Source organism: Trinickia symbiotica (genome assembly GCF_002934455.1).
Lineage (GTDB): Bacteria > Pseudomonadota > Gammaproteobacteria > Burkholderiales > Burkholderiaceae > Trinickia > Trinickia symbiotica.
In genome coordinates, this window is record NZ_PTIR01000034.1 from 1 (window position 1) to 40,880 (window position 40,880).

At 61.9% G+C, this 40,880-nt stretch carries 35 protein-coding genes and 1 riboswitch; of the genes, 20 read left to right on the forward strand and 15 right to left on the reverse strand.

All coding sequences use genetic code 11. From position 1 onward, the window contains the following. Window positions 1-232 precede the first annotated feature (232 nt). The 6 genes from B0G57_RS29200 to B0G57_RS29225 all read left to right on the forward strand — a co-directional run bounded on the left by B0G57_RS29200 (window position 233) and on the right by B0G57_RS29225 (window position 5,789). Complete coding sequence (locus tag B0G57_RS29200) at window positions 233-1,522, forward strand: MFS transporter (protein ID WP_018443284.1); 1,290 nt, start codon at window positions 233-235, stop codon at window positions 1,520-1,522. Window positions 1,523-1,573: 51 nt separating this feature from the next. Further along, window positions 1,574-2,551 (forward strand): glutamate cyclase domain-containing protein, encoded by a 978-nt coding sequence (locus B0G57_RS29205; RefSeq protein WP_018443283.1) that lies wholly within the window; start codon window positions 1,574-1,576, stop codon window positions 2,549-2,551. A gap of 25 nt (window positions 2,552-2,576) precedes the next feature. Next, complete coding sequence (locus tag B0G57_RS29210) at window positions 2,577-3,704, forward strand: alanine racemase (RefSeq protein ID WP_158256636.1); 1,128 nt, start codon at window positions 2,577-2,579, stop codon at window positions 3,702-3,704. Window positions 3,705-3,762: 58 nt separating this feature from the next. Beyond that, window positions 3,763-4,161 (forward strand): RidA family protein, encoded by a 399-nt coding sequence (locus B0G57_RS29215; protein ID WP_020566498.1) that lies wholly within the window; start codon window positions 3,763-3,765, stop codon window positions 4,159-4,161. A gap of 98 nt (window positions 4,162-4,259) precedes the next feature. Continuing rightward, window positions 4,260-5,045: an SDR family oxidoreductase gene (locus B0G57_RS29220; RefSeq protein WP_018443280.1), complete on the forward strand. Its 786-nt coding sequence runs from the start codon at window positions 4,260-4,262 to the stop codon at window positions 5,043-5,045. A gap of 42 nt (window positions 5,046-5,087) precedes the next feature. After that, window positions 5,088-5,789, forward strand: coding sequence for a ribonuclease activity regulator RraA (locus B0G57_RS29225; RefSeq protein ID WP_018443279.1), 702 nt, complete (start codon window positions 5,088-5,090; stop codon window positions 5,787-5,789). A 313-nt stretch (window positions 5,790-6,102) separates the two neighbouring features. Here B0G57_RS29225 and B0G57_RS31030 read toward each other — a convergent pair whose 3' ends face one another. Next, a complete protein-coding gene (locus tag B0G57_RS31030; protein ID WP_146013398.1) occupies window positions 6,103-6,375 on the reverse strand; it encodes a hypothetical protein in 273 nt (90 codons plus the stop codon). Window positions 6,376-6,741: 366 nt separating this feature from the next. Next, window positions 6,742-7,092 (reverse strand): DUF4148 domain-containing protein, encoded by a 351-nt coding sequence (locus B0G57_RS29235; protein ID WP_020566497.1) that lies wholly within the window; start codon window positions 7,090-7,092, stop codon window positions 6,742-6,744. A 736-nt stretch (window positions 7,093-7,828) separates the two neighbouring features. Between B0G57_RS29235 and B0G57_RS29240 the strand changes: the two genes are divergently transcribed. Both B0G57_RS29240 and B0G57_RS29245 read left to right on the forward strand, forming a co-directional pair. Then, the gene (locus tag B0G57_RS29240; protein ID WP_158256637.1) at window positions 7,829-9,658 is read left to right on the forward strand and encodes an ATP-binding response regulator; all 1,830 of its coding nucleotides are present in this window, start codon (window positions 7,829-7,831) and stop codon (window positions 9,656-9,658) included. Between the two features lie 62 nt (window positions 9,659-9,720). After that, window positions 9,721-11,547 carry an ATP-binding response regulator gene (locus B0G57_RS29245; RefSeq protein ID WP_158256638.1) on the forward strand — a complete coding sequence of 609 codons (1,827 nt, stop codon included), beginning with the start codon at window positions 9,721-9,723 and terminating at the stop codon, window positions 11,545-11,547. A 43-nt stretch (window positions 11,548-11,590) separates the two neighbouring features. On the opposite strand, the gene B0G57_RS29250 is transcribed toward B0G57_RS29245, so the two are convergent. The 5 genes from B0G57_RS29250 to B0G57_RS29270 form a co-directional block, all read right to left on the reverse strand. Beyond that, window positions 11,591-12,295, reverse strand: coding sequence for a LuxR C-terminal-related transcriptional regulator (locus tag B0G57_RS29250; protein ID WP_083925755.1), 705 nt, complete (start codon window positions 12,293-12,295; stop codon window positions 11,591-11,593). Window positions 12,296-12,569: 274 nt separating this feature from the next. Then, on the reverse strand, window positions 12,570-12,911 hold the full coding sequence (locus B0G57_RS29255) for a c-type cytochrome (protein WP_018442727.1): 342 nt from the start codon (window positions 12,909-12,911) through the stop codon (window positions 12,570-12,572). 10 nt (window positions 12,912-12,921) lie between these two features. Next, complete coding sequence (locus B0G57_RS29260; RefSeq protein WP_018442728.1) at window positions 12,922-14,154, reverse strand: molybdopterin-dependent oxidoreductase; 1,233 nt, start codon at window positions 14,152-14,154, stop codon at window positions 12,922-12,924. Window positions 14,155-14,400: 246 nt separating this feature from the next. Then, complete coding sequence (locus B0G57_RS29265) at window positions 14,401-14,847, reverse strand: GreA/GreB family elongation factor (RefSeq protein WP_051090102.1); 447 nt, start codon at window positions 14,845-14,847, stop codon at window positions 14,401-14,403. Continuing rightward, a complete protein-coding gene (locus tag B0G57_RS29270) occupies window positions 14,811-15,197 on the reverse strand; it encodes a hypothetical protein (protein ID WP_083925757.1) in 387 nt (128 codons plus the stop codon). Before B0G57_RS29270 ends, B0G57_RS29265 begins: the two co-directional genes overlap by 37 nt. Window positions 15,198-16,210: 1,013 nt before the next feature. Between B0G57_RS29270 and B0G57_RS29275 the strand changes: the two genes are divergently transcribed. Together B0G57_RS29275 and B0G57_RS32010 are read left to right on the forward strand one after the other, a co-directional pair. Beyond that, window positions 16,211-16,999 carry a hypothetical protein gene (locus B0G57_RS29275; protein WP_026230047.1) on the forward strand — a complete coding sequence of 263 codons (789 nt, stop codon included), beginning with the start codon at window positions 16,211-16,213 and terminating at the stop codon, window positions 16,997-16,999. Further along, entirely contained in the window at window positions 16,996-17,166 is a 171-nt protein-coding gene (locus B0G57_RS32010) for a hypothetical protein (protein WP_223258744.1), read from the forward strand. Before B0G57_RS29275 ends, B0G57_RS32010 begins: the two co-directional genes overlap by 4 nt. Before the next feature lie 166 nt (window positions 17,167-17,332). Here the strand turns inward: B0G57_RS32010 and B0G57_RS29280 are convergent, their stop codons facing one another. The 4 genes from B0G57_RS29280 to cobW all read right to left on the reverse strand — a co-directional run bounded on the left by B0G57_RS29280 (window position 17,333) and on the right by cobW (window position 24,066). After that, a complete protein-coding gene (locus B0G57_RS29280) occupies window positions 17,333-17,926 on the reverse strand; it encodes a vWA domain-containing protein (protein ID WP_018442732.1) in 594 nt (197 codons plus the stop codon). An 89-nt stretch (window positions 17,927-18,015) separates the two neighbouring features. After that, window positions 18,016-19,131, reverse strand: a complete 1,116-nt coding sequence (locus B0G57_RS29285; RefSeq protein ID WP_020566441.1) for an ATP-binding protein — start codon at window positions 19,129-19,131, stop codon at window positions 18,016-18,018. Beyond that, a complete protein-coding gene (cobN, locus tag B0G57_RS29290; protein ID WP_018442734.1) occupies window positions 19,128-22,955 on the reverse strand; it encodes a cobaltochelatase subunit CobN in 3,828 nt (1,275 codons plus the stop codon). The genes B0G57_RS29285 and cobN overlap by 4 nt, the downstream gene beginning before the upstream one ends. A 16-nt stretch (window positions 22,956-22,971) precedes the next feature. After that, window positions 22,972-24,066 carry a cobalamin biosynthesis protein CobW gene (gene cobW, locus B0G57_RS29295; RefSeq protein ID WP_026230048.1) on the reverse strand — a complete coding sequence of 365 codons (1,095 nt, stop codon included), beginning with the start codon at window positions 24,064-24,066 and terminating at the stop codon, window positions 22,972-22,974. Window positions 24,067-24,252: 186 nt separating this feature from the next. After that, window positions 24,253-24,540, reverse strand: a riboswitch (cobalamin riboswitch). Between the two features lie 91 nt (window positions 24,541-24,631). Between cobW and cobO the strand changes: the two genes are divergently transcribed. Genes cobO through bluB form a run of 3 tightly spaced genes read left to right on the forward strand, consistent with a single transcriptional unit; the run spans window position 24,632 to window position 27,163 of the window. Beyond that, window positions 24,632-25,234, forward strand: coding sequence for a cob(I)yrinic acid a,c-diamide adenosyltransferase (gene cobO, locus B0G57_RS29300; protein WP_018442736.1), 603 nt, complete (start codon window positions 24,632-24,634; stop codon window positions 25,232-25,234). A gap of 2 nt (window positions 25,235-25,236) precedes the next feature. After that, window positions 25,237-26,535: a cobyrinate a,c-diamide synthase gene (locus B0G57_RS29305; RefSeq protein WP_018442737.1), complete on the forward strand. Its 1,299-nt coding sequence runs from the start codon at window positions 25,237-25,239 to the stop codon at window positions 26,533-26,535. Continuing rightward, window positions 26,519-27,163 carry a 5,6-dimethylbenzimidazole synthase gene (gene bluB / locus B0G57_RS29310; RefSeq protein ID WP_018442738.1) on the forward strand — a complete coding sequence of 215 codons (645 nt, stop codon included), beginning with the start codon at window positions 26,519-26,521 and terminating at the stop codon, window positions 27,161-27,163. The genes B0G57_RS29305 and bluB overlap by 17 nt, the downstream gene beginning before the upstream one ends. A 21-nt stretch (window positions 27,164-27,184) precedes the next feature. On the opposite strand, the gene cobD is transcribed toward bluB, so the two are convergent. Both cobD and B0G57_RS29320 read right to left on the reverse strand, forming a co-directional pair. After that, window positions 27,185-28,267 (reverse strand): threonine-phosphate decarboxylase CobD, encoded by a 1,083-nt coding sequence (gene cobD / locus B0G57_RS29315; protein ID WP_018442739.1) that lies wholly within the window; start codon window positions 28,265-28,267, stop codon window positions 27,185-27,187. Window positions 28,268-28,272: 5 nt separating this feature from the next. Next, window positions 28,273-29,241 carry a CobD/CbiB family cobalamin biosynthesis protein gene (locus B0G57_RS29320; protein ID WP_018442740.1) on the reverse strand — a complete coding sequence of 323 codons (969 nt, stop codon included), beginning with the start codon at window positions 29,239-29,241 and terminating at the stop codon, window positions 28,273-28,275. A gap of 178 nt (window positions 29,242-29,419) precedes the next feature. Here B0G57_RS29320 and B0G57_RS29325 point away from each other — a divergent pair, with 178 nt between their 5' ends. From B0G57_RS29325 to B0G57_RS29350, 6 genes are all read left to right on the forward strand, one after another. Next, complete coding sequence (locus B0G57_RS29325) at window positions 29,420-30,898, forward strand: cobyric acid synthase (RefSeq protein WP_026230049.1); 1,479 nt, start codon at window positions 29,420-29,422, stop codon at window positions 30,896-30,898. A 286-nt stretch (window positions 30,899-31,184) separates the two neighbouring features. Next, complete coding sequence (locus B0G57_RS29330; protein ID WP_020566443.1) at window positions 31,185-32,705, forward strand: trypsin-like peptidase domain-containing protein; 1,521 nt, start codon at window positions 31,185-31,187, stop codon at window positions 32,703-32,705. A 98-nt stretch (window positions 32,706-32,803) separates the two neighbouring features. Further along, window positions 32,804-33,364: a TetR/AcrR family transcriptional regulator gene (locus B0G57_RS29335; RefSeq protein ID WP_018442744.1), complete on the forward strand. Its 561-nt coding sequence runs from the start codon at window positions 32,804-32,806 to the stop codon at window positions 33,362-33,364. Window positions 33,365-33,461: 97 nt separating this feature from the next. Beyond that, window positions 33,462-34,415 carry a ketopantoate reductase family protein gene (locus tag B0G57_RS29340; protein ID WP_018442745.1) on the forward strand — a complete coding sequence of 318 codons (954 nt, stop codon included), beginning with the start codon at window positions 33,462-33,464 and terminating at the stop codon, window positions 34,413-34,415. Between the two features lie 63 nt (window positions 34,416-34,478). Beyond that, on the forward strand, window positions 34,479-35,168 hold the full coding sequence (locus B0G57_RS29345; protein WP_018442746.1) for a haloacid dehalogenase type II: 690 nt from the start codon (window positions 34,479-34,481) through the stop codon (window positions 35,166-35,168). A gap of 125 nt (window positions 35,169-35,293) precedes the next feature. After that, complete coding sequence (locus tag B0G57_RS29350) at window positions 35,294-36,202, forward strand: LysR family transcriptional regulator (RefSeq protein WP_026230050.1); 909 nt, start codon at window positions 35,294-35,296, stop codon at window positions 36,200-36,202. A 74-nt stretch (window positions 36,203-36,276) separates the two neighbouring features. Here B0G57_RS29350 and B0G57_RS29355 read toward each other — a convergent pair whose 3' ends face one another. Together B0G57_RS29355 and prpR are read right to left on the reverse strand one after the other, a co-directional pair. Continuing rightward, the gene (locus tag B0G57_RS29355) at window positions 36,277-38,088 is read right to left on the reverse strand and encodes a chloride channel protein (protein ID WP_018442748.1); all 1,812 of its coding nucleotides are present in this window, start codon (window positions 38,086-38,088) and stop codon (window positions 36,277-36,279) included. An 89-nt stretch (window positions 38,089-38,177) separates the two neighbouring features. Further along, window positions 38,178-40,139, reverse strand: coding sequence for a propionate catabolism operon regulatory protein PrpR (gene prpR, locus B0G57_RS29360; RefSeq protein ID WP_018442749.1), 1,962 nt, complete (start codon window positions 40,137-40,139; stop codon window positions 38,178-38,180). A gap of 265 nt (window positions 40,140-40,404) precedes the next feature. Between prpR and B0G57_RS29365 the strand changes: the two genes are divergently transcribed. Further along, window positions 40,405-40,880, forward strand: a 476-nt coding sequence (locus B0G57_RS29365) for a citrate/2-methylcitrate synthase (protein WP_332888236.1), incomplete at its 3' end; no start/stop codon positions are given.

The window sequence follows — 40,880 nt, forward strand, 5'->3', positions numbered from 1 at the left end:
GCTAACCGCGTCAGAGCAAGATACGCCTCCGTGCTCACCCACATATCCAGACGTCGATCACCGTTGCCATCCTTGCCTGCCGTGTCGCGCCTTGCTCGATAAGCCGCTTGCCGTTGTGCCGTCGTTTGTGTCATCTCCCATCTCCCTCGTTACCCGGTAACTATCGATTCGAAAGATGTTACCCGGTAACGCGAAACCTAACGATGTGGGGCAGATTTAGCGCTTACGACCAATGCATGCGGCAGCAGTACCAGCGCTTCGGAAAACTACGGTGCGCTGGAACATCTTCTTGATCATGCTGTTGCTCGTCACAGTCAACTATATCGACCGTGCTTCGCTATCGGTTGCGATGCCACTGCTCGCCAAGGAGTTCTCGCTTTCCCCCGTTATGCAGGGGTTGATCCTGAGTTCTTTCTTCTGGTCCTACACCTTGATGCAGGTCCCGGGCGGCGTATTCGTCGATCGCTTCAAGCCGCGCGCCGTGCTCGCGGTATGTACGCTTGCGTGGGGGGGCTTTCAGGCCTTAGCGGCCGTTGCCACGAGTGCCCTGGCCCTGCTTTTGACGCGAATCGGTTTGGGCGTCGCCGAGGCACCGGTCGCTTCGGCCGGCGGTGCACTCAATGCCGCATGGTTGACGCAGCATGAACGTGTGCGCGGTGCGTCGCTGATGGACGGTGGCTCCCCGCTCGGCGCGGCGCTCGGCTCCATATTGATTGCATGGCTCATTCTCGTCGCGCATTCGTGGCGCGCGGCCTTCGCGATCGCCGGCATCGGTACGATCCTGTGTGGTATCGGCGCGTGGCTGTACATCAAGAATAGCCCTCGCGACCATTCAGGCGTCAACAAAGCGGAGATGGCGCACATCGAAGATGCGCAGGCACTCGAACGTGCCAAGGAAGGCGGCGATCTGTCTGGCAAGGCCATCGATTTCTTGAAATACCGGTCCGTCTGGCTCATGTTTTTTGGGTTCATGTGCTGCACAACGCTTTACTACGGACTCCTTACCTGGATGCCAACGTACTTGCACAAGGCGCATGGCATGGATTTGCGGCAAATGGGCGATGCAAGCTTCGTGATCTTTTTGTGCGGGTTCGCCGGCGAATTGGTTGGCGGCTACATCGGAGACAAATGGCTGGCAAGCGGGGCATCGCCGAACCTGGTCATGCGTGTCCTTTTCGGCGTAGCGGGCATCGTCGCCACGGTGGCTGTGTTCAGCGTGGCTTATGCGCGAAGCGCCAGCGTCGTAGTCATCTTGCTGTCGGTGACGCTCTTCTTCCTGCGCTGGGGTGGCCTCTATTGGTCGATTCCGGCGATGCTTGCTTCGCGCACCAAGGTCGGCACTTTGGGGGGGCTGCTCAATTTCGGCGGCAATCTTGGGGGCATGATCATCCCGATCGTGGTGGGCGCGATCGTCGAGTACACCGGCTCCTATTTCCTCGCGCTGATGTGCTTCGCTGCAATGGGCCTCGGTCTGCTTGTGTGTTCGATGGGCATCGACTACACGCGCAAGATTCCTGTGTAACGACTTGATGCCGTTCACGACCTAACTTTTCAACGAAAGGAAATTGAGGCAATGGCCTTCGAGCACATCGAAAACATCATCGGCCAAACTGTGCGGCGCGACATCAGCCGTATGGTCGGATTTGCGCAAGGGTCGCTGCAACGCGCGGCGCGTTCGATCATCGCTACGCCAAATGCGCATGTCGGCATCGTCACCGGTTTTTTCATTCGCAACGCTGTTCCCCCTTCGCCGGAAACCGACGGCCTTGGAGGCATGGCCCATCTCGCGGCCGGCCTGGCGAATGCGGGGATTCCCGTGACTGTCATTTCGGACGCGCCCTGCGGCAAAGCCGTGTGGGCCGTCACTACTGAGTTGCCCGAGACGGTTTCTCTCGAGATCACCTCGCTCACGGGAGCCTCGGTGCGCTCCCTCCGCGAGCGCCTCGCAACGGGCGGGCGGCCGATTACACACTTGATTGCCATCGAACGACCCGCACCAGGCAGCGACGGCAAACCGCACCGCGAGTATGGCGCTGATATGACCGCTGATACAGCGCCACTTCACATCCTATTTGATGAACCCGGATGGCATCGCCCATGGGTCACGATCGGGATTGGGGACGGTGGAAACGAAATCGGCATGAGTGTGTTGCCCGAAACCATCGTGCGTGAGGACATTCCGAACGGCGAACTGATTGCCTCCAGGACACCAACAGACCACCTCATCGTTGCCGGTGTATCGAACTGGGGCGGATGGGGACTCCTGCTGGCGATGGCGCTGGCCGATCCTGCACGCGCCCCCCAATTCCTTCACGATTTCACGCCAGAAAGAGACCTCGCGTTCCTGAAGGCTGCGGTGGAAGTTGGGCAAGCCGTGGATGATAGCCGGGTAGACAGGCCGGCCCGGCCGATGTTGAGCGTTGACCGGCTTCCGTTCGAGGACCATGCGCGCGTGCTGTCCCAGTTGCGTTCCTTCGTGCTTGGGTGTCTCGGCGCGGGCGCTGCGGCTTGCGATAGCGCGGGCGCACGGGCGCTCGCTGAACCGCAATAACTCTCCATACATCGGCCGATGCACCATGATGAAAGGACAACAGGAAATGCCGACCGCGTGTCAGCGTACAGTCACCAACGCGCCGCAGTGGGCGCGCTCGCTGCCGGCGGATGTCAGGACCCCTTGCTTTGTTGTTGATGAAGAGGGTGTGATAGAGAATCTGCGCGCGACCGCGCGCGTTTGCGGCGGTATCGAGCGGTTGATGCCGCACGTCAAAACGCATAGAGCAGGCTGGATCGTCGAACTTTGCTTGCGTGAAGGGGTTCGTGCATTTAAAACGGCAACCATTGCGGAAACAGCGATGGTTCTGGCCGCCGGCGCGCCATATGTGGTATGGGCCTACCCGAGTCTCAACAAGGCGAACATCCGCGCCCTGCTCCAAGCTGCGCAAGCACATCCGCAAGCAACGATCGGCGCGCTTGTCGACTCGCATGCCGGGTTCGCCGCGTGGCGTGAGGTGCTTTCACAAGCGGTGGACCCCGTGCGCAATCTCACCCTGATCGTCGATCTCGATCCCGGAATGGGCCGCACGGGTATGCCACTCGATGAATCCGCGATTGAACTTGCGCATGCAGTCAACGCCTTGGATTACTTCGGTGGCTGGCACGTCTACGACGGCCATATCCAGGGCAGCGACGCGGACGTGCGGCGAAAGCGGATCGGCGAAGTCATGCGACACATTGCTGGACTGCTCGGTCGTGCGTCGGCTGAGGGCTTGTCCAATGAACTGATTGCCGGCGGCAGCTACAGCTTTGACGTCTGGCCCGCCTCGCTCGCCAAGTACGTCGGACCTGGCAGTTGGACTTACTCGAGCGCTCAACACGACGAAGAGCTCCCGGATCGAGAATGGCGACCGAGCGCTTTCGTGCTTGCCACCGTCATCGCGACAAAAGGCGCGACGGCGACGCTCGATGCCGGTGCCAAGGCGATTTCGCCCGACAAGCCCGTCACTGACCGCTTCCGCTGGCCCGGCAAGATCATGATGATGAGCGAAGAGCATGTCGTCGTGGAGAACGCCGGCTTTGCCGTCGGTGATCGCGTTTTGCTGCTACCTCGCCATGCCTGTACGACCGCCTATCTCTATCAGAACGCGCTTGTTTTGGCACGCAATGGCGAATGGACGTTGCGTGCGCAGCTCGGCAGCCAAAGGTGAAAACGCCTCGACGCCTGCAACGCAGAGCCTGGCCTGAAAACCATGATGGAAGGAACGCATGAACGTCAATCACCGCAGAAATGCGCGCGCAGTCGAAGTCGATGGTGTAGCAACCGGAGGCCATTACTCGCCGGCCATGGTAGCCGGGGGCTTTGTATTCGTGGCCGGGCAAACGCCGCGCGACGCCCAAAGGCGAATCGTCGGGCAAACAATCGAAGAGCAGACCACCGCGGTACTCGACAATTTATCAAAGGTCCTGGCGGCGGCGGGCGCCAACCTCGATGACGTGGTGAAGGTGACGGTCTATCTCGCGGATCTCGGTTCGTTCGAAAAATTCAATTCGGTATTTGCGAAGTACTTTAGCGAGTTCAAGCCCGCCCGGACGACCGTCGAATGCGGACTCCCGGGCATCATGGTGGAGATCGACGCCATCGCGTATGTCGGCAACTCCTCGTGACTAAGCACGACGACTGCTGCGGCGACAGCGTGTCTTTGCAAGCATGCAGGCGCGTTTTGCGAGGCACCCGCGCGAAGACGAATCGATAAGGAAAGAAGATGGATCTAGGCATCAAAGGAAAACGTGCGCTCGTGCTCAGCGCGGGCGGGGGACTGGGAGGCGCCATCGCGTTAGCGTTGGCGCGCGAAGGCGTTACCGTCTGCGTGGCGGACCGGGATAAAGGCGCGTTGGCTGCGACAGCCGAGCGCATCAAGGCGGCAGGTGGTAACAGCCACTCGTTCGTCTTTGACCTCGGCAAGCCCGAGCAGTGGGCGGCTGGCATCGAGGAAGCGCTATCGCGAACCGGGGGTATCGATATCCTCGTCAACAACACCGGCGGACCGCCGCCTGGTCCGGCATTCGGACATTCGTCCGAGACATGGAAATCCGCGTTCGAAGCGATGGTGCTATCCGTCATCGGCATCACCGATCTCATCTTGCCGGGTATGCGCGAGCGCGGCTGGGGGCGCATCATTACGAGCACCTCTTCGGGCGTGATCGCCCCGATCGCGAATCTCGGGCTTTCCAATGCGACGCGGACGTCACTGCTTGGCTGGTCGAAGACACTCGCCAGAGATGTTGCGGCGTACAGCATCACCGTCAACGTGATGATTCCCGGGCGCATCGCTACCGCACGGACGCAGTTCCTCGATGAAGCAAAGGCTGGGCGCGAAGGCCGGGACGTCGCGGCTGTCCAGTGCGAGAGCGCTGCCGGTATCCCAACTGGCCGCTACGGTCGACCTGAAGAATACGCCGACGTCGCCGCGTTCCTCGCCAGCGACCGCGCGTCGTACGTGACCGGATCCACGATCCGCGTCGACGGCGGGCTCATTCCCAGCATCTGATTGCTTATCGCACTCAGGCATTTCCCAATACAGGACCTTCTTATGGCCGCTACCGATGCTTCCCGATTCAATGCGCTTGCTGGCGTGACGACAGCCACGCTGACGACCATCCTGTTGAAAAAGGGTTTGCGCAACGTATGGATCCGCGGTGCATTTCCCCTCGCGCCGGGTTACGCGCGCGTCGCAGGGCGCGCATTCACTGTGCGGTTCGTGCCAGCTCGCGAAGATCTTGCTACCCCCGAATCATGGGCGTCCCCCAAGTCGAGCCGCGGCGCCATCGAACAGATGCCCGAAGGTTGCATCGCAGTGGTCGACGCAATGGGCGTCAAAGACGCCGGTATCTGGGGCGATATCCTGTGTGCGCGCATGACCCAGCGCCGCGTGGCCGCGCTGGTTACTGACGGCGTCGTCCGGGACCTCGCGGGCGTTCTTGGCACGGGGCTGCCGGTATGGGCAAGTGGCGCGGCGGCTCGCCCGTCTGTCGCTGGCCTAACGTTTGTCGACTGGCAACAACCGGTTGCATGTGGTGGCGTCGCCGTCTTTCCGGACGATGTATTGGTGGCCGACCAGGATGGTGCTGTCGTAATCCCCGCTTTGCTCGTTGACGAGATCATCGATGCGGCGCTGGAGCAGGAGCGCTTTGAGGGGTGGATTATGCAGGAAGTTAATGCTGGAGCCGCTCTCCCTGGATTGTATCCGCCCAACGCAGCCAACAAGGCCAAGTATGAAGCCACCAAACGGTGACATAGGCGCGGCAGGCGCAACGACACAGCTCACACTTCTCGGCCGCGTGGAAATGATTTTTTGATTGAATGGCGGAAATACCATCGGAAGCGGTCGTTGTATTGATGCGCGCGCGTATGCCTGCTTGGGGTCGCCGGCCGCGTCAGGCAGGAGTCGGCCAGTTCGGACTCTTCCAGTCAGTGTCTGGTCTATGGTTGGCCCACGTGGCAGGATGGTCATGGAATAGTCGATGGCCGGTTGGGTTTGCTGTTGACAGACCGTGGGTCAAAAACCTGCTCACCTTGCCAAGCGAGCAGGTTTGTGCAGAGGTCAATCAACGGTGCGAAATCCATACGAAGCCATGACACGACGCAAACGTCGGATCGCAGAAGTTGCCCGCAACGGCGCCCGGATCGTTGATCGCAAATGGAGACGTAAATCCCGACCCTGGCGGGTCGATGGTGGCAAACGTCCCCTGTTGTGTGCGCACAAAACCGTGTTGGGCCGAGAAGTCCGAGGGGATGGTCCACCCGGTCGTATCACCGGCTGCATTGATCGCATCGAGTTGGGTCGCGTAGTTATCGCCCGGGGCATCGACGACGGTCATCGTGCCATCGGCCGCACGCAGAAACGCGTGGACCGCGTCGCATTGTGCGTCGCTGCAAAAGCTTCCGGCAGCCGTTCCCTGGGCATTCAGGGCGATCGTCGGGGAGAAATGTGGCCGATCGCCCGAGAATCGGCAGCATCGCGCCTGCAACGCTGTTGTTAGTGAGCAGCAATACGTCGGCGACGTAAGGTGTCAACGAGGTCGACACCCTGTCGCAGGCAATGCCTATCGGCCGCGGGTTCATCATGTCACTGGCTGTTCGTTGCGGAGACTACGAAGATCCGAATGCCCCCGTTGAGGACGCCTTAAGAGGATCCAGGCACGATAGCCGCATGGTCGAGCCGGTGTCGGGCGAGCCGGCGGCTTTCAATGACCGAAGAAAAGGTCGCAGTAACTTGCGGGGCCGACGCACGATGGTGAAGGATTCGACACATGCGGGATAGTGCCGGAAGCTGAGAGGCCGTTGGTCGTCGTGCCGCCAACGCCACTGTTGGCCGCCTGCTGGCTGTCCTGTGCCGCAATCTTCGCTTCGGCAGCCTGAATTTGCTCGGGATACTTCGTTTGGTCGCCGTCGCCCACGCGATAGCCCGCCTGTTCAAGACGGATCAATTCCGCACGCACTTGCGCACGGGTGACGGGCGCGGTGCTCTGAGCGAAACTGACGACTGGGCTGGCAAGCGCACAGCTGGCGAGAACTAGGCATGCAAGGCTTTTCATAATTGAGCTCCTTGATATATGGCTAACTTTGCGATCAGTACACTAAAGCAAACTGCAGCCATTTCTGCAGACAAACTGTAACTTGTGGTTAATATGGGAACGCGAGCCGCTGTTCGGTTATTGATACCCTCCTTGTGTCGAATTATGGTGCACTATTACGCCGTGTAACCGTGTCAGTTGTAGTTGCGCCGATAATTTGATGTTCGGCATTAATTGTTTCTTTGCGGCCGAACAAACGTTCGGTCTCGCTTTACGACTATTCGTTACGGTGACTTCTTGGGAGTACGGCGCACGCCTGGTTAAAAGAAGGGATGCAGTTCGACGCGGCACACACGGAGCGAGCACTCAACATGCAATTGGCGAGCCCAGCTTGATCAGGATAACTTCGAGTCACGGGACTGCGCGGCGCACGAAAATATGCTTCATACTTGCGCGTTCAGGAGCTTTGACATTTCTCACCCAATGCTCGGCGCAGCGCGAGCAAATCTCAGGTAGGGACCCACCGCCTGGATCACGAACTTTTGTTCGGCAAAAAAACAGAACACTTGTCCATCGACTTCCTGGCGGACCGCTAGCACAATGGCGTGTAGCTGTACCTGATTCCCGGAGGCCTGTTATGGCGTCCTCTACCCGAACACCATGTGATTCTGACGCGGGTGAAATGCCCGGGGCCAGAACATCACTGTGCACGGGTGAACCAGCTCACACGATCGGGCGCCGCAAATTCGCTGAATTTATGAATCTGTTGGTGGGACCGGTTGCAGCGCTCAGTACTGAGCAGAAGCTCCTCGTCAAACGCGAGCTATTGCAATCGCTGTCCCGCCGATCGGTATATTGGATCGCGCTACTGTTGCTCGGAAGCCCGTTCTGGTTCGTATTGGGATCGTGGATTAAAACGTCGGATAGCTATCTTTCTTTTCGCGCCGCCTGGATCCTGGGGCTGTGGGGGATGGCCGCTCCCTCGGCAGCATACTTACTGAAAAAGACTGTGACGCTCCCCAAGCATGCCGGCGTCAGCGCGCTTGAGCAGATGCACTGGGCGTGGACTGCATTGATCATGCTGACATGCTTCTGGTGGGCGGCGGCCAGCTTTGGGCTAACCCCACCGAACTTCACGGTCCTCCATGGCTATTACTTTAGATTTGCCAGGTATGGCTTCCTGGAACTGACGATGATCGGCCAGGCATTTACCTTGCTGTTGCTAGCACCCAGTTTTCGTTCGGCTTTAGGTGCACTCGTGATCGGCACTATCCCATTCGGATTCAACATCGCCCCACTGTTTTTTATTTACCGGCCGGGAATGTTTGACTGGTATTCGGCTCAAATAATTGGTTATTGTGTCATCGCCTGGTTTATTTGCAACGATCAGCAACGCACATGCGTAAAAGAAGTTATCCTCGAGGAGGCGCGGTCTCAGGCTGTAGCGGCAACCGCGGAGAAGAACCAATTTATCGCTGCGATAAGCCATGACTTGCGCCAACCGCTCACAACGCTCGGCCTGAAGTTGAATTTTCTGGAGAGGAGCATTGAATCGACCAATCTGTTGGAAGACGTGTCGATTGCGCAAAGGCAAGTGGATGCGATGGAAGGGATGATTAACGGGGCACTGGATATCTGCCGCCTCGAATCCGGCACCTGGAATGTAGAAGTTCAGGAGGTGGCGCTGCCTTCCCTTTTACGCGGCATAGTCGTGGATATGCAGCCGCTGGCTAAGGCGAAGGGGCTGAAGTTAAGGCTCCATAGTCGCCCCTATCTGGTCCGTACGGATCGACAGGCGCTGGACAGGATCATCCGGAATATGGTTCTCAATGCACTTCGTTACACGCCTGCCGGGCAGGGAGGAAAGCAGGGACATGTTCTGCTGAGCTGCCAGAGGCGAGGCAGCCGCATAAAGATAAGTGTCTGGGACAACGGGATCGGTATCCCTGAAGATAGACAGGCGGATATCTTCAAAAGCTATGTCCAGGTCGATAATCCCGAGAGGAACCGCGAAAAAGGGTTCGGCCTGGGTCTGTCCATTGTCCAGGGGCTCGCGAACCTCCTGGGTCACAAGCTCGACGTGGACTCGACACCAGGACGGGGATCGCGTTTTTCGGTTACGGTTCCCTTTATGGGACACATACCGCCGGAGTTGCTCGAGGTGCAAACAGTTGAATACGGCGACCCCGACCTGACCAATATGGTCGTCGCGATCATCGAGGACAATAGCGACTTAAGAATCGAAATATCAATGCGCCTGATCGAGCATGGCTGCTACGTCGTGGCGGGCGAATCGTCATCCGACGTCATCGAGCAGTTGCGTATTGAGGCTTTGGCAAGCGGTCCGCACTTCATCCTCTCCGACTACCGGCTGCAAAACGAGGACGGTATTGCTGCGATTGCGGCGGTCCGCGCTGCTACCGACGCTTCGATCCCCGCAATCCTGTGGTCGGGGGACACCTCGTCAGCGGTGCTGAAAAACATAGCCGTCAGTGGCATGAAGCTTTTGTCGGGACCTGATCCGGAACAAACGTTATTGACAATACTTGCTGAACATAAGCCAAAAACATTGACCGAAGGCGGGTGAACGAGATGGCAGGTGTCCACATAGCTACTCACATAATCGAGCACCGAAGATTCGCTGAATTTATGAATCTTTTTCTAGGATCGGTTGCATCACTCAGCACCGAGCAGAATCTCTTTATCAAACGCGAGTTATTGCAATCGCTGTCCCGTCGAGCGGTATGCTGGACCGCGCTAGTGTCGGTCGGAGCCTCGCTGTTGTGCATATATGGATCGTGGATCAAAACGTCGGATAGCTACCTTTGGTTCCGCGTCTTCTGGGTCTTGGGGCTGTGGGGAATGGCCGCTCCCCTGGCAGCATACTTACTAAAAAAGACGATGGCGCTCCCCAAACACGCCAGCGTCAACGCGCTCGAGCAGTTGCATTGGGCATGGGCTGCAGCCGTCACACTGACATCGTTCTGGTGGGCGACGGGTAGCCTTGGGCTAACGCCACCGGATTTCTCGGGCCATGCTCCGTACGTCAAATTAGCCAGTTCTGGCTTTCTCGAATACACACTAATCAGCCATACATTTACGTTGCTGCTGCTCGCACCCAGTCTTCGTGCGAATTTAGGTTCATTCTTGCTCGGCGCTATCCCCTTCGGATTTAGCCTGGGACCACCTCTCTTTATTTACCGGCCAGCAATGCTGGGTTTTTATGCGGCTCAATTAATTGGCTATTGCTTCCTCGCGTGGTTTATTTTTTACAGTCAAAAACGAGTCTATATTAAAGAGATTATTCTCGATGAGGCGCGAGAGCGGGCTGAGGCGGCAAAAGCGGAGAAGAACCTGCTTATCGCTGCGATAAGCCATGACTTGCGCCAACCACTCACAACGCTCGGCCTGAAGTTGAATTTTCTGGAGAGGAGCATTGAATCGACTAATCTGTTGGAAGACGTCTCGATTGCACAAAGGCAAGTGGATGCGATGGAAGGGATGATTAACGGGGCACTGGATATCTGCCGCCTCGAATCCGGCACCTGGAATGTAGAAGTTCAGGAGGTGGCGCTGCCTTCCCTTTTACGCGGCATAGTCGTGGATATGCAGCCGCTGGCTAAGGCGAAGGGGCTGAAGTTAAGGCTCCATAGTCGCCCCTATCTGGTCCGTACGGATCGACAGGCGCTGGACAGGATCATCCGGAATATGGTTCTCAATGCACTTCGTTACACGCCTGCCGGGCAGGGAGGAAAGCAGGGACATGTTCTGCTGAGCTGCCAGAGGCGAGGCAGCCGCATAAAGATAAGTGTCTGGGACAACGGGATCGGTATCCCTGAAGATAGACAGGCGGATATCTTCAAAAGCTATGTCCAGGTCGATAATCCCGAGAGGAACCGCGAAAAAGGGTTCGGCCTGGGTCTGTCCATTGTCCAGGGGCTCGCGAACCTCCTGGGTCACAAGCTCGACGTGGACTCGACACCAGGACGGGGATCGCGTTTTTCGGTTACGGTTCCCTTTATGGGACACATACCGCCGGAGTTGCTCGAGGTGCAAACAGTTGAATACGGCGACCCCGACCTGACCAATATGGTCGTCGCGATCATCGAGGACAATAGCGACTTAAGAATCGAAATATCAATGCGCCTGATCGAGCATGGCTGCTACGTCGTGGCGGGCGAATCGTCATCCGACGTCATCGAGCAGTTGCGTATTGAGGCTTTGGCAAGCGGTCCGCACTTCATCCTCTCCGACTACCGGCTGCAAAACGAGGACGGTATTGCTGCGATTGCGGCGGTCCGCGCTGCTACCGACGCTTCGATCCCCGCAATCCTGTGGTCGGGGGACACCTCGTCAGCGGTGCTCAAAAACGTAGCCGTCAGTGGCCTGAGGTTTTTGTCGAAACCGGTTTCGGAAAGAACCTTATTGAGCACACTTGCAAAACATAAGCCAAAAACATCGACCGAAAGCGGTTAAAGGTGCTGGCTGGGAAACAGGAAGAGCGGTGTAGCAGCGATCTTCACGACGGACGCCGATCTGCTTCGCCCCTGCCAAGGGCCAGCTCGGCACTGACTCGAAGTGCAGCTTCAACGCGGTTTCTGACTTGAAGTTTGTCGTAAATAACACAAGAAACCTGTCTTACATGCCCCTCGGAGACGCCAAGCTCTCTTGCGATCTGCTTCCCTGAGAGGCCACGTGCAATACAACGCGCCAAGTCCCACTCTCGCGGAGAAAGCCCAAGATGGTGCTGATTCTGGCTAGCAGAGGGCGCGTGTGTCGAGCAGGCAAAGCGGAGCAAGACTTCTTCTGGAATCCAGAGCTCACCTCCCAAGATCCTGCTCAGTCCGATGAACATTTTTTTGTGCGCGCCTCCTTTCAAGAGGATTCCTCGAGCGGCGTAGTCACGCATGCACATTCGCAAAATTTCGACTTCGTGATCGTTTCCAGGCGCAAGTCCTGTACAGATGACCACGGGAACGTTGGATGGATTCCCGGCCTGGAAATGCTCGAGCGTCGCGGCGCCGCGGTTGTCACCATCCAAATTAAGATCCAGGAATACCAGGTCCGGGGGAGGTGTCTTGTTGACTTCTTCGAGCGCGCTGGCGAGCGTAAAGACGGGCGTGATCTCGATCGGAATTGCGCTCAGCTCGGACGCGTGTGTCTGGACATATTCGGCAAGAGCAACGCAAAGGATTTCGTGGTCATCGACCCATAGGATTTTCATGGTCGCTTCTCCTCCTCACACATCCGAGAAAAGCAATCGCACGCTACATTTGCGCGCAGCACTGCTTGACAGCTTAGCAGGTGGGGCGGGGCCACAGAACCTTGAAAGACGGATAGCTAGCTTTGTTTTTGCGGGGGCTGTCCTTGCACTAGCGCGGGAAGCTGCTTAGGGACGCCTACGGACGTTCGAGGCGGAATCGGGAAGATCGTTCGTCGTCCGACGAGAAGCTTCCGCTTTCGTCGGCCACATCCATTGTTGAATGCTGGAAAACCGACTATTTTCCATTGATCGTCGTCAGATAGCGTGCAATGTCGTCAATCTGTTCGGGCGCGAGCGGCGCGCCGTAAACGGTGCGCATCTTCGCAACTTCCGCTTTCCAGGTGTCGAATGAAAGCGGCGGTTGGCGCATCACCATGTCGACGGAATGGCACATCACGCACTGCTGATTGGCGAGATCGGCACCTCGTCCGGGTGGAAACGTCGATGCGCCGGCCGGCAGCGTAACCTCGACTGCGCGCATGACCGCATTCGCCGTTGGCTGGCCGGGATTCGCTGCGATCGATGTGGTGCCGCCAATCGCAGCAGACAAGGCCAGCACGATCGCTCGGACTCTCATGGCTATCCTCTCACGCCGCGACAACCTTCAGCGATTCGACGACATTTCGCATATACCCCCCGGGATTCCAATTCGGCTCGCCTGGCTGCCCTTCGCCTCTGTCGTTGATCGCCTTTACCTTGAGCACATACTCACCGGCGTACCGTGGCATAAAGCGCGCTTCCCAGCGGCGGAAACTGTACCTGCCGACATCGCGGTCGAGGCGGGCCGGCGTCCATGACGTGCCGCCGTCCGCGGAAAAAAGCACCTTGGTCACCCCCGTATCGCCGCCGAACGCAATGCCGCGCACCCGGCGCGGTGCGCCGGCGTCGACCACCGAACCGTCGCTCAGATTGGTGATGAATGATCTTGGCACCATCCGATTGATCGCGACCGTCTTCACGCCGGTCTGCTGCGGCGACATGTTCGCACCCGGCGTATCGGGAATTTGATAAGCCTTTGCCATCCAGAAATTCTGATCGGGCGAATCGATGACCTCGATATCATTCAGCATCTTTACCCAGTACGTCGAGTACCATCCCGGCACAACGAGCCGCAGCGGGAAACCATTCAACAGCGGCAGAGGCTGGCCGTTCATGCCGAACGCGAGCATGACTTCGCCATTGCGCGCGTGATCGATATCGAGCGCCTTGACGAAGTCCGGCGTAGCCGGCAGCAGCCCTTTGTCGAGACCCCGGTAGCGGACCTGCACGGCGCCGGTCTTGACGCCTGCGCGATCAAGGACGTCCTTGAGGCGAACGCCCGTCCAAAGCGCGTTGCCCATCGCGCCATTGCCCCACTCCCCGCCCGCGACACGCGGCTTGAAGAAGCCGCGCGAATTGCCTGCGCACTGATTGACGGCGGCGACTTCTATGTGCTCGAAGCCGTTGATGATGTCCGCGAGTCCCAGATCGAGTTCGCGCGAGACTGAGCCGTGAATCCTCAACCGGAATGTGCGAGCATCGACGCTGACGGGAATGCTGGGGAGATGCCAGCGCACGAAGAAACGGTCGTTCGGCGTGAATACGCCGTCGTCAAAGACCGAAAACGGTGTCTCGAGCAACGGTGGCCGGCTGCGTACGAGTACCATCTCGCCTTTTTGCGGGAAGGCTGACGTGAGTTCCCGCAGGCCGTTTTCGAATGGAAAGGTGATCGCGTCGGCTGCGAGCGTCAGACTCGCCCAGCCGCCGGCGGCGCTCGCGACGCCGCTTGCCGCGAGCGCATGAAGCACACGCCGTCGCATGAGGCGGCATTCGTCGTTCATCGGGGTCCCCCCGGCGTCGGCCAATCCTTTGATGAATGCTGCGCTGCGTTGATGCCAGGCAGCTTTCAATATAGGTCGCCGACCGCGGGCGCTCTATCCGGAAACGCCCCGGGGAGCAAGGCCGGCACATCTGAACAGTTGATTCGTCGCGCGACCGCGCGATGACGCGCCGCCGTATCAAGAAGCCGCGCGCAATGGCGCAGTCGTCTGGCTACCACCTCGCGACTCGGGTGGTAGCCCACGACGTCACAGCGCCAAGTGGCGGCTCTCCGGTTGCAGCAGTATTGCATTAACGAGGTAAAAGATCTGCACGCCGCTCGGTGGTCGGCATACCACCGTCTGACCACACCGCGCACCCAAAAGCGAAATGCCTGCGGGCGACAGGACGGACAGACGCCCCAACAGATACTCCGCCTTATCGGGGTAAACCAGCGTCCAATGATACGTTTTAGCGCTGCCGACGACCGTGCACTCAATCGTCGTGTTCATCGTGACGACGTCCGGCGGAATCTGCTCCGGCTCGACCAATAAAGCGGTGGCTTCGAGACTTTCCACCATCGCTCGCTGCTGCGGCGTCACCGTCGGCAAAGATAAATAGGCCTTCAGTTGAGTCAAGTCGCTTTCGGACACGATGCGTTCGGCCTCCGTAAGCCGCTTCACATCCACGGAAGATTGAATTTGCGAGCGCAGCATGATTGCCTCCGGCAAGGATAGAGATTGCAGATGTCCGAGCAATGGCTGTCATCCCATACATCCAGCCAGGACTCGTCGAGAAAGATCAGTCGTGTGGCGGTGCCTGATTGATGCGCTTCGCGCACGGCACACCGGTTGACGAACGCCCCGGGACGCTCCTCGGCAAAGACGACCTGCATCAGCGGAGCAAAGCGTTGCGTGGCTTCAGCAAAGCTCGCGTCCATCGATGGTTTGTCAGCCCCTAGCCAGTAAAGCAATGCTGCCGTTGAGTTAGTCGCATCCCGCGCGATGAAGCGCAGACTCCGCTCGACTGACAGCGCCTCAAATGGATGTTTCGCTTGTGTTGCCATGGCTTTCCCGTTTTTCGTACACGTAGTCAGCCCCGCCGCTTTTCAAGCGCGGCAGATGGCCGCGCATCAGCAGCGCAACGGGGATCGTGTTGCAGGCGACACACGAGCGCGCGCATCTCACGCGCGACGTTTGCCTCGCGCGTCTTCAGGAGAGGCGCGACAGCCTCTCGTCGTGTGTCGTCAGGTCTGGTGGGAGGCCCGGCTCTTCGCTGTTATGCGAAGAACCGGGCAAAGGGGAGTGCTGACTTGTCCGCGGGAATAACGCGGCTCCCTGTGCGCTTCTCAGTCCCCGGGATTCGAACCCCACGGCCGTCCTTTTCGGCCAAGCACCGAAAACACAAACACGCGGGGACAGGAGGGTTCGGGACGAAATGCACGGCTATGGCCTCAATCGGGCGGCTCGATGAGCGACTGGGGATGCAGACAGCCTTATTAAAGCTTCATTGTTAGGAATTTGCAAGGTTTGACGAAACTGTCCCCATCACCCGCGGTCGCGAGCCCGCGTGGCGGCGCCTTCTGACTTCCATTTGTTCGTGATGACGTCGTAAAGGCAGGCCGCACGATCGTCCCTTGGCTTGCGGGCGGGGCCGACAAGCGGTGCTTCGATCCCGCGATGATGTAACGGCGTTGGCGCATCATTCGGCATCCTAAGTTTCGAGCTTTCGCGGCGCGCCAATCGGCAGATCCAAGCAACAACAGCGGCATCAAAACGTTACCTACCCGCTTACGCAGAATCCAGGAAATCGCCCAAAACAAATACGGATTGCGACACCACGTACTGGGGCAACAATGGCCGCATCTACATCTCCAGTGATCGCGGCAACACCTGGTCGTGGTACACGCTGCCTTTCCCGGTAGGCGGCAACGATAACGGTCGGGCCGTCGGCGAACGCCTGGCGGTCGACCCCAACAATCCGTCGACGCTGTTCTACGCCTCACGTACGGCCGGCCTATGGAAGAGCTCGGACTCGGGCCATACCTGGAATCAAGTTACGGGGCTGTCGTCCGCCACGATGACCGGCACCCCGATCGGTGTCGAGCAGGTCATATTCGACACCTCGAGCGTGGGTAGCGGCCAGCCAACCTGGATCATATGGGCCTCCATCGCTCCGGACTACGCCAACGCCGCGGGTCTGACGTCGACGCTCTATAAGTCCTTCAACGGTGGCGCGACGTGGGCTCCGGTTCCGGTCCCGGCCGGGGTGTCCGGCTACTACATCCCCCACATTGTGCGCACCGCCGACGGCATGTTTTACGTGGTGTTCAACCAGAACGCCGGCCAAGGCGCCGCTGGTCCCGGCTATCTCTATCGATTCGGTGCCAGCGACAACAACACGTGGACCTTGCTCAGCAGTAGCACCGCCGGGGGCTATGGAGGCTTGTCCGTCTCCGGCGTCGGCTCGAGTGCGCGCATCGCGCTGGGTGTGACCGGCACCTGGGGCGACAACCCTGGCCAGGTCACCCAACTATCCGACGACGGCGGCATTACCTGGCGCGAGATCGAGGCCAATATGACGCACACGGGTACGACGGGCAATAGCTACTCGGGATGGAACGAAGACACCGTCATCGATCCGGCCAACCGCGACCACATCATGCACATCTACGGCGGCGGCATCTGGGAAACCACGAACGCCTCCTCGGCCACGCCGACCTGGAACCTCAAGCTGAACAACCTGCCTGGACGAAGCTCAACGGCTTTGCCTCCGCCAACGGCGCGCCCGGAGCCAGCCTCATCGCCCTGGGCAAGGCGGTGGACGGCAGCTCATACTCGGCCGCGATCTATGTGGTGGGTGCGATGAACGGCGTCTGGGGCGTGTATCGCTCCGACGATGGCGGTGCGACGTGGTCGCGCTTCAACGATGACGCTCATCAGTTCGGCGGCATCCACCATATCGCGGCCGACTGGAACACTTATGGGCGCATCTATGTCAACGGTGAGGGCCGCGGTCTGATCTTCAGCAATTGAGGGGTAACGGCTCTAGCGCACTTTTGCCCCTGCGTCGATTGCCGCGGGCCTCGTCCGAGGTCTGCGGTGCTCAAATTTCAGCGAGCGGGCGCATCCGGTCGATCTCGACGATCCGGAAGTGTCGCTCCGCCAGAAAATCAACGCCGACGTGCAAGCAGCGCAAGCCCTACCGAGCGGCGATTTCTTCGGCCCGCACGTACATCGCGCCCCATTCTCGCGCTAATTGACGGCAGCGGCCGAGCGCAGGCGCGCCGTTCTCGCAATCGACGAGCACAATCCGATCGGCTGCCGACGGTCTCATAGGCCGGTCGCTGCTTCTACCGTCGGTCAGCACCCACAGCACGCGTTCTTGTCCCGGCTTGTTTCGCGCAGCGTGTTCGAGCAAACGAGCAGCGCTGCGCATGCCAAGCTGGAACGGCGTTCCGCCACCTCCACCGATCGGCCGCAGCCACCGTTCGTTCCACCAGCGCGGAACGGCAGGTCCGAAACGCAGATCGGCGCGCGCGCCGCCAAAACATATGAGCGCCACTTCGGCTCGCTCGGATGCGGCGCGATTGAAACATGCGAGAAGCAACCCCTTCGCCGTCGCGAGCCGCGCGCCACCCCGCATCGATGCGGAGCAATCGAGCAGGAAGCAATGCAATATGCCCGTTTTGGACTCTTCGCGCACAAAGCGCAAATGCTCGGCTCGCAATCGGTCTTGCCGCTTTTTCTCGAGCGTGGCCGGCCAGGCGATGCGTTTGCCGGAGCGAGGCCGCACGCCGGCCCGTATGCCGCGAGCCGCGAGCGCGCCGTCAGGCCATCGAAAACCGCTGCGAGAATCGGCAGCAGTGGCGCCCTTCCGATGGCTCAGCGTTTTTTTGAGGCGAGCGGGATGACCCCTTTCACGTCGACCATACCAGCCGGCTCGGGAGGGAGGTAGCCCCAATCATGATTGTCGCGGCCGCGCTGATCGTTGGGCGGTCGGGCGGTCATCGGCAAATGCGGCGTCTGCCCATCGCCGGCTTCGTTCGCGAAGGCCTCCCCGTTCTTGCGATTCGACGCCGAGCGCTGCACTTCATCGCCCGCTTCACTCGAGCGCTCGTCTGATCGTTCGCGCCGCCTGTGCCTCAGCACGGCTTCGGCTACGCGCTCGACGTGCTGTGTCGTAACGTTCGCTGCCCCATCGATAGCCGCGAGCGCCCGTGCGGCCCGCAACATGACAAGGTCCGCGCGCATTCCATCGACCGCCGCCTCGATACACCGCGCGCTAACATCCGCGTGAACGGCATCGTCGAACGAAAGCGCGGGCAACCTCTCGCGCGCTTCCCGAATTCGCCGCGCGAGCGACTGTTGTTCATCCGCATACGACTGGCGGAACGCATTGGGCTCCGCGTCGAAGGCGAGCCTCGCTCTTACGATCCGCTGCCGCACCTCGGAATCGAAACAGTTGTCGAGCGCCACCATCAGGCCGAACCGGTCGAGCAACTGCGGCCTGAGCTCCCCCTCTTCGGGATTCATCGTGCCGATCAACACGAACCGCGCGGGATGACTATGCGATACGCCGTCGCGCTCGACGACGTTGACACCGCTCGCGGCGGCATCGAGCAAAGCGTCAGCAAGCATGTCGGCAAGCAGATTGACCTCATCGACGTAGAGCACGCCATGGTGAGCAAGGGCCAGCAATCCGGGCGAAAACTTGACCGATCCGCCACGCAGCACCTCGTCGATGTCGAGCGTCCCGATGAGCCGCTCCTCGCTCGCGCCGAGCGGCAACGTCACGAGCCGGCCTTCGGGCAGCAGTTCCGCCAGCGCCCGCGCCGCCGTCGATTTCGCGGTGCCGCGCGGTCCGCTGACGAGCACGCCGCCTATCCCCGGGTCAACAGCGGCCAGCAACAACGCTTGTTGTAAGGACTCCTGACCAATCAGCGCGCTGAATGGATAGGGTCTCGACAAAACGCCGGAGGACAATGAATGGTCGTTCACGATGATTTCTCTTCGATCTGCTGCTCGCTGGCGAGCAGATGCGTCTCGATTTGCGCGCGATAGGCGCCCGGCGCTTGCCACAAGCCGCGCTCGATCGCCTCGAGCAATCGCTCGCAGACTGAACGCAATGCATGGGGATTGTGTTGTTGCAAGAACGCGCGCGTCTCGCCGTCGTTCAAGTAGGCGTCGGTGACGAGCGCGTATTGATGATCGGCAACCACGCGTGCCGTCGCGTCATAGCCAAACAAATAGTCGACTGTCGCCGCGATTTCGGCCGCACCCTTGTAGCCGTGACCCTTGACGCCGTCCAGCCATTTCGGATTGACGACACGCGAGCGTATGACGCGCGCGATTTCCTCGGTGAGCGGGCGTACGCGCGGTGCGGCCGGATTGCTATGGTCGGCGTGATAAATCCGCGGTTGAGCGCCGGCGAAATGCCGGACCGCTGCCGCCATCCCACCTTGGAACTGGTAATAGTCGTTCGAATCGAGCAAATCGTGCTCGCGGTTGTCCTGATTCTGCAGCACCACGTCGATCGACGCGAGACGCGTGGCAAACACGCCTCGCGCCGCTTCGCCCGCGCTCGTCTGCGCATAGGCGAAGCCGCCCCACGCACGATACGCTTCAGCGAGGTCCTCATCGGTCTGCCATTGCCGCGAATCGATCATCTGCTGCAAGCCGGCGCCGTATGTACCCGGCCTGGCGCTGAAGACGCGCCAGCCGGCCCGTTTGCGCGCCTCCTGCGCATCGAGGCCACGAGCCACCCAGGCGTCGCGCTCGCGAAGCACTCGCGCCCGGATCGGATTGACGTCCTCGGGCTCGTCGTCGAGTTCGGCAACGGCCTGCACCGCCGCGTCGAATAGGTGCATGACGTTCGGAAACGCATCGCGGAAGAAACCCGAGACGCGCAGCGTCACATCGATGCGCGGCCGCTCGAGCACACCGGCAGGAAGAATCTCGAAGTCGGTAACGCGATGACTGCCGGGCGCCCATTTGGGCCTTACGCCGAGCAACGCGAACGCTTGAGCGATATCGTCGCCGCCCGTTCGCATCGTTGCGGTCCCCCATATCGACAAACCCACCGCGCGCGGATAGTCGCCGTTGTCTTGCAGGTGACGTTCGATCAACTGTCGTGCGGATTTGAGGCCGAGCGCCCACGCCGCCTGCGTCGGGATGGCGCGTGTATCGACCGAATAGAAGTTGCGCCCGGTCGGCAATACATCCGGGCGCCCGCGCGACGGGGAACCACTCGGCCCGGGCGGCACGAACCGGCCTTCGAGGCCTCGCTTCAACTGGCGCAATTCCTCCGGGCCGCAGGCGTCGAGGCGCGGCAGAACGTCGTCGCGCACGCGCTCGAGCACACGCTCCGTATACGGCAAGGTGCCGGCCGGCGGCGTTGCAAACGCCGTCGTCCTCCGGGCATCGCAGCCCTCACGGCCGCGGCAAAATGCGTCGAGCAACAACGCCGCGAAGCCCTCGAGACGTTCGCGCGTATCGCCGTTGTGACGCCACGGCGCATCGCTGATTTGCTCCAGCAGCGCCGGGCGCGGCCCGGTCCACGGAGTCGACCATTCAGCCGTGAGCGGGTCGAACAGATGAGCGATCCGCAGATCTTTCGCGAGTGCATCGATCAAGCCTGCGTTGGCATTTTGTCCATCACCGACCGGAAAGCGAGCCAGCGCAAGCAGCGTATCGCGCCGTTGAATGCCCTCGGGCGAGCGGCCGAAGGTATGCAGGCCATCCCGGATCTGTGCCTCCTTCAATTCGCATAGCCACGCGTCGACACGCGTAAGCAATGCGTCTTCCTCATGCTGGCTCGCGGGTTGCGCCAGACTCAATTCCTCGTGAAGCCGATGCTCGACGATGGTCTCGAGGATCGTCCTGCGCAGCAGCCGCGCGCGCCGCGCGTCGACCATCAATGCTTCGTAGTACTCATCGACTTGCCGTTCCAGATCCTGCAGCGGGCCGTAGGTTTCCGCCCGCGTCAGCGGCGGCATCAAGTGATCGATAATGACGGCCTGTGCGCGCCGTTTCGCCTGACTGCCCTCGCCCGGATCGTTGACGATGAAGGGATAGAGATGCGGCATCGGCCCAAGGGCGACATCGGGCCAGCAGCGCCCGCTGAGCGCGACGCTCTTGCCCGGCAGCCATTCGAGACTCCCATGCTTGCCCACGTGCACGACCGCATCGGCGCCGAAAACTTGCCGCAGCCAGAAATAAAACGCGAGATACGCATGCGGCGGCACGAGGTCCGCATCGTGGTAGCTCGCGTAGTCGTTCGCCTCGCGCGAGCGCGCGGGCTGAATGCCGACGAAGACCCGCCCGCAGCGCCAGCCTGAAATCATGAATCGGCCACGCCGAACGGTCGGATCGCGCTCAGGAGGCCCCCAGCGCTGATCGAGCGCGTCGCGCAACTCGTCAGGGAGCGCGGCAAGGCATTGCACATAGTCGTCGAGCGCGAAGCTCTGCAAAGCGGGACGAAGGTCGCGCACATCGGGGTCGTTCGTCACGCCCCGCGTCAGCCGATCCATGAGCGAGGCGCCGTCTTGGGGCAAATCCTCGACGCGATAGCCTTCGTCGCTCAGCATGTTGAGGATCGCCACGACCGATGCCGGGGTGTCGAGCCCCACACCGTTGCCGATCCGCCCTTCGCTCGTCGGATAGTTCGCGAGGACGAGCGCGAGTCGCTTGTCATCGTTGCCGAGGCTACGCAGGCGACACCAGCGACGGCTCAGTTCGGCGACGAAACCGATCCGCTCATCGTCGGGCCGATAACGGACGACATCGACTTCCGTGTGCGGACAACGATAGGCGAGCCCCTTGAAGCTGACCGCACGCGTAATGATGCGCCCGTCGACTTCGGGCAACGCGACATGCATCGCGATGTCGCGCGAGTTCAGGCCTTGATCGTCCTCGACCCAGTCCTCCCGGTTGCCGCCGCTGAGAATGACTTGCATCACAGGCGCATCGCCCGCGATGGCGACCGGCTCGGAAGAGTCGAGCGTCGACGCCGCGAATGCCGTGGTGTTGAGCACGAGCGCGACGTCGTGCTCCGCGCAAAGCTGTGCGACCACATCCAAACTCACTGCATCCTTCAGCGAAGTGATGGCAATCGGCAGCGGATTCATCCGCCGCGCCTCGAGCGCATCGATCAGCGCATCGAATACTGCTGTGTTCGCCGCCTGCAGATGCGCGCGATAAAAAAGAATTGCAACGACGGGGGCACCGTCGACCCAGCGGCTGCGCCAGTCCGCGATCGTAGGCGTCTCGCGCCGCGGATGATAGAGGGTCGCCGCCGGCAGCGGCACGGGCGGCGGCGGTTCGCGGTCCCAGCCGAACGCATGCCAGGCGATCGTGCGCATGAATGCTTCGGCGTTGGCGGTGCCGCCCTCGCGCAGGTATCGCCACAATCGCGTGCAAAGCGCGGCGTCGGCCGTGCTTTTGGCAATGAGGTTGGCATCCTCCTGCAAGTCGCCCGAGAACATCGCGAGCATCTGCCCGTTGCGCCTCGCGAGCTCGACGACACGCTCGATGCCATACGGCCAATACGATTCGCCGCCGAGATGGTCGACCACGACGACGCGCGCATGCTGCAACACGTCATCGACATAGAAATCGACCGATGCAGGCTGCCGCAGATAGGTGACGTTCGCGAGGCGAACGCTTGGGTAACCGGGGCCGAGCCGATCGACGACGCTCGCTAGCAAAGAAAGCGTCGTGTCGGCGGAACTCAGGACGATGATGTCCGCGGGACGTTGGTCGATGCGGACGACGCCGGCCGTATCGTCGACGAAGCCGCCCGGTACGGTGCGCAGCAAATGCATGGCGGAGCGGCCGCGCTCAGGCCTGTGCGAAGCGCATGCCGGACTGCGCGCTCAGCGCCTCGTCGAAAGCGCGCTGCAGCGTGTCTCGATCGAGATTCTCGCCGATCAACACGAATCGGCTCGTCGGCGATTCGTCCTCGCGCCAGCGCCGGTCGAAGTAGCTGTCGAAGCGGCGGCCGACGCCCTGGATCACGAGCCGCATCGGCGTGCCGGGCAATGCGGCGAATCCTTTCGCGCGGTAGATGGTGTGATGCTCGACGAGCCGTTGCAACGCCGCAATCGCGGCTTCGCGCGAAAGAGGCGAGCCCACGACGACGACGGAATCGAATTCGTCGTGATGATGGTGATCGGGATCGTTGGACGACCCGTGATGATCGGGGCGTTGATCGATCGTCTCTTCGGACGCCGCTTCGAGCCCGAGGAGCGCATGAAGATCGAGCTCGCCCCGCTGGGCCGGCACGATCTTGACGTGCGGCGGGATCTCCGCGCGAATCAGCGATTCGACCGCCACGCGTTGCGCTTCGTCGAGCAGGTCGGTCTTGTTGAGCACGACGAGGTCGGCCGCGCTCAGTTGATCCTCGAAAAGCTCGTGCAGCGGCGACTCATGATCGAGATTCGGATCGGCCTTTCGCTGCTCGTCGACGGCATCCGGGTCGGCCGCGAACTGGCCGCTCGCGGCCGCCGGCCCGTCGACGACGGTCACCACGGCGTCGACTGTGAAGCTGTTCTTGATCGAAGGCCAGTTGAACGCCTGAACGAGCGGCTTCGGCAAGGCGAGACCCGAGGTCTCGATGAGGATGTGATCGATCTGGGAACGACGCTCGACGAGCGCTTCCATGACGGGGAAGAACTCTTCCTGCACCGTGCAGCAAAGGCAGCCGTTCGCCAGTTCATACAATTGACCGTCGGTCTCGCTGCCTGCTTCGTCGCAGCCGATCCCGCAGCCACGCAGAATCTCGCCATCGATGCCGAGTTCGCCGAACTCGTTGACGATGACGGCGATACGCAAGCCTTTCGCCTGCGAGAGCACGTGTCGCAGCAGGGTGGTCTTGCCGCTGCCGAGAAAACCGGTGACGATCGTGACGGGTATCTTGCGCATTGGTGATTGCATGCGGCTCCTCGCTCGCAGTCGATAGTGGGCCGCGTCGCCCGTTCGGTCCGAGCTGACGAGCTCGGAGCACGACGCGAGGCGCACGGCGGACGAACGAAGAGAAAGGTGGGCGATGGCGCGGAAACGCCGACGCGCGTTGCAGTGAGATGCAACGAAGCCTTGGCCGGGACACCGCCTACCCGCAGCGCCCACCCTTCTCTTCTGGCCGGTATCCGGGCTGACGAAAGCGCCGCTTCACCTTCCCGCGCAAGTCATGTCATTTCTTGCGCAGTGGTTGCCTGCATACGCGGCCTTGCGCGCATGCATCGAAGCCGGCTCTGCATCGCTTCTGCGATGCGTTCGCCTACCGTTGCGGGGGCAGCACAGATTGACTCGTGCCGCGGACGGAAATTCGCCGCGGCGAGTGTCTGTTTCCCGTTTAACTGCACGCGCAAAGGAGTTGCGCGCGCGAGCACCAGATTGCGTGCGAGTGTAGGTTCGTTGGCCCGCCGCGTCAAGAAACCGTCTTGTCCAACGTGTATCGCGGGGCTCATACTATTGCACATCCAGACGAAACGATATTCCAATGAAGACGGATCCCGAATCGCATCAGCGCATGACACAACGCCGCCGCGAAGGCCATGAGAAAAAACAGGCGGCGGCCACCGTCGAAAAAGGCTTGCTGATCGTCCACACCGGCAACGGCAAAGGCAAGAGCACGGCGGCTTTCGGCATGGCCGTGCGAATGCTCGGGCACGGCGAGCGCACCGGCGTCGTGCAGTTCATCAAGGGCGCATTGCATACTTCCGAGCGCGATTTTCTCGGCAGCCACCCCGCGTGCGACTTCGTCACGATGGGCGACGGGTATACATGGAATACGCAGAACCGCGAGGCGGACATGGCGACGGCCCGCAAGGGTTGGGACGAAGCGGTCAAGATGATCGAAAGCGGCGAATACCGCATGGTCATCCTCGACGAGCTCAACACGGTGCTCAAGTACGAATATCTGCCTCTCGATGAGGTGCTCGCCGTGTTGCAAGCCCGAGAACCGACGCTGCACGTCGTCGTGACGGGGCGCCATGCGCCGGACGCGCTGATCGATGCGGCCGATCTCGTCACTGAGATGCGGCTCGTCAAGCATCCCTACCGGGAGCAAGGCGTGAAGGCGCAGCGAGGCGTGGAGTTCTGACGATGCCGGCGTGTCCCGCGCTTTTCATCAGTGCGCCCGCATCGGGCGAGGGCAAGACGACGATCACGGCCGGCCTCGCGCGGCTCCATCGACGGCAGGGCCGGCGCGTGCGCGTCTTCAAGACGGGGCCGGATTTTCTCGATCCGATGATCCTTGCTCGCGCGAGCGGCGCCCCCGTGCTGTCGCTCGATCTGTGGATGGTGGGTCTCGAAGACTGCCGCCGTATGCTGGCCGAGGCGGCGCAGGAAGCCGACCTCATCCTCATCGAAGGCGTGATGGGCCTTTTCGACGGCACGCCGAGCAGCGCGGACCTCGCCGCAACGTTCAGCGTGCCCGTCGCGGCCGTGATCTCGGCAAAGGCGATGGCGCAAACGTTCGGCGCGCTGGCTTTCGGGCTCGCGCGATACCGGCCCGACGTGCCGTTTCACGGCGTGCTCGCTAATCATGTCGGCTCGCCGCGTCATGCACAGATGCTCGAAACGTCGCTGCCGTCCGGCCTTCGGTGGCTCGGCGCTATCGCCCCGTCTGAAGACATCGAATTGCCGGACCGACACCTCGGACTGCATCAAGCCGACGAAATCGGGGACCTCGAGGCGCGTATCGAACGCGCGGCCGACACGCTAGCCTCCACCGCGCTGGCCGAGCCGCCTCCCCCGGTCGAGTTTCCGGGCGCTTCGGCACGAACGATGCCGCCGCTGCTTGCGGGCCTGCATGTCGCCATCGCGCGCGACGCCGCCTTCTCTTTCATCTATCCCGCGAACGTGGCGCTGCTGGAATCGCTCGGCGCACGCGTCAGCTTCTTCTCGCCTCTCGCCGACGAGCCTGTGCCCGACGCGGCCGATGCACTGTATCTGCCGGGCGGTTACCCCGAGCTGCACGCCGCCACGCTGGCCGGCTCGACGCGCAGCGCCAAATCGATCCGCACGCATGCGGCTGCGAACAAGATCATCGTCGCCGAATGCGGAGGCATGGTCTATCTGCTCGACGAACTGACCGCTACCGACGGCGGCTCGACGCCGATGCTCGGCCTCTTGCCCGGACGCGCGACGATGCAAACGCGGCTCGCGGCACTCGGCATGCAGCAGCTCGATACAAGACACGGCACCATGACCGGTCACACGTTCCACTACTCCAGCATGACGACCGCGCTCGCGCCCGAGCGTCATGCCACTCATCCGACGAGCAACGCGGCCGGTGAGCCGGTGTTTCGTCGCGGCTCGATTACAGCAACCTACATGCACAGCTACTGGCCTTCGAATCCCGTGCTGACGGCCGCACTCTTTCATGGCGAATCCTTTTAGCGAATCCGAGCGCGCGGCCGTCTATCGCGCCATCTACGAACGACGCGATATGCGTCATTTCGTCCCCACCCCCGTCGAACCCGAGGTGCTGCAACGTCTCATCGACGCCGCGCACCATGCGCCGAGCGTCGGCTATATGCAGCCCTGGCGCATCGTTCGCATCACCGATGGTGCTCTTCGCGCCGCGCTGCACGAAGCGGTCGAACGCGAGCGGGTGAATACGGCCGACGCACTCGGTCAACGCCGCGACGAGTTCATGAAGCTGAAGGTGGAAGGCATGCGCGAATGCGCCGAGCTGCTCGTGATGGCCTTGATGGACGGTCGCGAGCGCCATGTGTTCGGCCGCCGCACGATGCCGGAGATGGATCTGGCTTCGGTTGCGTGCGCGATCCAAAACATCTGGCTCGCAGCGCGCGCCGAAGGGCTCGGCATGGGTTGGGTCTCGATCTTCGACCCGGACGATGTGCGTACATTGCTCGGCATGCCGGCCGGGGCAAAGCCGATCGCCATCCTTTGCCTCGGTCATGTCGAGCGCTTCTACGATGCGCCAATGCTCGAGACCGAACGTTGGGCAACGCGCAGACCATTGGAAACGTGCGTGTTCGAGAATCGATGGACGGAGGAGTAATCGCGCGCCACCGCCGCTGATTCAGCGGCCGTCTGTTTCAGAACGCACGTTTCGTAACGCTGCTTCGAGGCGGCTCCACGTCGCTTCGTCGAAGGCAGGCAGACCGACACGCAACCCGGCCACTGTCTCGAACCGGCGCACCCATATCCCCTGACGAGCAAGACAGTCCTGCCACTGCTGCGCATTGGGCTGTCGCGCCCACGCGAAGAGCGGTGTGTGACTCGCATCGAGGCCATACGCCCCCAGCATTTCGGCGAGGCGTTTGCTCGCGGCAGCGAGCCGCGCGCGAGTCTCGGTCTGCCAGGCCGTGTCGAGCAGCGCGGCTCGCACGACGATGCGCGCGGGGCCCGACACAGTCCAGGGCCCACGCAAACGCCGCATCGCGCGATCGATTGGCGCTGAAGCGAGCACGAAGCCCACGCGCGCACCGGCCAGTCCAAAGAACTTGCCGATCGATCGCAACACGACGAGCCCCTCTTCATCCGCGCGCGAAGCGACGCTGAGCTCAGGCAGCGCTTCGACGAACGCCTCGTCGACCACGAGCGTGCCGCCGCGCGCCGCGAGCTGGCGATGCCAGTCCATCACGACGTCGGGAGCAAAGCGCTCTGTACTCGGGTTGTTGGGATTGACGAGCACAAGATGCTTGAGGTTTTCCGGCAATGCATGCCCTGGCTCCAGCACGAAAGCGGCTTGACCTTGCCTATCGGCGAACGGCTCTGTGACGAATCGCTCGACGTCAAAACCTGCCCTGGCGAAAGCTGGCGCGTATTCGCCATACGTGAGCAAGCCCACGCCAATAGGGCCTTTCGGCAGCACCTCGGGCAACACGCGAATCGCCGCTTGCGTCCCCGCCATCGCAAGCGCGCGCGGCGAGCCGTAATGAAGTGCGGCGATCGTCTCGAGATCGTCCTCGTCGTCAGGCAAGCGCAGCCACGCCTGATGCGCGATCGCCGGCACCGGATAGCCGACGGGGTTGATCCCCGTCGACAGATCGATCCATCGCTCGCGCGCAATGCCGTATCGACGAACGGCATCGCCAAGATTGCCACCATGCGGCACAAGGGGCGGCAGATCGTAATCGAACATGTCGGGCAAGGCCTTCATACAATTCAAACGATGATCGAAATAAAGGCTGACAGTGCGAACACCGCGAGCCACACGGCGAGCGAGCGCCGCACGAGGCGAAGCGCGCGGCCCACATCGCGCGCACCGGGCGGGCACCCGGCACCGAGCACGGGCCGAAGCTCATCGACGCCATGGTACCGGGCCGCGCCGCCGCACGATACGTTGAGGCTGCCCGCGCCGCTCGCCATCACGGGGCCCGCGTTCGGACTCTCCCATCGATGCGCCTGCGTTCGCCAGCAGTCAAACGCGGTGCGGACGTCGCCGCATAGCGCGTAGGTGAAGGCCGTCAGCCGGGCGGGCAGATAATTGGCGACGTCGTCGAGCCGCGCCGCCGCCCACCCGAAATCGATGAAGCGCGCGGTTCGATAGCCCCACATTGCATCGAGTGTGTTGGCGAGCCGGAACGCCAATGCGCCGCCCCCCCCGGCAACGGCGAACCAGAATAGCGCGCCGAAAACCGCGTCATTGCCGTTCTCGAGCGCCGACTCGATCGCGGCGCGCGCGATGGCCGGCACGTCCGCGTCGGACAAATCGCGCGTGACGACGCGCGAGGTCAACTCTCGTGCGCGCACCAGATCGCGCGCGCGCAGCGCGTCTTCCACGGGTGCGATGTGGTCGGCGAGGCTGCGCCCCCCGAGCGCGAACCACAGCGCCAACGCGTGCAATGGCCACGCGAGCGCGGCAGGCAGCGAGCGCGTCAGCACCACCGCAATCGCAACGGGGGGAACCACGGCGGCCATCCATGCGGCGACGCCGATGCCGCGGCGCTTGAGCGCAACGAAAGCGCGTCGTCGTCCAATCGCGCCGCCGGACGATGACATCGCGTCACGATCGGGATTCATCGCTCGCTCGAGCCGCGTCGCCAAGCGCCCAAACGCGATAAGGGGATGCGCCCGGCGCGGCTCACCGAGAAGCGCATCGAGCGCGACACCAGCAAGGGCGAGCACGCACATTGCCCCAATAGATAGGTGTCCTATCAATTCGGGCGCCCCTTCATGACGACCGAGCGTGCGCGCGATTCGTCACGCACGTCCTTGCTGCCTTCAACAAGGCGCTCGTCGATGACATAATGCTGGCCCATCGCCCGCGCCCGCCCCCATGGGCGCGCGCTCGTCTTCTCATGCGCTCAGGATGACCTCCATGGCCGACACGTTGATGATTCAAGGCACGAGCTCCGACTGCGGCAAGAGCACGCTCGTCGGTGCGCTCTGCGCGATCGCCGCGCGCGCGGGCCTTCGCGTCGCGCCGTTCAAGCCGCAGAACATGTCGTTGAACAGCGCCGTCACCGTCGACGGCGGCGAAATCGGCCGCGCGCAGGCATGGCAGGCGCTCGCCGCCGGGATCGCGCCCGAAATCGACATGAACCCCGTCCTGCTGAAGCCGAACAGCGACATCGGCGCGCAAGTCATCGTCCACGGCAAAGCACGCGGCAACCTCGACGCACGGGAGTACCACGCCTACAAGCCGGTGGCGATGCGCGCCGTGCTCGAGTCGTTCGAAAGACTGCGCGCGAAGACGGATCTCGTGCTCGTGGAAGGCGCGGGCAGTCCCGCCGAAGTCAATCTGCGCGAAGGCGACATCGCGAACATGGGCTTTGCGCAGGCCGTCGATTGCCCGGTGGTGCTCGCGGCCGACATCGACCGCGGCGGCGTCTTCGCCCAGATTCTCGGAACGCTCGCATGCCTCGACGATGCGGAGCGTGCGCGAGTAAAGGGCGTGATCGTCAACAAGTTCCGCGGAGACGTCGCGCTGCTGAAACCGGGGATCGATTGGGTGGAAGCCCGGTCCGGGAAAACGGTCTTCGGCGTGGTGCCGTTCGTCCCGGGCTTGTGGATCGACGCAGAAGACATGCTGCCCACCGCGAAGTCTGCCTTCGGAGCGCGCGAGCACATGTTGCGCGTCGTCGTGCCCGCGCTGCCGCGCATCAGCAACCATACCGACTTCGATCCGCTGCGCGCGCATCCGCAAGTCGACTTCCGCTACGTGCGTGCGGGCGAGCCGTTGCCCGCGGCCGACCTCGTGGTCCTGCCCGGCAGCAAGAGCGTGCAGCGCGACTTGTCGTGGCTGCGCGCAAACGGATGGGAGGCCTACCTGCGCAGGCATTTGCGATACGGAGGCAAACTGATCGGCGTTTGCGGCGGAATGCAGATGCTCGGTCGCGAGTTGCGCGATCCGCTCGGCCTCGAAAGCAATGCCGCATGCGAGCACGGCTTCGCGCTGCTCGATTTCGTGACGACGCTCGAACCGGAAAAACGCCTGCTCAATGCCGCTGGGACGCTGCTCATGGATGGCGGCGTGCCCGTGCGCGGCTACGAGATTCATATGGGGGCCACCGACGGTCCCGCGCTCGCGCGCCCGGCGATGAAATTGCTCGACGGCGACGATGAGCGTGCCGAGGGCGTGGTCTCTGAAGACGGACAGATTCTTGCGACGTATCTGCACGGTCTCTTCGATTCTCCCGATGCATGCCAGGCGCTGCTTCGCTGGGCCGGACTCGACGACGCCGAACGGATCGATCACGATGCGCGCCGGCTGGCTTCGATCGACAGACTCGCCGACTCGGTATCGGCAAACGTCGACATGGACGCGTTGTGGCGCTTGATCGAATAGACGTTGGACATGGATAAAAAAGGGAGCGGCAATTCGAGCGCGATTATACGCGCCGAGCCTTGACGGCCCGCGGCAAGACGCATTCGCCAGCTTGTGATTAATTGCCGGCAAGGCCAGCACGAACTTGCGTTCCGCCATTTCGATTTCGATCTGTGCGATGCATCACAGCACTTCCTGTCGCCGTGGCCGACAATCGATCGGCCGGTGATCGATTTGTGCCACGCCCTTTCTTCCGGCGCAGCGCACCCTCCCGGCTATCCGCACAACGGCTATCTGGAGACGCGCCGTGATCTCTCAGCCCTCGAACGTGTTCGCGCGAGCCGCGCGCGACGCGACGGCGACGACACTATGGCTCGCCGTCACCCTCTTCGCCCTGCCCTCGGCCATTGCCGCGACCTCGCCGGCCACTGCGCTGCAGCCCGCCAAAGCGGCGCGTCCGTTGCCCAGTGCGGCCGCGGGGCCGATCGATTTCCCCACTATCGTGGAGCGCTACGGCCCGGCTGTCGTCAATATCGGCGCCGCGCCGGCCGACACCGATCAGCAAGCGTCGGGACCGTCCCTCGACGCCATCGCGACCGACGACCCGATCCTTGCGTATTTCAAACGCGTGACTCAACAGTCGCAAGACGCCCAGCCAGGGTCGCCGCGAGTGACCTGGGGCAGCGGCTCGGGTTTCATCGTCAGTCCCGACGGGATCGTGCTGACCACCGCACACGTGGTCAATCGCGCCGAGGAGGTTTCGGTCAGGCTCACCGATCGTCGTGAATTCAAAGCGAAGGTCGTCGCAACCGATCCGCAGACGGACGTCGCGGTGTTGCAGATCGAGGGGGCAACGAAGCTGCCCGTCGTCAAGCTCGGCGACTCGTCACGCGTGCGCGTCGGAGAGCAATTGCTCGCGATCGGCGCGCCGGACAGTCCCGACAACACCGTCAGCGCCGGTCTCGTCAGCGCGATGCCGCGGACGCTGGCCGATGGCACACCCTTCCCCTTTCTCCAGACCGAAATCGCCGTGAATCCCGACAACTCGGGCGGCCCTCTCTTCAATCGAGCCGGCGAGGTCGTGGGCATCGACGTTCAGGTTTACTCGGATAGCGAGCGATATCAGACGGTCACGTTCGCTATCCCGATCAATGCGGCGCTTGCGTTTCGAAGGCAATTGCAGGGCGCGGGCAAGGCGTCGCACGGCAGTCTCGGCATCGAGGTGCAGGATGTCGACCCGGGTCTGGCGATCGCATTCGGCTTGCCGCGGCCGGGCGGCGCACTCGTGACTTCCGTCGCGCCGGTGCAGTCCTCGCCGAATTCGCATGGTCCGGCGAACGGTGCCGCGAGCGGGTTGAAGCCCGGCGACGTCATCACGCAGATCAACGGGAAAACGATCGATCGCTCGGCCGAGTTGCTCGACTACGCGGCGAACCTGCCGGCCGGAACGAAAGCGACGCTCAGGATCGTGCGCAGCAAGCGGCCGATGATCATCACCATCGCGATCGGCACGTCCGACGAAATCCCGGCAGCACGACCCGGGCCCGTCGGCGGAGGCGGCGCCGAGAAGCTCGGTTTGACGGTTCACGCGCTCACCGATGCTGAGCGACGCGCAACGGGCAATTCAGCCGGCCTCATGGTGGACGGCACGGCCGGGCCGGCGGCAAGCGCCGGCATACAACCCGGCGACCTGCTGCTGTCGGTCAACGGCACGCCCGTGACATCGCGCGAAGAACTGGGCACGCTGATCGAAAAAGCGGGCAAGGACGTGGCATTGCTGATTCAGCGCGACAGCGTGCGCAGCTTCATATCAGTGGAAGTGAAGTGAGATAGGAAGCGTCAAGCCGACCGATCCTGGCTTGACCGAACATCCTGTACCTACTAGTATGTACTCTCATCGCTACCGCGACAGTGGATCGACGCCAGATGGGAAAGAGAGAAGACATCATCGAAGCAACCAAGGAGTTGCTTTGGCAAAAGGGCTACGAAGCAACGAGCCCGCGCGACATCCAGGATAGAAGTCACGCCGGCCAAGGAAGCTTCTACCATCATTTTTTGAGCAAGCAAGCCCTTGCGCGCGTGGCCATCGACGAGATGGTCGACGAACGGATTGCCGATTTCGAAGCGGCAATGCGGCGGCCCGAAAGCTTCGGGGAGCGTCTCATCAGCTATCTCGCCCAGAACAAGCGCCCTATGCTCGGCTGCCGCATCGGCCGGCTGGTCTGGGACGCCGCGATCGAAAGCGACGAACTGCGCGAGCCGATGAACCGGTATTTCAAGCATCTCGAGAAACGGCTGATTCAGATTTTGAAGGCCGAGCAGGCGGATGGGCATATCAAGCTGAAAATGCCGGCGGAACAGATAACACTGTTGATCATCGCCAGTGTGCAAGGCGGTTTCGCGGTGAGCCGCGCGATGAAAACGGCGCGCACCGCGGACTTACGCGTTGCGCTGCAATCGCTGCTTGCGCTCGCGCTGGAAAACTGAGCGATCTTTTTTGGCCGAATTCGTACCTATTAGTATGTAGACAAACCCGGCAGTGAGGCCTCGACAAGCGTCATTGCCTTCCCTTTGAGGAAATCCGATGCGAATTGCGATATTGGGAGCCGGCGGTGTCGGCGGATACTTTGGGGCTCGCCTCGCGGCGGCTGGTAGCGATGTGACGTTCATCGCGCGAGGCAAACATCGGGAGGCGATGCTCGAGCGCGGCCTGCGCATCGAGAGCCCCCTCGGCAACCTGACGCTGAAAGATGTAAAGGTGGTCGGAACCAGTGCGGAAGCCGGCGAAGTCGATCTCGTCTTTATGACGGTCAAGCTCTGGGATACCGACGATGCCGCCCAATCGCTGATCCCGCTCGTAGAGCGAGGGGCGTCGGTCGTTTCGTTTCAGAACGGCGTGCAAAAGGACGAAACGTTGAGAAAGTATCTTCCGGCAGCGTCGATCATCGGCGGGGTGTCCTATATCGCGGCGGTCATCGGCGAGCCGGGCGTCATCGTCCATAGCGGTGCGATGCAGAAGCTCGTATTCGGCGAATACGACGGCAGCCGTTCCGCCCGCGTAACCGCGCTTTGTGACGCTTGCCAAAAGGCCGGCATCGGAGCGGAGATCAGTGACGACATCGAGCGCCTCATCTGGGAAAAGTTCGTCTTCCTGGTTGGCCTGTCGGGCATGACCAGTGCGGTCCGCAAGTCAATCGGCGCGATTCGCGAGAACGCCAGGACGCGCGCACTGCTGCTCGATGTCATGCAAGAGGTCGTCGCCGTCGGTAAGGCGAAAGGTGTCGCATTGCGCGATGATTTCGCGCAAGATCGCTTGGCGTTTTGCGATACGTTGCCCGCGTCGATGATCTCATCCATGTATAGCGACCTTCAGCGCGGCAATCGGCTCGAGTTGCCCTGGTTGAGCGGCGGCGTCGCGTCGCTCGGCGAAGCGCTAAACGTGCCTACGCCATGCAACAGAGTGATCGCCGACATCCTCAGCCCCTATGCGGATGGCGGCGAAACTGCGCAACCGACCTCGCCCGCCGCGCCCCGGTAGCGGCAACGGCATTACGCCCGGACGATCACGCCGCCGGCGCCGCCGGCAACCAGGAGACGCTCGATGAACCCGATCAAGGCAGTCGTTTTCGACCTTTATGGCACGCTGTATGACGTCCACTCAGTCGTCGCTCGCTGCGACGCGCTGTTTCCGGGGCGTGGCCAGGAAATCAGCAACGTCTGGAGACAAAAGCAGCTCGAATACACCTGGCTGCGCAGTTTGATGGGAGCATACGCGCCGTTCGAGGACATCACCGAGCATGCGTTGCGCTATACATGCAATCGTCTGCAGTTGATGCTATCCGACGCTGAGCTCGTGGAACTCAGCGACGAATACTCGCGAATCGAGCCTTTCCGCGAAGTACCTGGCGCGCTCGCCGAGCTTCAAGCGATGGGCTTGCCGCTCGCGATCCTGTCGAACGGATCGGCGCGATCGATCCGCGGCGTCGTTTCGCACTCGGGACTCGAATCGCGATTCGCGCATCTACTCAGCGTGGAAGATGCCGATGGCGTGAAAGTCTTCAAACCGCATCCCGCCGTCTACACCGTGGCCGAACAGAAGCTGAATCTTCCACGCACAGAGATCCTTTTCGTTTCGTCGAACGCCTGGGACGCATCGGGCGCTCGCCACTTCGGGTTCCCCGTCTGCTGGGTTAACCGGGCGGGCAATACGTTCGAAGAGCTTGGGCAGAAGCCCGATCACATCGTGTCGGGCCTCGACGAGCTCGCCGACTGGCTGCGACCGTGTCATTGACGCGACACGCCGAACGGGTGCCAGACGATTCGTTATGCTAAATTTCTGCCGGGAAAAGAGGTTGCGATCTTCGCACGCGGACTGAACGGCGCCGCGGCGGCGCTACCTGTCCGAGGAGCCCAGCCATGGATCGCCTGCAGGCAATGGAAGTGTTCACGCGCGTCGTCGAGACGAACAGTTTTTCGAAAGCGGCCGATATGCTCGAGCTGCCGCGCGGGTCCGTCAGCAATATCGTCCGTTCGCTCGAGGAGTACGTCGGCGCGCGCTTGTTGAATCGAACGACACGCCAGGTGAGCCTCACCGACGACGGCGCTTTGTACTATGAACGTTGCGTGCGCATCTTGTCGGAGATCGCGGATGCTGAGTCGCTGCTCTCCGAGAAGCGCAGTGGGCCGGTCGGCACCGTGCGCGTCGATACGTCGGGCACGATCGCGAAAGCACTGCTGCTGCCGGCGTTCGACGATTTTTACCGCAAATATCCGCACATCAATTTGCGGCTCGGCCTGACCGACCGCAATATCGACATCATCCAGGATGGCGTCGACTGCGTGATCCGGATGGGCAATCTCGAGGAATCGAGCCTCGTGGCACGGCGAATCGGCGAGGCGCGCATGACGACTTGCGCTTCGCCCGCCTATCTGAAGGCGCACGGCATGCCCACGACGCTCGAGGAATTGGGCAAACATCAGGGCGTGAACTACATGTCTTCGCGCACGGGCAGAACTTTTCCGTTCGAGTTCATCGTGGACGGCGAAGCGGTCGCGGTTCCGATGAACGGCGTGCTATCCGTCAATGACGGTTCGGCCTATATTGCCGCTGGCGTGCTCGGCTACGGCATCATTCAGCCCTCGCGGTTCATGGTCGCAGATTTGATCGCCGAGGGGCAGCTGCAGGAGATACTCGTCGAGTATCAGTCGCCGTCCACGCCACTATCGATTCTCTATCCGCATCGGCAGAACGTCAGTTCGCGAGTTCGGGCGTTCATGGAATGGCTCACGGAGCTCGCCGAGGGGCATCCCGACTTGCGGATTTAAGGAGGGCTACGCCGGACAACTTTGCACTGAAAGCACCGTCCACTCCGATCGAGTGATCCGGTATTGGGTATTCCTCACCGGCTCACGTCGGCTTGTTCGCTCCGCGTTTGTCCTGGTTTGTTCGTCGGCGCGAAGCGCGCGCTTCTCGGAATCCATACGCGGCGGAACTGCTCGAGTTCGCGCTCCTCGGTGAACACCGTCATGGACGGCTTGAGCAAGTCGTGCCGCGATACGATGCCGATCAGCCGGAACGTCTTCTCGTCGTCGACTACCGGAACACGGTCGAGCCCCTTCACGGCCAGACGCGCGGCCACGTTTCTACAGATCTCTCCAGGCAACGCGATTTCGGGCCGCGTTTGCGTAAAGAAGGTCCCGAGCGGGGCATCCGCTTGCTCGGGGGGAATTCGATCAAGCAGTGCCCGGTCCATCATTCCAACGAGAATCCCGGAGTCAGTGACCGGATAAGCGCGATACTTTTGCCGCGCCCCAAAATAATTTTGGAGTACATCGGCCACCGTCGCCTTGGCGTCGATCGTCAGCACGTTGCGCGTCATCACTTCGTCGACGTAGTGCCGCTCGAGCGGGTCGATGCTGTACTCGCGATAGATGTGATAACCGCGGCGAGCGATCTTCTCGGTCAGAATCGAGCGGCGCATGAGCAAGACCGTAAAACCGTACGCCACCGCGGCGGCCGCGAGCAGCGGAAGCAAAGCGTTCGCGTCGCCCGTCAATTCGAACGCGAACACCGACGCCATCACGGGCGCCCGCATCATGCCGCCGAGCGCGGCAGCCATAAAAATGAGCGGCCACACCGCGGGCTCGCCTCCCGGCATGTACGGGCCGGCAATGGCGCCTATGCCCGCGCCCATCATGAGCAAAGGCGCCAGCACGCCCCCGGAAGTCCCCGACGCCAGCGCAATGACCCAGATGATGGCCTTGACGAGGACGATCGAGACCACGGCATGCATGGCGAGATGGCCTTGCAGCAGGTCCGCGATCACGTCATAGCCGACGCCGAGCGTGCGCGGCTGACAATATCCTCCGATACCGACGACGATGGCCCCCAACGCCGGCCACCACATCCAATGGATCGGCAGCTTGTTGAAGGCATCCTCGACCTTGTAGAGCCACGACGACAATCCCCAGGAGAGCGAGCCGGCAATCAGTCCCGCGAACGCCGACGACACGAGGCCGATCGGGCCGAGCGGCATCGTATGCAGCGGAAACAAGGGGCCGCTGCCGAGCAGCAGCGGCCGCGTGAATCCTGCAACGGAACAAGCGATGGCAACGGGCAAGAGGCTGCGCGGCCGCAACTCGAACAGCAATAGCTCGATGGCGAGCAGCACCGCCGCGACCGGCGTTCCGAAGACCGCCGTCATACCGGCCACCGCGCCTGCAACCAGGAGCGTTTTCCTTTCCGCGCTCGACAAATGAAAGTATTGAGCGACGAGCGAACCGATCGCTCCACCCGTCATGATGATCGGGCCTTCAGCGCCGAACGGTCCGCCGCTGCCGATCGCGATCGCCGATGCGAGCGGCTTGAGCACCGCGACTTTCGGCGACATCTTGCTCTTTCCGAACAGAATCGCCTCGATGGCCTCGGGTATCCCGTGCCCCCGAATTTGCTCGGAGCCGAAGCGCGCGATCAATCCCACCAGCAGGCCGCCGATCACGGGCGCCAAAACGACGAGTTGCCCGAGCGTGTTCTCCGCCGGCGAATGGTTCGCCGTGGAAAACGTCTGGAAGAAGAACAGATTCGTGAAGAAGCGGATGAGATGCAACAAAAAATCGGCGGCCGCCGTGCTCAGCGCGCCACCGACGGCCGCAATGACACTAATGCGCAGGAGTCGGACATCCGTCGCGAAATCGCCCTTGTGCTCGCTCATGGTTCCCCTTGATTGCAGCCAACAATCTATTGCGCCCGGGGTGTATATATATCACAACATGATGTAATGAGCGAATCCGGTACCGTTGCTCACCGCAACTTCCGCCACAACGTCGTCTTGCTGATGCCGAGCGCCTTACAGGCAGCGTCGCGATCGCCATTGCATGCGGCCAGTACCGCGCGCGCTTCCCCGGCTTCGACGCTTCGACTGCGCTCACGCAGCGTTTGGCCGCGCTCCGGAGAAGCCGCGGAGGGATCGAAGAGTTCAGGCGCGATCGAACGCATGATTTCGCAACTGATCGGCGCAAATTCCGCTCCCGTAGACTCGGCATCGGCCAATTCGACGACGATCCGCTCGATCACATTCTGCAGCTCGCGTACGTTCCCGGGCCACCGGTACGCGTGCAACGGTTCCTCGATTTCAGCGAGCAACCGCATCGCCGCCTCACTGTCGAGTACACGTCTTGCCAAGCGAGGCTCGCGATCCATCGCCTGCAGCAACAATTCGGCGGCGAGGGGCATGACATCGGCCGGCCGATCGCGCAACGGCGGCAACGCGATGCTGAGTATGTTCAGCCGGTAATAGAGATCCGCGCGGAAGGTCCCATCCGCGATGCTGTCCGTCAAGGCCCTGTGCGTCGCCGCCATCACGCGTACGTCGATTCGCGTCGGCTGTGTCGACCCCAACCGCAGCACCTCGCGCTCCTGCAACACGCGCAGCAATCGGCTCTGCAGCGGCAACGGCATCTCGCCGATTTCATCCAGAAAGAGCGTGCCCCGATGCGCGGCTTCGAGAAGCCCTGCTTTGCCGCCTCTGCGTGCCCCGGTAAATGCGCCCTCTTCGTACCCGAACAATTCGCTCTCGAGCAGCGCTTCGGGAAACGCCCCGCAGTTGATCGCAACGAACGGAAATTTGCGCCGGGCACTCAACCGATGCATGCTCTGCGCGACCATCTCCTTGCCGGTACCGCTTTCCCCGAGCACCAATACGGTCGCATCGGATTTAGCGTATCGCCGCACGAGCGTGCGCACGCGCTCCACGGGGGCGCTGCTTCCAATCAAGTCCTCGAGGCTGTAGCGCGCCGAAAACTGATGTGTAAGCTGCTTCGATCGCAGCGTTCGGTCGAGCCGCTCGACGGCGCGCGACTCCTGGAACGTCAACACAGCGCCGCCTTGGCCTTCGTGGCCGGCAAGCGGCCCGCGATGAACGACATAGCTGACGCCGCGAATCGCGACGAGCGCGTCGCCATCCGCATCGGATAACGCACCGATCAGATCGGGCGCGACCTCCACGAGCGGCCTGCCGACGGCACGGGCGGAATCGAGGCCCAGCGCCTCGGCGAGACGCCGATTGATCGCTTCGACACGACCTTGCGCGTCGAGCGCTACGACGCCATCGCGCAAATGCTGCAGCAGATTGTCGATCTGCTGCCGACGCTTCGCTTCGCCACGCATCGCCTCGGCCACCTCGAGCGCTGTCTCGAACGATGAACGGATCGAAGCATGCGAGTACAGAAATACCGCGCCCATGCCCGCCGCGGCTGCGAGATCGGTGACGAGACCCGGCCCGACGACTACGCCGACGCCGCGCTCCTTGAGCTCGAGCACGCAAGCCTCGGCGTCCTGCACCGAACGGTACGACGAAAAAACGATATCGAGCCCGTAGGCGGCGACGAAATTGCGGATCTCAGGTGGCGTGTCTCCCGGGCTCACCAACGCGATCGATTCCGCCTGACGTCGCGCGCGAGCGAGCGAATGCATGACGTCGAGCCCCGTCGGCGCGATTTGTACGACGGGTACGGCGACGCGCGTCTTCAGATAGGCCGCGTTCGACCCGCCAGCGACCACGACGTCAGGCGAATGCGCCTCGGCCGCCTCGATCTCGCGAACCGCGTCGTCGTAGGCGCGCGAAATGATGCGCAAATCGGCTCGACTGTCGTATTCGCCGGCGATTTGAAAGAAAAGGTCGCGCAAACGGCTGATGCCGAATGCCCAAACGACGGGCCGCGCACGGACGTCATGATCAGGGGCGTTCAAGGTAGGGGCGTTCATGGTCCTAAGACGCCTCATTATGAACGTTACATTTCATTTTTGAAATGTGAAATTTCGGCGATGAATTGAACGACTTGCGTCAGGACTAGCGTTCTGCTTCCAAATCAAAGAGTTGCGGGGCGTTTTGCAAGGTGGCCCAGCGCTTGCATACGCCGGAGCGACTTCGCTAGCCCTAAGTTGGCCGGCGGCCGCACCGGCCGCACGACCGGCCGCGGCGCCAGCGGCCGCGACAATGAAACGAGTTCGACACTTCGGAGACGGAACGATGATGGAAGCAACGAAGGAAGCCCCGGCGGCGGCCCCCACTTTCAAGCCTAAGAAATCCGTCGCGCTTTCGGGCGTGACGGCCGGCAACACGGCGCTCTGCACGGTCGGGCGCACGGGCAACGATCTGCACTATCGCGGTTACGACATCCTCGATATCGCTACCACCTGCGAGTTCGAGGAGATTGCCTATCTGCTCGTGCACGAAAAGCTGCCGACGGCCGCCGAGCTCAGCGCCTACAAGACGAAGCTCAAAGCGCTGCGCGGGCTGCCCGCGAACGTGAAGGCCGCGCTCGAATGGGTGCCGGCGAGCGCTCACCCGATGGACGTCATGCGCACGGGCGTCTCCGTGCTCGGCACGGTCCTGCCCGAGAAGGACGATCACTCGATCGCCGGCGCGCGCGCGATCGCCGATCGCCTGATGGCCTCGCTCGGCTCGATGCTGCTCTACTGGTACCACTACTCGCACAACGGCCG

Coding starts and splice junctions, on each gene's coding strand:
- B0G57_RS29225 (WP_018443279.1), top strand. CDS start 5,088: ATGGCCGCTACCGATGCTTCCCGATTCAATGCGCTTGCTGGCGTGACG.
- B0G57_RS29260 (WP_018442728.1), bottom strand. CDS start 14,154: ATGAACGACGAATGCCGCCTCATGCGACGGCGTGTGCTTCATGCGCTC.
- B0G57_RS29345 (WP_018442746.1), top strand. CDS start 34,479: ATGAACCCGATCAAGGCAGTCGTTTTCGACCTTTATGGCACGCTGTAT.
- B0G57_RS29275 (WP_026230047.1), top strand. CDS start 16,211: ATGACCGGCACCCCGATCGGTGTCGAGCAGGTCATATTCGACACCTCG.
- prpR (WP_018442749.1), bottom strand. CDS start 40,139: ATGAACGCCCCTACCTTGAACGCCCCTGATCATGACGTCCGTGCGCGG.
- cobO (WP_018442736.1), top strand. CDS start 24,632: ATGAAGACGGATCCCGAATCGCATCAGCGCATGACACAACGCCGCCGC.
- B0G57_RS31030 (WP_146013398.1), bottom strand. CDS start 6,375: ATGACCGTCGTCGATGCCCCGGGCGATAACTACGCGACCCAACTCGAT.
- B0G57_RS29220 (WP_018443280.1), top strand. CDS start 4,260: ATGGATCTAGGCATCAAAGGAAAACGTGCGCTCGTGCTCAGCGCGGGC.
- B0G57_RS29210 (WP_158256636.1), top strand. CDS start 2,577: ATGATGAAAGGACAACAGGAAATGCCGACCGCGTGTCAGCGTACAGTC.
- cobN (WP_018442734.1), bottom strand. CDS start 22,955: ATGCATTTGCTGCGCACCGTACCGGGCGGCTTCGTCGACGATACGGCC.
- B0G57_RS29305 (WP_018442737.1), top strand. CDS start 25,237: ATGCCGGCGTGTCCCGCGCTTTTCATCAGTGCGCCCGCATCGGGCGAG.
- B0G57_RS29355 (WP_018442748.1), bottom strand. CDS start 38,088: ATGAGCGAGCACAAGGGCGATTTCGCGACGGATGTCCGACTCCTGCGC.
- B0G57_RS29215 (WP_020566498.1), top strand. CDS start 3,763: ATGAACGTCAATCACCGCAGAAATGCGCGCGCAGTCGAAGTCGATGGT.
- cobD (WP_018442739.1), bottom strand. CDS start 28,267: ATGAAGGCCTTGCCCGACATGTTCGATTACGATCTGCCGCCCCTTGTG.
- B0G57_RS29265 (WP_051090102.1), bottom strand. CDS start 14,847: ATGCTGCGCTCGCAAATTCAATCTTCCGTGGATGTGAAGCGGCTTACG.
- B0G57_RS29340 (WP_018442745.1), top strand. CDS start 33,462: ATGCGAATTGCGATATTGGGAGCCGGCGGTGTCGGCGGATACTTTGGG.
- B0G57_RS29205 (WP_018443283.1), top strand. CDS start 1,574: ATGGCCTTCGAGCACATCGAAAACATCATCGGCCAAACTGTGCGGCGC.
- B0G57_RS29350 (WP_026230050.1), top strand. CDS start 35,294: ATGGATCGCCTGCAGGCAATGGAAGTGTTCACGCGCGTCGTCGAGACG.
- B0G57_RS29250 (WP_083925755.1), bottom strand. CDS start 12,295: ATGAAAATCCTATGGGTCGATGACCACGAAATCCTTTGCGTTGCTCTT.
- B0G57_RS29320 (WP_018442740.1), bottom strand. CDS start 29,241: ATGTGCGTGCTCGCCCTTGCTGGTGTCGCGCTCGATGCGCTTCTCGGT.
- B0G57_RS29200 (WP_018443284.1), top strand. CDS start 233: ATGCATGCGGCAGCAGTACCAGCGCTTCGGAAAACTACGGTGCGCTGG.
- bluB (WP_018442738.1), top strand. CDS start 26,519: ATGGCGAATCCTTTTAGCGAATCCGAGCGCGCGGCCGTCTATCGCGCC.
- B0G57_RS29255 (WP_018442727.1), bottom strand. CDS start 12,911: ATGAGAGTCCGAGCGATCGTGCTGGCCTTGTCTGCTGCGATTGGCGGC.
- B0G57_RS29245 (WP_158256638.1), top strand. CDS start 9,721: ATGAATCTTTTTCTAGGATCGGTTGCATCACTCAGCACCGAGCAGAAT.
- B0G57_RS29270 (WP_083925757.1), bottom strand. CDS start 15,197: ATGGCAACACAAGCGAAACATCCATTTGAGGCGCTGTCAGTCGAGCGG.
- B0G57_RS29325 (WP_026230049.1), top strand. CDS start 29,420: ATGACCTCCATGGCCGACACGTTGATGATTCAAGGCACGAGCTCCGAC.
- B0G57_RS29240 (WP_158256637.1), top strand. CDS start 7,829: ATGAATCTGTTGGTGGGACCGGTTGCAGCGCTCAGTACTGAGCAGAAG.
- B0G57_RS29235 (WP_020566497.1), bottom strand. CDS start 7,092: ATGAAAAGCCTTGCATGCCTAGTTCTCGCCAGCTGTGCGCTTGCCAGC.
- B0G57_RS32010 (WP_223258744.1), top strand. CDS start 16,996: ATGAACGGCGTCTGGGGCGTGTATCGCTCCGACGATGGCGGTGCGACG.
- B0G57_RS29335 (WP_018442744.1), top strand. CDS start 32,804: ATGGGAAAGAGAGAAGACATCATCGAAGCAACCAAGGAGTTGCTTTGG.
- cobW (WP_026230048.1), bottom strand. CDS start 24,066: ATGCAATCACCAATGCGCAAGATACCCGTCACGATCGTCACCGGTTTT.